This window comes from Streptomyces sp. NPDC003011 (assembly GCF_053591515.1).
On sequence record NZ_JBSFTY010000004.1, the window covers coordinates 1 to 56,599 of the forward strand.

Consider the following 56,599-nt stretch of genomic DNA (forward strand, 5'->3'; position numbering starts at 1 on the left):
CACGAGAGCGGAACAGCCAGGCGGAATAAGCCCGGCCGTTCACAGCGTCCTCGCTGTGTATTCTTCAAAGGAACCACGCCCCGGCCATGACGACCGGAGACGGGGTATCAACATATCTGGCGTTGACTTTTGGCACGCTGTTGAGTTCTCAAGGAACGGACGCTTCCTTTGTACTCACCCTCTCGGGCTTTCCTCCGGGCGCTTCCCTTCGGTCTTGCGTTTCCGACTCTATCAGATCCTTTTCCGATCCGATTTCCTCGGTGCTTTCCAGGTTCCCGCTTCCGCGTTTCCCTTTCCGGCGAGTCCGACTCTATCAGATCCTTTCGGGTCCGATTCCCCGTCGGAGGGGGTTGTCTTCCCGGCTGTTGGGCCGTTCCGACGAGTGAGACTTTAGCGGGTTCCCCGCTCCCGACGCTAATCGGGGGCCGCGTTCTTTCGAACGTGGATTCCTCATTCCGCAAATATCCACGCCAAAGACACGACGGCAGAACGACTGATCGTCGAGTATTGGTTGGCCCTGCGGGATGGCTGTCCGGGGACCGACCGGGGTCGGCGCTCACGTCGGACAACTCGGAGAACACTACGTACCGGCTCGGGGTGTGTCAACTCCGGTGCCGGCAGTGCCCAGGAGGCGTAGCCTGACCTGCATGACGACGCGTACGTGCATCCAGCAGTGGTGGGCCGCCTGACGGCGGCCGTGCTCACGTATGCAGACAACGGCCGCCGCCCTCGGCGGCCGTTTCTGTGTCTCCCTCCCGTACTCCGGGGGGCAGCCGGCCGGTGAGGGCGGCGGGCCCGACCTGGAGGAGAGGGAGAGATGACGCGGGTATTCAGCGGGATCAAGCCGACCGGGCATCTGACGCTGGGGAACTACCTGGGAGCCATGCGGCGGTGGGCCACCGCCGACCAGCACCGGGCCGACGCTCTGTTCTGCGTCGTCGATCTGCACGCGCTGACCGTCGACCACGATCCGGCTCGGGTGCGGCGGCTGAGCCGGCAGGCGGCGACGCTGCTGTTGGCGGCAGGGCTGGATCCGGAGCTGTGCACCGTGTTCGTACAGAGTCATGTGGATGAGCACGCGCGGCTGTCGTACGTGCTGGAGTGCGTGGCCACGGACGGCGAGATGCGGCGGATGATCCAGTACAAGGAGAAGGCCGCGCGGGAGCGGGAGCGGGGCGGGAGCGTGCGGCTGTCGCTGCTGACGTACCCCGTGCTGATGGCGGCGGACATCCTGGCGTACGGGACCGACGAGGTGCCGGTCGGGGACGATCAGACGCAGCATGTGGAGCTGGCGCGGGATCTGGCGGTGCGGTTCAACCAGCGGTACGGGCACACGTTCGTGGTGCCTCGGGCCACGCGTCCGGAAGTGGCGGCTCGGGTGATGAACCTGCAGGAGCCGACGTCGAAGATGGGGAAGAGCGACGACGCCGGGCCGGGGATCGTCTATCTGCTCGACGAGCCGGACGTGGTGCGGAAGAAGGTCATGCGCGCGGTGACCGACAGCGGGCGCGAGGTCGTGTACGACCGGGAGCGGCGGCCGGGGCTGGCGAATCTGCTGGAGATCCTCGCGGCGTGCACGGGTGGGAACCCCTCGGCGCTGAGCGGCGTATATGAGTCGTACGGCTCTTTGAAGAAGGACACCGCGGAGGCGGTGGTCGAGGTTCTGAGGCCTGTGCAGGACAGGCACAGGGAACTGTGCGCGGATCCTGGCTTTGTGGAGGGGGTGCTGCGGGATGGCGCGGAGAGGGCGCGGGCGATGGCCCGGCCGACCGTGGATACCGCTTATCGCGCGATCGGGTTGCTGCCGGCGGTGCCCGACAGCGCGGTGAGTGCGGCTCGGTAGGCGGGTGGCGTGCCGCTGCCCCCTGAGGCAGGGGGCAGCGGGCAGCGGGTCGTCAGCTGTTGTTGCCGGAGGCCAGTTCGCGGCTGCGGTCGCGGGCGGCTTCGAGGGCGGCGATGAGGGCGGCTCGTACGCCGTGGTTCTCCAGTTCGCGGATGGCGCTGATGGTCGTGCCCGCGGGGGAGGTGACGTTCTCGCGGAGCTTGACCGGGTGTTCGCCGCTGTCGCGGAGCATGGTGGCGGCACCGATCGCGGACTGGACGATCAGGTCGTGGGCCTTGTCGCGGGGCAGGCCGAGGAGGATGCCGGCGTCCGTCATGGCTTCGACCAGGTAGTAGAAGTACGCCGGACCGGAGCCGGAGAGGGCGGTGCAGGCGTCCTGCTGGGACTCGGGGACGCGGAGTGTCTTGCCGACGGCACCGAAGATCTCCTCGGCGTGGGCGAGGTGGCCGGCCGTGGCGTGGGTGCCGGCGGAGATGACGGACATGGCCTCGTCGACCAGGGCGGGCGTGTTCGTCATGACGCGGACGACCGGGGTGCCGGCGGCGAGGCGCTCCTCGAAGAAGGAGGTGGGGATACCGGCCGCGCCGCTGATGATCAGGCGGTCGGCGGGGACGTGCGGGGCGAGCTCGTCGAGGAGGGTGCCCATGTCCTGCGGCTTGACCGTGAGGATCAGGGTGTCGGCGGTCTTGGCGGCTTCCTGGTTGGTGACCGGGGTGACTCCGTAGCGGGTGCGGAGTTCTTCGGCCCGCTCGGGGCGGCGGGCGGTGACCAGCAGGTCGGCCGGGGCCCAGCCGGCGCGGATCATTCCGCTGAGCAGGGCTTCGCCGATCTTGCCGGTGCCGAGGACTGCGACTTTCTGGGTCATGGCTGGGGTGCCCTCCGGGGGGTGCGTCGTCCGGGTTCATCCTCGCACCGGGGGCGGGCGGGCGGCTCGGGTGTCCGGTGGGCGGGACGTCGGTTGCCGGGTGTCCGTCGCCGGGTGGGTCATGCGGTGCGGCGGCGGAGAGTGGCCGCGCCGAGGCACAGCACCAGGAGGGCGCACCCGGCGACGATCAGGGCGTCGCGTACGAAGTCGGCTGTCATGTCGGTGTGGGTGAGGACCTCGTTCATGCCGTCGACCGCGTAGGACATGGGGAGGACGTCGGAGATGGCCTCCAGGACCGGGTGCATGGCGTCGCGCGGGGTGAAGAGGCCGCAGAGGAGGAGCTGGGGGAAGATCACCGCCGGCATGAACTGGACCGCCTGGAACTCCGAGGCGGCGAAGGCCGACACGAAGAGGCCCAGGGCCGTGCCGAGGAGGGCGTCGAGGAGGGCCACCAGGAGGAGGAGCCAAGGGCTGCCGGTGACGTCCAGGTCGAGGAACCAGACCGCCAGTCCGGTGGCGAGCGCGGACTGGATGATCGCGAGGGCGCCGAAGGCGAGCGCGTAGCCGGCGATGAGGTCGCCCTTGCCGAGGGGCATGGCGAGCAGGCGCTCGAGGGTGCCGGAGGTGCGTTCGCGCAGGGTGGCGATGGAGGTGACCAGGAACATCGTGATCAGGGGGAAGATCCCGAGCAGGGAGGCGCCGATGCTGTCGAAGGTGCGCTGGCTGCCGTCGAAGACGTAACGCAGCAGGAAGAGCATCACGCAGGGGATCAGGATCATCATCGCGATGGTGCGTGGGTCGTGAGTGAGCTGGCGCAGGACGCGGACCGCGGTGGCGGTGGTGCGGGAGACGCTCAGGGCGCGGGGCGGGGCGGGCGTCACCGTCGTGTCCGACGGGCTCGTGCCCCTGTTCACGCTGAGGTTCGTACGGGTGCTCATCGTGCGCTCTCCTTGGTGCGGCCGGCTGCGACGGCCTCGTCGACCAGGTGCAGGAAGGCCGCCTCCACCGTCTCGGAACGGGTGCGGGTGCGCAGGGCGTCCGGGGTGTCGTCGGCGAGGATCTCGCCCTCGCGCATGAGGAGGAGGCGGTGGCAGCGCTCGGCCTCGTCCATGACGTGGGAGGAGATCAGGAGGGTGGCGCCGCGGGAGGCCGCGATCTCGTGGAAGAGGTGCCACAGGTCGCGGCGGAGGACCGGGTCCAGGCCGACGGTCGGTTCGTCGAGGACGAGGAGCTCGGGGGTGCCGAGGAGGGCGACGGCCAGGGAGACGCGGCTGCGCTGGCCGCCGGAGAGGTTGCCGGCGAGGGCGTCGGCGTGGGTGGTCAGGTCGACGTCGGTGATGGCCCGGGTGACGTGCTCGTGGCGGCGGTCCGTGGCCGTGCGGCCCGGGTCGAGGATCGCGGCGAAGTAGTCGAGATTCTGACGGACGGTCAGGTCGACGTAGACGGAGGGAGCTTGGGTGACGTAGCCGATGCGGGTGCGGAGGGTGGGGTGGCCGGCGGGGCTGCCGAGGACATCCAGGGTGCCGGTGACCTTGGCCTGGGTGCCGACGATCGCGCGCATCAAGGTCGACTTGCCGCATCCCGACGGGCCGAGCAGGCCGGTGATCTGGCCGCGCGGCACGGTGAAGTCGAGGCCGCGCAGGACTGTGCGGGGGCCGCGGACCACGGTGAGGCCCTCGGCGCGGACGGCGGGAGCGGGGGTGGGGGCGGGGGCCACGCGAGCGTCGACGGCGTCGGGGGTGCCTGTCGCCTGGGTTGGTCCGTCGCCGGGTGGGCCGGGCGTGTAATTCATCATGCGATGAATAATGCTCCGGTGAGTGGGGGTCGTCAAGCGGGGTGGGCGTTCGGGGGCGGCTGCGTGGTCGACTCGCCTCGCCTTTTACGGCGACGGGTTGGGGAGGCACAGGCCGAGTGCGGGCGTGAGTCGTGACCCCTGCGGGTGGGGTGGCCCGCGCATCTCCCGGTGGACGGTGGACGGTGGCCGGTGGCCGGTGGCACGGGCATGGGTCATGGGGAGGGCACGGGCACGGGTATGGGCCATGGCCGGTGGGGGGGACCGGAGTCGGGGGTGTGGGGTCTGCCTGGCGGTGGAGCGGGGCGTGGGCAGGTGGCGTCGCCGCGCGGCGGATGGCACGGATCAGGGCCGGCGCGGGCCGGGCGGCGGTGCCGGGCAAGGGGTGAGGTGAGGGGTGAGGTGAGGGGTGAGGTGAGGGTGGCGTAGGGGCCGGTGCCGATGTGGGTCAGCGGGTGGTGGCGAGGAGCAGGATGACGTCGTAGACCTCTTCGACGATTCCGTCCGGGAAGGTCTCGAGCAGGTGCCCTCGCTCCTCGGCGAGGAAGGCGGCGCTCTCTTCCTGGCCGTGGACCAGGAAGAGCGAGTGGCTGCCGAGGTTGGCGAGGTGGGTGTCGACCGGGACGCGTCGGCTCCAGCGGACCTCGCGGCGGGCGAAGTCGAGGCCGCCGGCGGGGTCCACGGCGCGGGCGTTGACGTTGCGCTTCTCGGCGGAGATGTCCACGCCGAAGTGGCGGCCGATACGGTCGGCGGCCTCGGAGATCCATGGCACGTCGAGGGCGTCCGTGTTCCACCACAGGGCGAGTGCGCCGCCCGGGCGCAGGACACGGAGGGCCTCCGGGAGCGCCTGGGCGGGGTCGGTCCAGTGCCAGGCCTGCGCGTAGGTGACGAAGTCGACGGAGGCGGTGGTCAGGGGGAGGGCGTTGCCGTTGCCTCTGATGATCGGGATGCCGGGGTGGGCGCGGCGGAACTGGGCCGCCATGCCGTCGCCGGGTTCGACGGCGATCACGTCCGCGCCGCGGGCTTCCAGGAGGGCGGTCGCTATGCCGGTGCCGGCGCCGATGTCCGCGACACGGGCGCGGGTGAGGGGGCGGTCGGCGAGGTCCTCGATCGCGTCGAAGAGGCCGGGTGGGTAGGAGGGACGGCTGGCGGCGTACTGGGCTGCGGCGGCGTTGAAGGAGTGGGCGCGGGTGGTGCGGGAGGAGGCCGTCATAGGGCCATGGTGGCGGGGTGGGTGCGCAGTGGGGTGAGTTTTGGGTGAGAGAGGCGGGACCTATCCGCGGCGGCGCTTCTTCGACGGGTTGCCGGTGCGGCGCGACGTGCGCTTCTGGTGGTGCTTGAGGGCCGCCTCGTACTCCTCGCGGTGGAGTTTCTCGCCGGGGGCCTCGGCGAGGGAACGGAAGAAGTAGGCGAGGAGCGAGCCGACGAAGCCGACGGCCAGCAGGCCGCGGAGGGAGGCCTGGCGGTCGGGGTCGGGGCGGGTGCCGAAACCGTCCCAGGTGTGGCGGAAGGCGAGGGCGCTGCAGACAGCGAACATCGCGACGACCAGGACGTTCACGAAACTGCCGGTGTCGGCGATCCGGAGGCCCTCGTAGGCGAAGCGGAGGACCAGGCAGGAGACGGCTGCGGCGGCCAGGGAGCCGAGGGAGGCCGCGATGCGGCGGGGGGTGTAGCCGTTGTCGTGGTTCACCCAGGTGGTGCCGAAGAGGCGGAGGGGTTCGGGGCGGGGGGCGGTGGGGCCCTCGGGGGTTTCCTGGGTGTTGCCGGTTTCGTCGCTCACGCGTCGATTATGGCTGCGGTCGGGCTGCGGGCTGCGGTCGGCCTGTGCGCTTCGGTCGGCCTGCGGGCTGCGGTCGGCCGGCAGGCTCCGGTCGGCCTGCGGGCTAGCCTGCGGGCTTCGATGGGATTGCGGACCCCGGTCGGCCGGCAGGCTCCGGGTCGGTCCGCAGGCGCCGGTCAGCCCGCAGACTCCGGTGAGTCCGCGGGCTCCGGTGGGGCGGATCAGAACGAACAGCGGGGGCGGACGTAGCCGTCGCTGCCCGTGTTCAGATAGGAGTCCGAAACGAACTCGCCGTCGTCGATGTTGTCCCAGATGTTCGACGTGCCGTACGGACCCGACACCGTGGTGCCCGGCGTCTGGCAGAAGATCGGGACCTGCGCCCCCTCGGGCAGGACACGGACGATGGTGTAGCCGGTACCCGGGCCGCTGCGGACGTTGAGCCGGACGCCCGGCGCGACCGAGTAGTAGCGCACAGCAGTGGCCGCCGTGGTGACGGCTTCCGCCACACCGCTGCCCTCCATGCCCTCCACCTCGTGCACCTCTTGCGCTTGCGCTGCTTGCGCTTCTTGCGCTGCTTGCACTTCTTGTGCTGCTTGTACCTCTTCGACACGGTCAACTGACATGAGAGACCTCCCCCGTTGCACCCCATGGCTGCCATGGGGTCCCGTTGATTCCCCTGAATCACGCGATGAAACACATGTGCGCAACTCGCACACGGAGGCTAGCAAGCCGCCTCTGTCCCGTACGAGTCATCGACTAGGCTCCGTGCGTCGCGCGCGCGGACGAACAGCACGGGGGTGGTCCCATGGCGCCACAGCGCAACGCCGGGGCGGGAGCGGAAGCGGAACTTCCCGAATACGCCGGTCACTACCGTCTCGAAGCATGTCTGGGCTCCGGGGGAATGGGCGTCGTGCACCTGGCGCGGAGCACCTCGGGGATGAAGCTCGCGGTGAAGGTCGTACACGCCCGGTTCGCCAAGGACCCCGAGTTCAGGGGGCGGTTCCGGCAGGAGGTGGCTGCCGCGCGGAAGGTCAGCGGTGCCTTCACCGCGTCCGTCGTGGACGCCGACTCGGAGGCCGAACGGCCCTGGATGGCCACGCTGTTCATTCCCGGGCCGACCCTGTCCGACCATGTGAAGCGGAACGGGGCCATGAGCCCCGACCAGTTGCGCCGCCTGATGGCCGGGCTGGCCGAGGCGCTGCGCGACATCCACCGGGTGGGGGTCGTGCACCGGGATCTGAAGCCGAGCAACGTGCTGCTCGCCGAGGACGGGCCCAAGGTCATCGACTTCGGCATCTCCCGGCCGAAAGACAGCGAACTGCGGACCGAGACGGGGAAGTTGATCGGGACTCCGCCGTTCATGGCGCCCGAGCAGTTCCGGCGGCCGCGGGAGGTGGGCCCCGCCGCCGACCTCTTCGCGCTGGGGTCCGTGATGGTCCACGCGGCCACGGGGCGTGGGCCGTTCGACTCGGACAGTCCGTACGTCGTCGCCTACCAGGTCGTGCACGACGAGCCGGACCTGACCGGCGTACCGGAGAATCTCGCTCCGCTCGTGCTGCGGTGTCTGGCCAAGGAGCCGGAGGACCGGCCCACGCCGGACGAGTTGATGCGGGAACTGCGGTCGGTGGCGGCCTCGTACGACACGCAGGTGTTCATACCGGGGCAGCGGACGGACGACACGTCCCCGAGGGAGTCCCGTACGGAGTGGGAGTCCCGTACGGAGTGGGAGTCCCGTACGGATGAGCCTGGACAGCCCGAGATGCCTGCAGCGCGTCCCAAGGCACGTTCGCGCAGGAGAACGGTGCTCGGGGTCGGCGCCATCGGTCTGGCTTCGGTCGTCGCGTTGCTCGCGGTGCACCTGTTCACCGGTGAGGCAGCGGCGCCGAAGAGCAGTACGCCGCGGACCACGTCGGCCGGGTTCGGCGCGTGGGCGGTGACACCGACGTCCGCGCCGGGCACACCCCAGTGTTCGTACGGTTCGGGCAGGTTGCTCTGCGCCCGGACCGGGCTGGTCTTCGCCCTCGATCCGTCCGACGGTCAGCTGGTGTGGCGGCGCTCCGTCGCCGAGACGCAGAGAGCCGAACCACCGGTCGTGGCGGGCGGCCTGGTGCAGTCCTCGCTGGGTCAAGGGCGTCGCCTGGAGGCGCTCGATCCCGCCTCGGGCGCCTCGCGTTGGCAGCAGCGCGTGCCCGTGTACACCGGGCTGGAGACCGCCGGGGGCATGCTGCTGCTCACTGGTGCGGACGGCACGGTCACCGGGATGGACGGCGCTTCGGGCGACACGAAGTGGAGCCGCCGGATACCGGGGCACAAGGCGCCGTACTTCACCTCCTTCGCCGCAGACACGCTGGCGTACACGGCGAGCGTCTCGGCGGGCGGGTCGAGCACGCGGGTCACCGCCGTGGACCCGGGCACGGGTGACGTGCGGTGGGACGCACGGCTGCAAGGGGCGCTGAAGCCCGTCGGCGCCGCGGACGGGTCGGTGTTCTTCACTGCCGTCGACGCGGTCTACGGAGCCGCGGAGGCCGTTGTCCGTTACACCCCGGGCAGCGGGGCGTCCCGGCGGGTGCGGCTGCCCGTCTCCCTGGAGCAGCCGCACGCCACCGTGCACGGGGACGTCGTCTACCTCACGGGTACCGGTGGATCGCTGGTGGCCGTCGACATGGCCGCCCAGCAGCAGCGGTGGACCCTGGAGACAGCTGTGTCTCGGAGCTCCGCTCCGGTCACCGACGGGCGGCATGTGTACGTCACGGCCCCTGATGGGCGACTGCTCGCCGTGGACGCCCGCGACGGCAAGCTCCTCGGGCAGACGCCTCCGCGGCTCGGCACGAACTCGGAGGCGATCGCGGCCGCTCTGCCCGAACCCATCCTCACGAACAACCGCGTCTATGCCAGCGCCCCCGACGGCACCGTCTTCGCCGTCGACGGACGCGATCCGTCGGGCTGGTAGAGCGACGGCGGCACCCGGTGGCGGCAGCACCCCGTGGGGCGGCAACACCCGGTGGGGCGGCAGCACCCGGTGGGGCGGCGACGAAAGAAGAGGCCGCCTCCGAGAGACGGCCCCTCTCATGAACCTTCGGCCGGGCCTGCCGGCCTCAGTCCCGCTCGCTCACGTCAGCCCCGAGCCTGCCAGCCAGCCTGCCTGCCTGCCAACCTCAGCCCAGCCTGCTCACGTCGCGGACCGCGCCCTTGTCCGCGCTGGTGGCCATCGCCGCGTAGGCGCGCAGTGCCGCCGACACCTTGCGCTCGCGGTTCTTCGGTGCGTAGACGCCGTTCAGGGCCTGGTCGCGGCGGGCGAGTTCGGCCTCGTCCACCAGCAGGTCGATCGTGCGGTTCGGGATGTCGATGCGGATGCGGTCGCCGTCCTCGACGAGGGCGATGGTGCCGCCGGAGGCCGCCTCGGGGGACGCGTGGCCGATGGACAGGCCCGACGTGCCGCCGGAGAAACGGCCGTCCGTGATCAGGGCGCAGGTCTTGCCGAGCCCGCGGCCCTTGAGGAAGGACGTCGGGTAGAGCATCTCCTGCATGCCGGGGCCGCCCCTGGGGCCCTCGTAGCGGATGACGACGACATCGCCGTCCGTGATCTGCTTGTTGAGGATCTTCTCGACGGCCTGCTCCTGCGACTCGCAGACGACCGCCGGACCCTCGAAGGTCCAGATGGACTCGTCGACACCGGCCGTCTTCACCACGCAGCCGTCGACCGCCAGGTTGCCCTTGAGGACGGCCAGGCCGCCGTCCTTGGAGTACGCGTGCTCGGCGCTGCGGATGCAGCCGCCCTCGGCGTCGTCGTCCAGGGCCTCCCAGCGCTCGGACTGGGAGAAGGCCTCCGCCGAGCGCACGCAGCCGGGGGCCGCGTGCCACAGCTCGACCGCCTCGGGCGACGGGGAGCCGCCGCGGACGTCCCACGTCTTCAGCCAGTCCGCGAGGGACGGGCTGTGGACGGAGTGCACGTCCTCGTTCAGCAGACCGGCGCGGTGCAGCTCGCCGAGGAGGGCGGGGATGCCGCCGGCGCGGTGCACGTCCTCCATGTAGTACGTACGGTCCTTGGCGACGTTCGGGGCGACCTTGGCGAGGCAGGGCACGCGGCGCGAGACGTCGTTGATCTCCTCCAGGCCGAACGGGACGCCCGCCTCCTGGGCCGCGGCCAGCAGGTGCAGGATCGTGTTCGTCGAGCCGCCCATCGCGATGTCCAGGGCCATGGCGTTCTCGAAGGCGGCGAAGGTGGCGACGTTGCGGGGCAGGACCGTCTCGTCGTCCTGCTCGTAGTAGCGCCGGGTGATGTCCATGACCGTGCGGGCGGCGTCGACGTACAGCTGCTTGCGGGCCGTGTGCGTGGCGAGGACCGAGCCGTTGCCGGGCAGGGAGAGGCCGATGGCCTCGGTCAGGCAGTTCATCGAGTTGGCGGTGAACATGCCGGAACAGCTGCCGCAGGTCGGACAGGCGTTCTCCTCGATACGGAGGATGTCCTCGTCCGAGATCTTGTCGTTCACGGCGTCGGAGATCGCGTCGACCAGGTCGAGCGTGCGGACCGTGCCGTCGACGAGCGTGGCGCGGCCGGACTCCATCGGGCCGCCGGAGACGAAGACCGCCGGGATGTTCAGGCGCAGGGCCGCCATCAGCATGCCGGGCGTGATCTTGTCGCAGTTCGAGATGCAGACCAGGGCGTCGGCGCAGTGGGCCTCGACCATGTACTCGACCGAGTCCGCGATCAGGTCGCGGGACGGGAGGCTGTACAGCATGCCGCCGTGGCCCATCGCGATGCCGTCGTCGACGGCGATCGTGTTGAACTCGCGCGGGATGCCTCCGGCGGCGGTGATGGCCTCGCTCACGATGCGGCCGACCGGCTGGAGGTGGGTGTGACCCGGCACGAACTCGGTGAAGCTGTTGGCGACCGCGATGATCGGCTTGCGGCCGATGTCCGCACCGGGTACACCGGAGGCGCGCATAAGGGCGCGTGCGCCCGCCATGTTGCGGCCGTGGGTGACTGTGCGGGACCTCAGCTCGGGCATCGTCGCTCGCTCCTTCAAGACTGTGATCTCTGGCGGATCCCCAGAGATCTCAAGACTGCGATCAGAGACTTCTGACTGGTATCGAGCGTACGCCGGTCATCCAGGTGGCGGACACATCGTCCGCAATGCGGGATACCTGTCTCAATCTGTCGCAGGCCGGACCGCTCGCCGGTCGGCGGGCCGGGGGCGGTCCCGGTGACCGCCCGCTCGCCGGTCGGCGTTCTGGGGGCGGTCCCGGTCACCGAGTGAGGGCCCGGTGACAGTGAGGGCCGGTGGCCGGGTCAGGGCCCGGTCAGGTGCCCCTGCACCACCGGCGCCAGCCGCGCGATGATCTGCTCCACGTCCACCGACGCCAGCGGCTCCACCTTGATCACGTACCGGAGCATCGCCGTCCCCACCAGCTGCGCCGCCGCCAGCTCGGCGCGCAGCTCCGCGTCCGGCAGGTCCAGCTGGACGGCGATCCGGCGCATCAGCTGGGAGGCGACCAGGCGGCGGAAGACGGCGGCCGCCGTCTCGTTGTTCACCGCCGAGCGGACGATCGCGAGGAGCGGCGTACGGGTGGCCGGGTTCTCCCAGATGCCGAGGACGAAGCGGGTCAGACGCTCGCCGACGGTGTCCATGGGACCGTCGGCGACCGCGTCCGGCGCGCTCAGCGCGGGCGCGAAGGCGACCGTGATCGCCGCTTCGAAGACCTGTTCCTTGGTGCCGAAGTAATGGTGGACCAGAGCCGGGTCCACCCCGGCCGCCTTGGCGATGCCGCGCACGGACGCCTTGTCGTAACCCCGCTCGGAGAACTCCTCGCGGGCCGCGGTCAGGATGCGGTCGCGGGTGCCGGCCGATTCCGTACGAGGGGGGCGGCCCCGCTTCCGCGCGGTGACGTCGCTCACGGCCGGGAGCCTCTGCCAGGCATGCTCAACACCGGGACGCGTTCTCCGGGCAGGCCTGCCGCGGGCCCGCCTTCTCCGGACACGCCTCCTCCAGGCACGCCGCCTCCAGGCACGCCGTCTCCGGCCACGCCTTCTCCAGGCCCTCTCATCGCCGGGTCACCTTCGCCGCCGAGGCCAGGTGCAGGCGGGTGAAGGCGAGGGCCTCGGCCAGGTCGGCCTCGCGTTCGGCGCCGGACATGGCGCGGCGGGTGTTGACCTCGATGACGACATGGCCGTCGAACCCGGTCAGGGCCAGCCGCTCCAGCAGTTCCGCGCAGGGCTGGGTGCCGCGGCCGGGAACGAGGTGCTCGTCCTTCGCCGACCCCCTGCCGTCGGCGAGGTGGACGTGGCCGAGCCGGTCTCCCATGCGGTCGACCATCTGGATCGCGTCCGAGCGGGCCGTCGCGGTGTGGCTGAGATCGATCGTGAAGTGCCGGTAGTCGTCCTTCGTGACGTCCCAGTCGGGCGCGTAGGCGAGCATCTCGCGGTCGCGGTAGCGCCAGGGGTACATGTTCTCGACGGCGAACCGTACGTCCGTCTCGTTCGCCATGCGCCAGATCCCGCTGACGAAGTCGCGGGCGTACTGGCGCTGCCAGCGGAACGGCGGGTGCACGACGACCGTCGACGCGCCGAGCTTCTCGGCGGCCGCCCGGGCGCGCTGGAGCTTGGTCCAGGGGTCGGTGGACCACACGCGCTGGGTGATGAGCAGGCAGGGAGCGTGCACGGCGAGGATCGGGATGCCGTGGTAGTCGCTGAGTCTGCGCAGCGCCTCGATGTCCTGGCTGACGGGGTCGGTCCACACCATGACCTCGACGCCGTCGTACCCGAGGCGCGCGGCGATCTCGAAGGCCGTCGCCGTCGACTCCGGGTAGACGGAGGCCGTCGACAGGGCGACCTTCGCATCCGGGATGCGCACGACTGGCTCTGCCATGGGGGACAGATTACGGGGTGCGCCTGGGTGGGTGCGGGGTCCCTCTTCGCCGTTGTGGTGTTCGCCACGGCGGGTGCGGGTGGTACGGGGCGATCACGCGGTTCCGCGCGCCCCTCACGGAACGCTCCGCCCACCCATGCCAACCGGCACACGACCGCACCGACCCGCGCGTAACCCGACGCGGCACTACAGGGGCCCGTCCATGACCCGACGCGGCACTACAGGCACCCGTCCATGAGCCAACCCACCCCTACACGGTCCCGCACATGACCCGACCCACCCCCACACGGTCCCGCACATGACCCGACCCACCCCGACCCACCCCTACACCGACCCCATGTGATCCAGCCGCCGCAGGATCACGCCCTCCCGCAGCGCCCATGGGCAGATCTCCACGCTCTCCACACCGAACAGGTCCATCGCGCCCTCCGCCACCAGGGCGCCCGCCAGGAGCTGGTTGGCGCGGCCCTCGGAGACGCCGGGGAGTTCGGCGCGCTGGGCGGTGGTCATGCCCGCGAGCCGGGGGACCCAGGCCTCCAGGGACTCGCGCTTGAGCTCGCGCTGGACGTGCAGGCCCTCGGTGGAACGGGCGGCGCCGGCGAGGCGGGCGAGCTGCTTGAACGTCTTGGACGTGGCGACCACGTGGTCGGGAGTGCCGAAGCGGGCGAACTCGCCCACCGTGCGGGCGATCTGGGCGCGGACATGACGCCGCAGGGTCCGTATCGCCTCGGGATCCGGGGGGTCCCCGGGGAGCCAGCCCGCGGTGAGGCGCCCCGCGCCGAGCGGCAGCGACACCGCCGCGTCCGGTTCCTCGTCCATGCCGTACGCGATCTCCAGGGAACCGCCGCCGATGTCCAGGACCAGCAGTTTCCCGGCCGACCAGCCGAACCAGCGGCGGGCGGCGAGGAAGGTGAGCCGGGCCTCCTCGGCGCCGGCGAGGACCTGGAGGTCGACGCCGGTCTCGGCCTGCACGCGCGCGAGGACGTCGTCGGCGTTGCTGGCCTCGCGCACGGCGGAGGTCGCGAACGGCAGCAGGTCCTCGACGCCCTTGTCCTCGGCAGCTTGGAGCACCTCCTGGATGACCCCGACGAGCTTGTCGACCCCTTCGGGGCCTATCGCCCCGCCGTCGTCGAGGAGTTGGGCGAGGCGCAGCTCCGCCTTGTGCGAGTGCGCGGGCAGCGGGCACGCCCCCGGGTGTGCGTCCACCACCAGCAGATGCACCGTGTTCGATCCCACGTCGAGGACACCGAGTCTCATGTACGGAACGCTACTGCCCGCGGAGCCGTGAGCTGCCCCGGGAGCCGCCCCCGCCACTGTGCCTGGACCGGCCTCGGGCGACTTACCCTGGACGAGTGCCAAAGACGAAAAAGGCGAAGAGCGACAAGACGGCCAAATTGCCCCAGGGTTCTTCGCAGGCGAAAGCACCGAAGAAGTCGAGGAAGGCCCTGGAAAGCGACGAGAAGGGCCTCGACTTCGCACGCGCGTGGGTGGAGTTCCCCGATCCGGCGGACGACGAGCAGGTCTTCCGCTGCGATCTGACATGGCTGACCTCTCGCTGGAACTGCGTCTTCGGCAGCGGCTGTCAGGGCATCCAGGCCGGCCGGGCGGACGACGGATGCTGCACCTTGGGTGCCCACTTCTCCGACGAGGACGACGAGAAGCGGGTGGCCGGGCATGTGGCCAGGCTCACTCCGGACATCTGGCAGCACCACGACGAGGGGGTGGCGCACGGCTGGGTCTCGGAGGACGAGGACGGCGACCGGCAGACGCGCCCCTTCCAGGGTTCGTGCATCTTCCAGAACCGGCCCGGTTTCGCGGGCGGCGCGGGCTGTTCGCTGCACATCCTCGCCCTGAGGGAGGGCCGCGAGCCGCTGGAGACCAAGCCGGACGTCTGCTGGCAGCTGCCGGTGCGGCGCACGTACGAGTGGATCGACCGGCCCGACGACACGCGGGTGCTCCAGGTGTCGATCGGTGAGTACGACCGGCGCGGCTGGGGTCCGGGCGGCCACGACCTGCACTGGTGGTGCACGTCGGCGACCTCGGCGCACGGCGCGGGCGATCCGGTGTACGTCTCCTACCGGCCGGAGCTGGTCGAGCTGATGGGCAAGGCGGGCTACGACCGGCTGGTCGAGCTGTGCGAGGAGCGGCTGGCCTCGCAGCTGCCGTTGCTGGCACCGCATCCGGCGGACCCCCTCGTCGGCTAGGAGCGCGACGCCGTCCTAACGACGCGAAGTGGCAGGCGACACCGCCCTACGACGTGGACGGGGACTAAAGACAGGCCTGGCCAGGCCTTGCCTGGCCTTGCCTGGCCTTGCCTGGACTGGGACGACGCCGTCTACGACGTGGACGGGCTCGGATCGCCGCCCTCGGAGGGCGGTGGCGTCGAGCCAGCCGGATCGGTCGGGGCCGGGTCCGTGGGCGTGGGCTCCGGGTCGGGGGAGGAGGGCTGGTCGGTGGGCGTGGGATCGGAGGAGGGCGGGGTCGTCGGGTCCGGGCCGGGGTCGGACGGGGGCGGGGCGGTGGGGGTGCCGTGGCCGGGTCCGTGGTGGCCGTGACCGGGGTCCGGCGGTCCGGGGTCGGAGGGGCTGGGGGCGGTGCCGTAGCCCTCGATGGAGACGACGGCGCCGGCCGGTGAGATCGCCACCCGCGCGCTCCAGTGCCCGGACGGCTCGCGCAGATGGTCGACGTACACCTTGATCGTCAACGATTCGCCCGGTTCGAGCGTTCCCGAGGACTGGCTGAGGTAGAGCCAGGCGGCTCCCGTGGTCGCGGACCAGCGCACGGGCGCCGAGCCGGTCGCGGTGAGGGTGATCAGCGTGGTGTCGCCGCTGTTGCCGGCCGCCACCTCCAGGCGCCCGGCGCCCTTCTTGCCGGCGCCGGCGACGCTGATGACCTCCACGGAGACGTCAGGTTGGTTGCCCTTGGCGAAGCGGCCGCCGGGCCTGGTGCTCGCGTTGCCGGTGTTCTCGTAGCCGCCGGTGGCCGCCTCACCGTCCAGCGAGTCGGGGCCGTGTGCCTCGCCGGCGCTGGCGGAGTGGCCGTCGGGACCCTCGCCGGTCGGTGTGCCCCGGTAGGCGGCCCACAGGGCGAGCACGGGGGCCGCGACGACGGTGGCGACGACGGTCGTGGTGACGGCACGCGCGCGGAGGCGGTCCCGGCGGGCGGCGCGGTCCTTGGGGTCCATCGGGAAGCCGCGCCGGTCGAAGCGGGGCGCGGCGCCCCGCGCGCGCGGGAGATGCGCCATCGCCCTGTGCAGGGCCGCGCGGGGCGCCGGGAGGACGGACAGTTCGGCGGGGGCGACGGCGGCGCCGGGCCAGTGGCCGGGCACCGCGCGCTCGGCGGTACGGCGACAGCGCGGACAGTCGTCGACATGCCGGACGAGTTCGCGGCGCAGGGCGGTGCTGAGCACGAGCTGGTGGTCGCCGGTGAGGCGGGCGACGCTCGGGCAGTCGCCGGTCTCGACGACGGCGAGGGCCGCGCGGGTGCGCTCGACCTCGCAGGCGGCGGAGGCGAGCAGTTCGCGGGCCGCGGCGGGCTCCATGCCGAGGACGGCGGCGACCTCGTGGGCGGCGAGGTGGTGGCGTACGGCGAGTTCCAGCGCCTCGCGCTGTTCGGGGGTGGTGCCGGCGGCCTCCGGCCAGGCGAGCAGGGCCAGTTCGCGCCGACGCTCCTCCTGGATCTCCTCGGAGACCGGCGGGTCGGCGGACGGCGCGCTCTGGCGCCGGTCGGTCCCGGTGCGGCCGGCCGCGTGCGTGGCCTGACGTTTCTGCTTGGCCTCGGCCAGCTTGCGCAGACACGCCCAGCGGGCCAGCGCGTACAGCCAGGCCCTGCGGTCGCCGGCGGCCTCCGGGCCACGGCGCTTCTCGGCGAGCGCGAGGACGTCCCCGAGGGCCGCGGTCGCCGTGTCGTGGTCGCACAGCACGGACAGGCAGTAGGTGAACAGGCCGTCCAGGTACGGTTCGTAGCGCGCGGGAGGACGCTGTGCCAGCGTGCGCGCCGCCGCGCGGTCGCGCGCCTCCCGGTGCGCCCGATGTGCGCCGGTGGTGCGGGTCGAGATCTCCGAACTGCTGCTCATCACCTGTGGACCGTAGGGGGCGCGCGTTCGCCCCTTCTTGCACCTTGAGCTCTTTTAATCCGTACGGGTGAAACGATCCCTCAATCGGGGAGAGGAACGATTCGTTCCATGGCTTGTTCGAGACGTGCGTGGCCGATTCGCATGGGGTGACAGGGTGGTGCGGGGCGGGTCGCGGACGGCGCTTCCGGCCGGCGCGGTCGGTGGTGTCAGTGGTGCCGGTTACGGTTCGTGCATGGCTGCCCGTACGAAGTCCGCCAAGGAGCGTCCGTCCTACCGCTGCACCGAGTGCGGCTGGCAGACGGCGAAGTGGCTCGGCCGCTGCCCCGAGTGCCAGGCCTGGGGCACGATCGAGGAGTACGGCGCGCCCGCCGTGCGGACGACGGCACCGGGCCGCGTCACCACCTCCGCCGTGCCCATCGGCGAGGTCGACGGCCGGCAGGCGACCGCCCGCTCCACCGGCGTGCCCGAGCTGGACCGGGTGCTCGGCGGCGGTCTGGTCCCCGGCGCGGTGGCCCTCCTCGCGGGCGAGCCCGGCGTCGGCAAGTCCACCCTGCTCCTCGATGTGGCGGCCAAGTCGGCGAGCGACGAGCACCGCACGCTCTATGTCACCGGCGAGGAGTCGGCGAGCCAGGTCCGGCTGCGCGCCGACCGGATCGGCGCGATCGACGACCACCTGTATCTCGCCGCCGAGACCGATCTGGCCGCCGTGCTGGGCCACTTGGACGCGGTGAAGCCGTCCCTGCTGATCCTCGACTCCGTGCAGACGGTGGCCTCCGCGGAGATCGACGGCGCGCCCGGCGGCATGGCCCAGGTCCGCGAGGTGGCGGGCGCCCTGATCCGCGCCTCCAAGGAGCGCGCGATGTCCACGCTCCTGGTGGGCCATGTCACCAAGGACGGCGCCATCGCGGGCCCGCGCCTGCTGGAGCACCTCGTGGACGTCGTCCTGTCCTTCGAGGGCGACCGGCACGCGCGCCTCAGGCTCGTCCGGGGCATCAAGAACCGCTACGGCGCCACGGACGAGGTGGGCTGCTTCGAACTGCACGACGAGGGCATCGTCGGCCTCGCCGACCCCAGCGGCCTGTTCCTGACCCGGCGCGCCGAACCGGTGCCCGGCACCTGCCTCACCGTCACCCTGGAGGGCCGCCGCCCCCTGGTCGCCGAGGTCCAGGCGCTCACGGTGGACTCGCAGATCCCCTCTCCCCGGCGCACCACCTCGGGCCTGGAGACCTCCCGGGTCTCCATGATGCTCGCCGTCCTGGAACAGCGCGGCCGGATCAGCGCCCTGGGCAAAAGGGACATCTACTCCGCGACGGTCGGCGGTGTGAAGCTCTCCGAACCGGCCGCGGACCTCGCCATCGCCCTCGCGCTGGCGAGCGCGGCGAGCGACACCCCGCTGCCGAAGAACCTGGTCGCGATCGGCGAGGTCGGCCTCGCGGGCGAGGTCAGACGGGTCACGGGCGTGCAGCGCCGGCTCTCCGAAGCACACCGGCTGGGCTTCACGCACGCCCTCGTGCCCGGCGATCCGGGCAAGGTCCCGCCCGGTATGAAGGTCCTGGAAGTCGCCGACATAGGAGACGCTCTCAGGGTCCTTCCGCGCTCCCGTCGCAGAGAGGCCCCACGGGACGGCGAGGACCGCCGGTAGACTTTGCCCTGGTCTCGCCCGTCCGTACGAACCGCTTGTGCGAAACGGGAGTGTTCCAGAACCTGCGACCGGAGGAGTGCAGTGGCAGCCAACGACCGGGCGGCAGCTCCCGGAAAGTCCGGTGGGAGTTCCGGTGCCGATGGCCTGATGCGCGCCTCACTGAGCGCTGTGGCACCCGGCACGGCCCTGCGCGACGGCCTCGAACGGGTCCTGCGCGGCAACACCGGCGGTCTCATCGTCCTCGGCTCCGACAAGACCGTCGAATCGATGTGTACGGGCGGTTTCGTCCTGGACGTCGAGTTCACGGCGACGCGGCTTCGGGAGCTGTGCAAGCTGGACGGCGGCATCGTGCTGTCCGCCGACCTGTCCAAGATCCTGCGGGCGGGCGTCCAGCTCCTGCCGGACCCGACGATCCCCACCGAGGAGACGGGCACGCGGCACCGCACCGCGGACCGGGTGAGCAAGCAGGTCGGCTTCCCGGTGGTCTCGGTCTCCCAGTCGATGCGGCTGATCGCCCTGTACGTCGACGGCCAGCGTCGCGTCCTGGAGGACTCCGCCGCGATCCTGTCCCGCGCCAACCAGGCGCTGGCGACCCTGGAGCGCTACAAACTCCGCCTCGACGAGGTCGCGGGCACCCTGTCCGCGCTGGAGATCGAGGACCTGGTGACCGTCCGGGACGTCTCCGCCGTGGCCCAGCGCCTGGAGATGGTCCGCCGTATCGCCACGGAGATCGCCGAGTACGTGGTCGAGCTGGGCACGGACGGACGGCTCCTGGCACTCCAGCTGGACGAGTTGATCGCCGGCGTGGAGCCCGAGCGCGAGCTGGTCGTGCGGGACTACGTCCCCGAGCCCACCGCCAAGCGCTCCCGCACGGTGGAGGAGGCGCTGTACGAGCTCAACGCGCTCACCCATGCCGAACTCCTGGAGATGCCCACGGTCGCCAGAGCCATGGGTTACACCGGATCACCGGAGGCGCTCGACTCGGCGGTGTCCCCCCGGGGCTTCCGACTGCTGGCGAAGGTGCCGAGGCTGCCGGGCGCGATCATCGACCGGCTGGTGGAGCACTTCGGGGGCCTGCAGAAGCTGCTGGCGGCGAGCGTGGACGACTTGCAGACGGTGGACGGCGTCGGCGAGGCGCGAGCGCGGAGCGTGCGGGAGGGCCTCTCGCGGTTGGCGGAATCGTCGATCCTGGAGCGTTACGTCTAGGCCTGCCGCCCCGGAGCGTCACCTCTGAGCCTGCCGCACTGGAGCGTCACGTCTGAGCCTGCCGCCCCGGAGCAGCCCGGTCGGGGCGTCCCGCCCAGGAGCGATGTGTCCGGCCTCCCACCCCGGAGCGCTGCGCCCCGGTCTGCCGCTCCATCGGAGGGCTCCGTCCCGGTCTGCCGCTCCGCCGTGTAGCCAGTCGGCCGTGGAGCTAGTCGGCCTCCAGGACGAACGACGTCTGCACCGTCCCGAAGCCCGGTGTCTTCGCCTCCACGAGATACGTGCCCGCCCCGGCCGACCCCGCCGGAGGCGTCGCGCACTGAGGAGCGCTCGGCTTGCGGTCCCACTTCACGGTGTACGTGATGCTGCTGTCGGCCGGTACCCGGAACACCAGGGCGCCGGAGCCCTTGGGGCAGTCCGCGGAGGACCAGTAGTCGTCCTCGCCGCCCGCCTGAGTGATCGTCAACACCGCGTTCTTCGGCCCGAGATCGACCTTGCAGTCGCCGCCGGAGGAGTTCGTCGCGGTGAGCAGCAGGGCGGGCGTGTCGCCGGGGCCGTACGCGTTGTGGAGGCTGCGCACGGTCAACTTCACGGCGCCGGCGGTGCACTTGGGGAGCGTGGAACCCGCGGGAACGGTGTCACCGGTGCCAACACCGCCGCCCGAGCCGCCACCGGCCGCCCCGGCGCCCGAGCCGCCCGAACCACCGGAGCCGGCCGAACCGGACCCGGATCCGCCGCCCGCACCGGAGCCGTCGCCCGACCCGGCGCCGGACCCCGGCCCACTGGATTCCCCGCCGCTCGACTCGTCCCGTCCGCCCGGCGCCTGGCTGATCGCGGGGCCGGAGCCGGACGGCCCCGGCGTGATCGTCGTGGCTGAGGGATTCTTGTCGTTGGACCCGTCGGCGCCGTTGTCGCCGCCTCCGCCGCCCGAGGTGACGATCCAGGCGATCAGCAGCGCCAACAGGGCGCTCACAGACAGCAGTACGACCCTCCGTCGCCAGTAGATGGAGGAGGGAAGCGGCCCGACCGGATTGCGCAGAGATCCCACGGCGCAAACTGTACGAGAGATCGACGCCTTCGCTGGCCCCACCCGCCGCCGGGGCTCACAACTTTTCCGGATCATCATTCCGGAGCCGGCCGCTCCCACCCCTGTCTTTCGTCAGGTGCACCACCCGACGATCGCAAGCTGTGACGAGACGGTCAGGTCAATTACTTTCTGTGACTATGAACTTCGAGGACGCCGAGCTCTACCGCGACATCACCGCCACCGCGCAGGACACCCCCACGTGGCTACAGCACACCGCCGAGACCGGGACGGAGGCAGGCATCCTGCTCTTCGTCGCGCTGTTCGCGGCAGCCTGGTGGCAGGCCCGGCACCACACCGCCCGCGCGTTCGCGACAGCAGCCCTTGCACCTGTGGCCACGGCCGTGGCGTACGTCTGCAGTGAGGTGCTCAAGTCCGGCTTCACCGAGGAACGTCCATGCCGGGCGGTCATCGACGCGGCACCGTCCCTCGTCGCCTGCCCGCCGCACGGCGACTGGTCCTTCCCCAGCAACCACGCCACCATCGCGGGCGGCGCGGCCGTCGCCCTGGCCCTGGTCCGGCGCGCGCTCCTGTGGCTGACGGCCCCGCTGGCCCTCCTCTTGGCCTTCTCCCGGGTCTTCGTCGGCGTGCACTACCCGCACGACGTGGCGGCGGGACTCGTCCTCGGAGCGGTCTGCGCGGTCGTCGTCATCCGCCTGGGCACCGGCCCGGCGACACGGCTGGCCGAGGCGATACGCGCCTCCTCGGCGCCCGCCGCACGATGGTTCACCGGCCCGGGACCGGCCCGCGTCCCGTCCTCGCCCCGCACGTCCCGGCACCCCGCCCGGCACCGGTGAACCTCATGACTCCAAGCCTCGCCTCACCACTGCGCAGCACCCCAGGGCTCCACGCCGACGCCTCACGATCCCACCAGCCCCGCCTCGTACGCCACGATCGCCGCCTGCACCCGGTTGCGTACCTCCAGCCGGTCGAGGACCGCGCTCACGTACGCCTTCACCGTGCCCTCGACGAGGTGCAGCCGGGCGGCGATCTCCGGGTTGGACAGGCCCGCGCCGACGAGGCCCAGCACCTCCCGCTCGCGCGGGCTGAGTTCCTGCACGCGGGCGCGTGCGGCGGCCTCGCGCCCCAGTCGGCCGGCGCCGCCACCGAGGCCCTCGATGACATACCGGGCGACCTTCGGCGACAGGAAGGCACCGCCGCCCGCCACCGCGCGTACGCCCGCGATCAGTTCGTACGGGTCACCGGACTTGAGCAGGAAGCCGGTGGCGCCGCCGCCGAGTGCGCGGGCCACATAGGCCTGTTCGGAGAAGGTCGTGAGCATCGCGACGGCCGTGCCGGGCACCGCCCGCACGATCTCCTCCGCCGCGGCGAGCCCGTCCAGGCGGGGCATGCGGATGTCGAGCAGGGCGACGTCCGGGCGGTGAGCGCGGGCCAGTTCCACCGCTTCGCGGCCGTCGCCCGCCTCGGCGACCACCTCCGTCTCGCCGCTGCTCCCCAGGATGGCCCGCACGCCCGCACGGACCATCGCCTCGTCGTCGGCCAGCAGTACACGGATCACCGTACGAACTCCTCCTGCTGCTCGTCCCCGGACCGTCCGGCCCCGGGGATCACGTCCTTGGCGGTGAGCCGGTCCTCGCCGTCGAAGCACAGTCGGAAGTGGTCGACGGAGACGAGGAGTTCACCGCTCGCCCGGTAGTAACGGCATGCGGTGTCCCGGGGTGGCGCCGGCGCCCGTTCCACGGGTGGGTCACGGACCGTGCGGTCCGGCAGCAGGGGCGTGATCTCGTCGGCCGAGTCGCCCAGGCGGAGCTTCGCGTACGCGGTGGGTTCGAGGACCGAGTGCGTCTCCGTGTACGCGTACCAGCCGAAGGACCCGCCGGCCAGGGCGACACCCGCACAGGCCGCGGCCCCGGCGGCGACGGCGACACGGCGGCGGGCACGGGTGAAGGGCGCCGAGTGGGCAGCCGGGACAACCAGGTGGGCCGGGTGAGCGTGAGCCGAGTCAGCCGCGTGAGCCGAAGGAGGCGAGGCCGCTGAAGGAACCAAGGGAGCGGAACGGGCTGTGATCAGGGGTGCCGGCTGGTCGGGGACGTACGCACGGACCCGGAACCCGCCTCCGTGCGGGCCGGCCTCGAAGGCGCCGCCTCCCGCGGTGACGGTGGCGCGCAGACCGGCCAGGCCGGAGCCGCCGGAGGACGGGCACGTCGCCTGCGCGGAGGGCCCGTTGGTGACGGTGACCGTCGCGCCGCCCGCCTCCTCCGTCGCCGTGACGGTCACGGGAGCACCGGGAGCGTGCCGGGCAGCGTTGGTCAGGGCCTCCCGGACCACCCGGTGCAGGACGTGTTCGGCGACCCCGCCGCGCTGTACGGCGGTGGCGGAGCCCGCCGGTTCCCAGCGCACCGGCAGGCCCGACGCGGCGGCACGGGCGACGAGTTGTGCGACGCTCTCGCCCGCCGGGGTCAGCGGCGCCGGGTCGTCGTCCTCGCGCAGGACGCCGATGATGCGGTGCAGCCGGTCCGTGGCGTCGGCGGCGGCCGCGCGCAGGTCGGCCACGGCGGCCCGGTGCCGGTCCGGAAGGTCGGGGGCGACCTGGAGGGCGCCCGCGCGCAGGGCGATCAGGCTCAGCTCGTGGCCCAGGGAGTCGTGCATGTCCTGGGCGATCCTGGACCGTTCACGCAGCCGCGCCCGCTCCTCCGCGGTGCGCTGCTCGTCCTCCAGCCTGGCGGCCCGCGTCCAGCCGGCCGCGGCCAGCTCGCGGCTCTGGCGCCAGTGGCGCCCGCCGAGCCAGGGGAAGACGCAGCCGAACAGCAGCGTGCTCGTCAGGACCACCCCTTCCGGTGCCGGGTCGACCCCGACGAGTGCGATCTTGGCGGTGCCGGCGCAGCCGAGGGCGACGAAGAGCAGCGCGGTGGGCAGTACCCGGTCCGCCCGCAGCCCGAGGAGCAGGGCGAGGACGCCGAGCGCGAGCCCGTAGGAGACGGAGAACAGGGCGGGCGCGGTGAGCAGCCCCAGGACGGCCGTCAGCCCGAAGCCCATGAGCGGGTACCGCCGGTTCGCCGCGACCGCCACGGCGAGCACGCCCACCCCGGCCGCCCACTGCCAGGCGGGGCGCGGCTCGTTCAGCCCCATGGCGTCCGCCGTGAGCGCGGGCAGCGCGAGGACGACCCACAGCAGCCAGACGCTCCACATCCGAGGACGTTCCATCCGGCCGACGCTACAAGCGGCCACGGGGGTGGCACTGCTGTCGATCGTCAGGTGTGCCGCACTCGGCGAACACCCTCCGGGTACGGCCGCGGCGGCGGCCGCCCGGCCACTGGACGATGTCGCGGAACGGGGCAGGGCGTCCAGGCCGCAACGGCCGGACCACCACGGGAGTCCGCCGCGGGACGGATGCGGTACCGGGAGAACGGCCCGGCAAGGACTCCGGGAGGACGAGCCGCCGGGCCGCGCGCCCGCCGGAACACACGGGCGAGCCCTTCCGCATGGCAGGATCGGAAGGCCATGACTGTGTCCACGAAGTCCCCGCACCCTGTGAACGGCGTTGCCGGCGACGCCCTCGGCGAGCCGCTCCACGCCCCTGTCATCGACTGGTTCGACGAACACGCCCGCGACCTGCCGTGGCGGCGGCGCGAAGCCGGCCCGTGGGGGGTGATGGTCAGTGAGTTCATGTTGCAGCAGACACCCGTGAACCGCGTCCTGCCCGTCTACGAGCAGTGGCTGGCCCGCTGGCCGCGCCCGGCCGACCTGGCCGGGGACGCGCCCGGCGAGGCCGTCCGCGCCTGGGGCCGGCTGGGCTACCCGCGCCGCGCCCTGCGCCTGCACGGAGCGGCGGTCGCCATAACGGAACGCCACGGCGGTGACGTACCGACCGACCACGCCCAGCTGCTGGCGCTGCCCGGCATCGGCGAGTACACGGCCGCGGCCGTCGCCTCCTTCGCGTACGGACAGCGGCACGCGGTGCTGGACACCAACGTCCGCCGGGTCTTCGCCCGGGCCGTGACCGGGGTGCGGTACCCGCCGAACGCCACCACCGCCGCCGAACGCAAGCTGGCCCGCGCACTGCTGCCCGCGGACGAGGGGACCGCGGCCCGCTGGGCCGCCGCGTCCATGGAGCTCGGCGCGCTGGTGTGCACGGCCAAGAACGAGACGTGCCACCGCTGTCCGATCGCCGCGCAGTGCGCCTGGCGGCTCGCGGGCAAGCCGGAGCACGACGGCCCGCCGCGCCGGGGGCAGACGTACGCCGGTACGGACCGCCAGGTCCGGGGCAAGCTGCTCGCCGTGCTGCGCGAGGCCCACGGGCCCGTCCCGCAGGCGGCTCTGGACCGGGTGTGGCACGAGCCGGTGCAGCGCGCCCGCGCGCTGGACGGTCTGGTCGCCGACGGTCTGGTGGAGCCCCTCCCGAGTGGTCTGTATCGACTGCCGTTGACAAGAACCTGACGCCACATCCCCCCATACCGCCATGTACCGGTACGGCGCTTCAGCCTGCCCCTCCTTCCGTTACACAACCGACGGACAGCCGAGTGCTAGCCGCGCGCTGCTTCGGACAGCCCCGTGACAACACCTCCGTAGCTTCATTGGCGTACCCGGCGGACCGGGGACCACGGAGGCGGACCGACGGCCGAACAAGCCGGCGGAAACGGGGAGCAGGAGGCGGTCGACATGGCGCAGGGCGAGGTGCTCGAGTTCGAGGAGTACGTCCGCACCCGGCAGGACGCGCTGCTGCGCAGCGCGCGTCGGCTGGTCCCGGACCCGATCGACGCCCAGGACCTGCTCCAGACGGCCCTCGTGCGGACGTACGGCCGCTGGGACGGCATCGCGGACAAGCGGCTCGCGGACGCCTATCTGCGCCGGGTGATGATCAACACCCGGACCGAGTGGTGGCGGGCCCGGAAGCTGGAGGAGGTGCCGACCGAGCAGCTGCCGGACGCCTCGGTCGACGACTCCACCGAGCAGCACGCGGACCGCGCCCTGCTGATGGACGTCATGAAGGTTCTCGCTCCCAAGCAGCGCAGCGTCGTCGTGCTGCGACACTGGGAGCAGATGTCCACGGAGGAGACGGCCGCCGCCCTCGGCATGTCGGCCGGAACGGTCAAGAGCACGCTGCACCGGGCGCTCGCCCGGCTCCGCGAGGAGCTGAAGAGCAGGGACGACGACGAGCTCGGCGCACGCGCGCTGGAGCGTGAGGAGCGGGAGCGTTGCGCGGCCTAGGCACAGCGGCCGGCGGCATCGGGCACGCGGACGAGGGTCCGGTCAGCGGGGACCCGGCCGGCGAGGACCCGGCCGGCGGGGACCCGCGCCCGTCAGGGCGCACGCCCGCCCGGGGAGTCTTCCAGGCGGCGATCACGGCGGTGGCCGTGCTCGCCGCCCTCGCCCTTTTCGTGTCCGCGTGCGGGACCGGCGGCACCGGCGCCCGCGACGAGGGACCGGCGCACGCCGACTCGGTGGCGGGTGCCTCGCCCTCCTCCCTGCCCGCCCGGGTGGCCGCGCGCGTGGACGCGGTCCGGCTCGTGAAAACCGATCCGCGGGTCTCCGCCGAGGTCAAGCGCGAGCTGAAGCCGTGCGTGGCCGACGCGTACCCGGTCGACGTGTCCTACGGGGATCTGACCGGAGCCTCGGCGGACGATGTCGTCGTCAACGTGCTGACCTGCGGGGACGCGGTCGGGATCGGCTCTTATGTGTATCGCGAGCAGGGCGGTTCGTACCGGAATGTCTTCCGGGCCGAGGAGCCGCCGGTCTACGCGGAGATCGACCGGGGCGACCTGGTGGTGACCAAACAGGTGTATGAGAAGGGGGACCCGGTCTCGGCGCCGTCCGGCGAGACCGTGGTCACGTACCGCTGGAGCGGGGCCCGCTTCACCCAGGTGTACAGCGTGCAGAACGACTACGGCAGGACGGCCGGGGACGGACCGACACCGGTGCCCGACAGCTGACCCGGTGAGCAGGTCCATGACCGGTGAACCGATCGGGCCTGCGATCCGATCACCCGGTAACGGCACGACACGAGGACTGAGAGCAGAGAGCAGCGGGATGGCAGACCAGACCCACGTTCTGTTCGTCGAGGACGACGACGTCATCCGCGAGGCCACCCAGCTCGCCCTGGAGCGGGACGGTTTCGCGGTCACCGCCATGCCCGACGGGCTGTCGGGGCTGGAGGCGTTCCGCGCCGACCGCCCCGACATCGCCCTGCTGGACGTCATGGTCCCCGGCCTGGACGGGGTGAGCCTGTGCCGTCGGATCCGGGACGAGTCGACCGTGCCGGTGATCATGCTGTCGGCACGCGCCGACAGCATCGACGTCGTGCTGGGCCTGGAGGCGGGCGCCGACGACTACGTGACCAAGCCGTTCGACGGCGCGGTCCTGGTCGCACGGATCCGCGCGGTGCTGCGCCGCTTCGGACACGCGAGCGGCGGTGACCGTACGGACGACTCCGGGGCCCCGGCGGCCGGCGGCGGCCTGCTGGCCTTCGGCGACCTGGAGGTCGACACCGACGGTATGGAGGTACGCCGGGCCGGACAGCCGGTGGCGTTGACGCCGACCGAGATGCGGCTGCTGCTGGAGTTCTCCTCCGCGCCGGGCACCGTGCTCTCCCGCGACAAGCTCCTGGAGCGGGTGTGGGACTACGGATGGGGCGGGGACACGCGCGTGGTCGACGTCCATGTGCAGCGGCTGCGGACGAAGATCGGCCAGGACCGGATCGAGACGGTCCGCGGCTTCGGCTACAAGCTGAAGCCCTGAGCGGGGACAGCAGGGGTATGCGGGGGAATCTTCGGCGCCCGGGAGCGGCCGTCATCGACAGACTGGCCCTGCGTACGGGCCTGCGGTGGAAGCTGAGCGCGGCCATCGCGCTGGTCGGCGCGCTGGTGGCGATCGCGCTCAGCCTCGTCGTGCACAACGCGGCCCAGGTCTCGATGCTGGACAACGCGCGCGATCTCGCCGACGAGCGCGTCCAGATCGCCCAGCGCAACTACGAGCTGTCCGACCGGCCGAACTTCCCCCACATCAAGATCGACGACCCGGAGCTGCCCGGGGAACTGCGGGCGAAGGTCCGGGAGGGGCGCCGGGCGACCTTCGTGTCCGAGCGGCCGGGCGGCACGCCGGACATCTGGGCGGCCGTACCGGTCAAGGGCGGGCACGTGCTGTCCCTGCACACCGGGTTCACCGACCGCAGCACGGACATCCTCAACGACCTCGACCAGGCCCTGGTGATCGGCTCCATCGCGGTCGTCCTGGGCGGCAGCGCGCTCGGTGTGCTCATCGGCGGGCAGCTCTCGCGCCGGCTGCGCAAGGCGGCGGCCGCGGCGAACCAGGTCGCGGGCGGCGCGTCGGACGTGCGGGTGCGGGACGCCATCGGTGGTGTCGTACGGGACGAGACCGACGACCTCGCGCGGGCGGTGGACGCCATGGCGGACGCGTTGCAGCAGCGGCTGGAGGCGGAGCGCCGGGTCACCGCCGACATCGCGCACGAGCTGCGCACCCCGGTGACCGGCCTGCTGACCGCCGCCGAACTGCTGCCCCCGGGCCGCCCGACGGAGCTGGTCCTGGACCGGGCGAAGGCCATGCGCACGCTCGTCGAGGACGTCCTGGAGGTCGCCCGCCTCGACGGTGCCTCCGAACGGGCCGAGCTGCAGGACATCCTGCTGGGCGAGTTCGTCCGTCGGCGGGTGACGGCGAAGGACCCCGGGATCGAGGTGCGGGTGGTGCACGAGTCGGAGGTCACCACCGATCCGCGCCGCCTGGAGCGGGTGCTGTTCAACCTGCTCGCCAACGCGGCCCGGCACGGCAAGCCACCGATCCAGGTCAGCGTCGAGGGCCGGGTGATCCGGGTCCGCGACCACGGCCCCGGCTTCCCCGGGCACCTGCTCGCCGAGGGACCGAGCCGCTTCCGCACGGGCAGCACCGACCGCTCCGGCCACGGCCACGGACTGGGCCTGACCATCGCGGCGGGGCAGGCCCGGGTCCTGGGCGCCCGGCTGACGTTCCGCAACGTACGGCCGGCCGGCACGCCGGAGGGCGTACCGGCGGAGGGCGCGGTGGCCGTCCTGTGGCTGCCGGAGCACGCACCGACGAACACGGGGAGCTATCCGATGCTGCCGTGACACCCGTGCGGCACAGCGCGTGCGGCCGGCTCGCGGGCGACTCGCGGCCCGCCTCGGCCGTCTCGCGGCCGCACCCGCCGTGGGCGGCCGCCGCGTCCGGGTCGAGCCGCGGATCGGCCCAGTCCCGGTCCCTGGCGTCCCTGGCGTCCCTGGCGTCCCTGGCGTCCCTGGCATCCGTGGCCAGCCGCACCCGCCGCACTTCCGGCATCTCCGGCACCTTTGTCCATACGGCGATGGTGGCACGCTCCACTGACACCGGCGGGGCAGCGCGAAGGCCCCCGGGCGGACACGGCCGCCCGGGGACCTTCGACTCACGTCCGGGTCAGACGGCCCCGGCCACCGGCGGCTACGCCGCGGCCCCTTCGCCCGAATCCTCGTCGGCCTTCTGCGGCCCCGCGCCCTTGAGCGGAACCTCCTTCACGAACACCGCCGCCACCAGCGCGACCACCGACACCGCGGCCCCCAGCAGGAACGCCGAGTGGGTGCCGGACGACACCGCGTGCTGGTACGCCTCCCGCGCCGCCTCCGGCAGCTTCGCCAGGCTCGCCGCGTCCAGCTGGGCGGACCGCTCGGTGACCTCGGAGCCCAGGGCGCCGGCCCGCTCGGTCATGACGTCCTGCACCCGGTGGTTGAACAGCGCGCCCATGATCGCGACGCCGAAGGAGGAGCCGAGGGTACGGAAGAGGGTCGTGGAGGAGGACGCCACGCCCATGTCCTTCATCTCCACGCTGTTCTGTGCGACCAGCATGGTGATCTGCATCAGGCAGCCCATCCCGAGACCGACGACGGCCATGTACACGCCCGACGTGAACCGGCTGGTGTCGGTGTCCATCAGCGACAGCAGGTACAGCCCGACGACCATCAGCGCACCGCCGGCGACCGGGAAGACCTTGTACTTGCCGGAGTTCGTGGTCACCCGTCCCGCGACCATCGACGTGACGAGCATCGCGCCGAGCATCGGCAGGAGCAGCAGACCGGAGTTGGTCGCGGAGGCTCCCTGCACCGACTGCTGGTACAGCGGCAGGAAGAGGGTCGCGCCGAACATCACGAAGCCGGTGATGAAGCCGATGACCGACATCAGCGTGAAGTTGCGGCTGCGGAAGATGTGCAGCGGTACGACCGGCTCGGGGGCCTTGGTCTGCACGAACACGAACCCGATGAGGGCGGCGACGCCGATCCCGATGAGCTCCATGATCCGCGCGGACGTCCAGGCGTACTCGGTCCCGCCCCAGGTCGTGACGAGCACGATGGCGGTGATGCCCACGGTCAGCAGCCCGGCGCCGAGATAGTCGATCCGCGCCTGCGCCCGTTTCTTCGGCAGTTGCAGGACGACGCTGATCGCGGCGAGCGCCACCACGCCGAGCGGCAGGTTGATGTAGAAGGACCAGCGCCAGCCCCAGTGGTCCGTGATGGTGCCGCCGACCAGCGGACCGCCGATCATCGCGAGTGCCATGACGCCGGCCATCATGCCCTGGTACTTGCCGCGCTCGCGGGGCGGTATGAGATCGCCGATGATCGCCATGACACCGACCATCAGACCGCCGGCGCCCAGCCCCTGCACCGCGCGGAAGCCGATCAGCTGCCCCATGTCCTGGGCCATGCCGCTGAGCGCGGAGCCGATCAGGAAGAGCACGATCGAGCTCATGAAGACGCCCTTGCGCCCGTACATGTCGCCGAGCTTGCCCCACAGCGGGGTGGAGGCGGCGGTCGCGAGGGTGTACGAGGTCACGACCCACGACAGGTGTTCGAGCCCGCCCAGTTCGCCCACGATCGTCGGCATCGCCGTGCCTATGATCATGTTGTCGAGCATCGCGAGCATCATCGTGATCATCAGCGCGAGCAGTACGACGCGTACGCTCCTGGGCTGTTTCTCTGTCTCCGGCTCGGCCGTCCGCACGTCCGCCATCGTTCCCACTCCCCTGGTCCCGCCCCCGGCCGGCTACTTACTTGCCGACCGGCTAGTTGGCTACACTCAGGGAAGGTAGAGGCGTAACTAGCCGGTCGTCAAGTAAGTTTTTCCCGAAGCGCGAGAAGCACGAGGATGGGCGGCACCATGGACGGCACCAAGCATCAGCGCCGCGGCAACACCCGCCAGCGCATCCAGGACGTCGCCCTCGGACTCTTCGCCGAGCAGGGGTACGAGAAGACCTCCCTGCGCGAGATCGCCGAGCGTCTCGACGTCACCAAGGCGGCTCTGTACTACCACTTCAAGACCAAGGAAGAGATCCTCGTCAGCATCTTCGACGACCTGACGCAGCCGATCCTCGACCTGATCGACTGGGGCAGGCAGCAGCCGCACACCCTGGAGACGAAGCAGGAGATCGTACGGCGCTACAGCGACATCCTGGCCGGCGCGACGCCGCTGTTCCGCTTCATGCAGGAGAACCAGGCGGCGGTACGCGAGCTGCGGGTCGGCGAGACCTTCAAGGAGCGCATGCAGGGTCTGCGCGAGATCATCGTCGACCCGGAGGCGGACCTGGCCGACCAGGTCCGCTGCGTCAGCGCGATCTTCACCCTGCACGCCGGGATGTTCTTCCTCCAGGACCTGGACGCCACCCCCGAGGACAAGCGGAAGGCGGTCCTGGAGGTCGCGACCGACCTGGTGACCCGGGCCCACAACGGCGCCTGAGCGACCGCTAGACGCTCACGCCCTTGGAGCGCAGGAAGGCGACCGGGTCGATGGCCGTCCCGTAGTTGGCGGTCGTACGGATCTCGAAGTGCAGGTGCGGGCCGCTGGAGTTGCCCGTGTTGCCCGACCGCGCGATGTGCTGACCGGTCTTGACGACCTGGCCGACCTTCACGTCGATCCGGGACAGGTGGGCGTACTGGGAGTACGTCCCGCTGCCGTGCTTGATGACCACGGCGTTGCCGTACGCGGGACCGTCACCGGCGCCGTTGCCACCGGCCTTGACGACGGTGCCGCCGTGCGCGGCGACGACGTCGGTACCGCTCGACACGGCGAAGTCCTGCCCGCTGTGGGTGGACTGCCACATGCCGCCGGCCTGGGCGAAGCTCGCGGAGAGCTTGTACTTCTTCACCGGGTCGACCCAGGAAGCGGCCTTCTTGGCGGCGGCGGTCTGCGCCTGCACGGTGGTGGCGGTGGTCGCCGCCGCGGGAGTGGCGGCGGCCGCGACTCCGGCCCCCAGTACGGCCGACGCTCCCAGGCCCACGGCCAGCACGGCGGCACGGGCGCGAAGGGGGGACGTACGGGCAGAGCGGAGCGAGACACGCGGGAACATTCGGAACCTCATGGGGACGGGGACAGAAGAACCATCCGGCGCACAGACACCCGCCGGACGGACCATCCCTTGGTAACCGGCGATCCGGCATACCCCCAAACCGCCCATCTACGACCTGAGCTAGTACCTCACCCCAAAGGTCAACGCTTCTTGACAGAGCGGTCATCGAGGCCAAATCCCCCAGTACGGGCGAGTTCTTCGCCCATTTCGGGAGTTAAACCCTTTTTGCGCGCCGAATCCTTTCCACTATTCCCGCTAGTAACGGACAAATCGCCTGTGCGGCTTGTCACCGCAGGGCGAGACCGAGGCACTCCGCAATGTGACCGGCGCTACTCCGCCGAGACGCCTGAGGCCCTCCGGAATCGCGCGCACAGCCGCCCGGAACGGGTCCGGCCCATTGCCCGTCTCCCCTACCCGACAGCCCAATGTGACGCACGTCTCTGGCCACTTACCGTCCAGTAACCCTACGGTTCCCCTCGCGCCACCCTCGCCAACGAGCATGCACCCGACAACTGCAGAACGTCCGGACGTGAGAGGAACCCCCCACCATGACCACGAGACGCCCCTGGGCGCACCGCGCAGCCGTCACCGCCGTCTCCGCCGCCGCCCTCGTGGCACTGGCCGTCCCCGCCGAGGCCGCGACGACGACCACGAGCACCTCCACGACCGCCACGGCAGCGGCAGCCGCCGCGGACGTCGACTACACGACCTGGCAGCGGGACTGCCAGGCCGTGATGGACCAGGCGCTGCCCTACCTGAAGCAGCGCATAGCCGCCGGCAAGCCGGGCGAGAAGCAGGCGATCGTCCTCGACATCGACAACACCACGCTGGAGACCGACTTCGGCTTCAGCTACCCGCAGCCGGCCAACAAGCCCGTCCTGGACGTCGCCGAGTACGCCCAGGAACACGGCGTCTCCCTGTTCTTCGTGACGGCCCGCCCCGGCATCATCGCCTCGGTCACCGACTACAACCTCGAACACGTCGGCTACGAGGTCTCCGGGCTCTACGTCCGCAGCTTCAGCGACCTCTTCAAGGACGTCGCCGCGTACAAGACCGCCCAGCGCGTCGACGTGGAGTCCAAGGGCTACACGATCATCGCCAACATCGGCAACAGCGCCACCGACCTGTCGGGCGGCCACGCCGAGAAGACCTACAAGCTGCCGGACTACGACGGGCAGTTGTCGTAACGCGACGGCGCGCGCGGTGCCGTAGCCGCGTTCGGGCATGACGAAGGGGCCGGTGCTCGAAAGCACCGGCCCCTTCTGGCGTCGCCCTGAGGCTTACGCCTCCTTGCTCAGGTTCGGTCCGGCTCCGCCGGCCGCCTGCTCGATCGGCGGGACGTCCGGCAGCGCCGACTTCTCCTCGCCGCGGAACGTGAAGGTCTTGGTCTCGCCTTCGCCCTCCGTGTCGACGACCACGATGTGACCGGGGCGCAGCTCGCCGAAGAGGATCTTCTCCGACAGGGTGTCCTCGATCTCGCGCTGGATGGTGCGGCGCAGCGGCCGCGCGCCCAGCACGGGGTCGTAGCCCTTCGTGGACAGCAGCTCCTTGGCGGACTGGGAGAGCTCGATGCCCATGTCCCGGTCCTTCAGACGCTCGTCCACCTTGCCGACCATCAGGTCGACGATCCGCAGGATGTCGGCCTGCGTCAGCTGCGGGAAGACGACCACGTCGTCGACGCGGTTGAGGAACTCGGGACGGAAGTGCTGCTTGAGCTCGTCCGAGACCTTGTTCTTCATGCGCTCGTAGTTGGTCTTCTTGTCACCCGAGGCCGCGAAGCCCAGGTTGAAGCCCTTGGAGATGTCCCGGGTGCCGAGGTTGGTCGTCATGATGATGACCGTGTTCTTGAAGTCCACGACCCGGCCCTGGGAGTCGGTCAGGCGACCGTCCTCCAGGATCTGCAGCAGCGAGTTGAAGATGTCCGGGTGGGCCTTCTCGACCTCGTCGAAGAGGACGACGGAGAACGGCTTGCGGCGGACCTTCTCGGTCAGCTGGCCGCCCTCTTCGTAGCCCACGTATCCGGGGGGCGAACCGAACAGACGCGACACCGTGTGCTTCTCGCTGAACTCCGACATGTCGAGGGAGATCAGCGCGTCCTCGTCACCGAAGAGGAACTCGGCGAGCGCCTTGGACAGCTCGGTCTTACCGACACCGGACGGGCCGGCGAAGATGAACGAACCACCGGGACGCTTCGGGTCCTTCAGACCGGCACGCGTACGACGGATCGCCTTCGACAGCGCCTTGACGGCGTCGACCTGGCCGATGACCCGCTTGTGGAGTTCGTCCTCCATGCGCAGCAGACGCGAGGACTCCTCCTCGGTCAGCTTGAAGACCGGGATGCCGGTGGCGGTCGCGAGGACCTCGGCGATCAGCTCGCCGTCGACCTCGGCGACGACGTCCATGTCGCCGGCCTTCCACTCCTTCTCCCGCTTGGCCTTGGCGGCGAGGAGCTGCTTCTCCTTGTCGCGCAGGGAGGCGGCCTTCTCGAAGTCCTGCGAGTCGATCGCGGACTCCTTGTCGCGGCGGACACCGGCGATCTTCTCGTCGAACTCGCGCAGGTCCGGCGGCGCGGTCATCCGGCGGATGCGCATCCGGGAGCCGGCCTCGTCGATCAGGTCGATCGCCTTGTCCGGCAGGAAGCGGTCCGAGATGTACCGGTCGGCCAGGGTGGCGGCCTGGACCAGTGCCTCGTCGGTGATGGAGACGCGGTGGTGGGCCTCGTACCGGTCGCGCAGACCCTTGAGGATCTCGATCGTGTGCGGCAGGGACGGCTCCGCGACCTGGATGGGCTGGAAGCGGCGCTCGAGGGCCGCGTCCTTCTCCAGGTGCTTGCGGTACTCGTCCAGCGTGGTCGCACCGATGGTCTGCAGCTCACCGCGGGCCAGCATCGGCTTCAGGATCGAAGCGGCGTCGATGGCGCCCTCGGCGGCGCCCGCACCGACCAGCGTGTGCAGCTCGTCGATGAACAGGATGATGTCACCGCGGGTGCGGATCTCCTTGAGGACCTTCTTCAGGCGCTCCTCGAAGTCACCGCGGTAGCGGGAGCCGGCGACCAGCGCGCCGAGGTCCAGGGTGTAGAGGTGCTTGTCCTTGAGGGTCTCGGGCACCTCGCCCTTGACGATGGCCTGGGCGAGGCCCTCGACGACGGCGGTCTTGCCGACACCGGGCTCACCGATCAGGACCGGGTTGTTCTTCGTACGGCGGGACAGCACCTGCATGACCCGCTCGATCTCCTTCTCGCGCCCGATGACCGGGTCGAGCTTGGACTCACGAGCGGCCTGGGTGAGGTTCCGGCCGAACTGGTCGAGGACCAGGGACGTCGACGGCGTGCCCTCGGCGGGACCGCCACTGGCGCCGGCCGTCTCCTTGCCCTGGTAACCGGAGAGCAGCTGGATCACCTGCTGCCGCACGCGGTTGAGATCTGCGCCCAGCTTGACCAGGACCTGGGCGGCGACGCCCTCGCCCTCACGGATCAGGCCGAGCAGGATGTGCTCCGTGCCGATGTAGTTGTGGCCCAGCTGAAGGGCCTCGCGGAGCGACAGCTCCAGGACCTTCTTGGCACGGGGGGTGAAGGGGATGTGCCCGGACGGGGCCTGCTGGCCCTGGCCGATGATCTCCTCCACCTGCTGGCGGACCGCCTCGAGCGAAATCCCGAGGCTCTCAAGGGCCTTGGCGGCGACACCCTCACCCTCGTGGATCAGGCCCAGGAGGATGTGCTCGGTGCCGATGTAGTTGTGGTTGAGCATCCGGGCTTCTTCCTGAGCCAGGACGACAACCCGCCGCGCGCGGTCGGTGAACCTCTCGAACATCGTTAATCGCTCCTCAGAGCGGTCAGGCAGTGGGGGGAACTTCCCCTCCCTGTCCTTCCGCAGCTTAGTCCCGCAAGCGGGGACCGCTCATTCCAACTGCCGACACCGTCCTTGGCCTCCTGACCCCGAACGCCGACATCTGCTCCAACCTGATGGTGCGAGACGATGTTCCCGCAGGCCAAGCACTTACCCCCTTCCCCAGTACGCCGATGGCGAACGTGAGACGGCCTGTCCTGCGTGTCGCCCCCTCCCACTAGGGATGTCTTACCCGCTGCGACGGACAGTCCATGCCGCGCGAGCCGGTTCGCTCCGCTATGGGCGAACAACCTTGTGCCTCCCCGCACCCCCGCACGCTCCCTCTTTCGAAACCGTGCGCACCCGCGATGCCACCCAGCGTAACTTGCGGGTCTCTTCGCCGGTTGCACTTGTCATGGTTGGCACCCTCCCCCCGGTCACCACGGATCTCCCCACGGTCCCGCTCCCCCGTCGGCCACTCGATCCGAGCGACGAGATCCGCCGGTGGTACGAGAACGAACTGGGGTGGCCGACCGTGCCCGCGTCCGCCCGGCGATCCGGCACCCCGCCGACCCGTGGAGCCGGGGGAACCGGGAGAACCGGGGGAACCGGGGGAGCTCCGGTGCCGGCGGACAATCGCCGCGCTCCGGTACGGCTCTTCGTCGGTCTGCGCTTCGACGTCCTGGATGTGCCGGCCGAGGCGGGACGGGCGGCCCTGCGTCACCTGGTCGCGGGCTCCCCGGTGGCCCTGCAGGACGGCCGGATGCGTTTCCTGGTGGCCGCGGGCAGCGCGGAGGAGCTTCCCGGGCTACTGGACTGGCTGGAGTGGGGTGCTGTGCCGCTCGACCTCACGATGACCGGCGAGGGGGGCGTCATGGACGCGCCGGCACCCCCTGCCCGGGGGCCTCGTCGCGAACCGGAGCCGACAGCGGCGGCGGCACGTCCGCCCCATGAGGCGGGTCCGCCCGCAGCCGGTCCGGACCTCTCCGGGCCGGAACCCGCCGCGGCGACACTGCTCGCCTCTGCCCCGGCACCGGCCGGTCCGGCCGGTGCACGGCCGATCCCCGTGGGCCGCTGCGGGGACATGCAGGGGGCCGCCGTGTGGGTGCGGCCCCCCGAGCCTGGGTGCGAGGTCGAGGCCTCGCTGCCGACGATGTCGGCCATGGGGGGCGGTGGGGGCGCCCCCGATCTCGTACGTCTGCTGAGCACCGTGGCGACACAGTGCCACCGCCTGCGGCTGCGCCGGGCGTTCGCCCGGCCGTCGACCGTCCCCCGGACCCGGCACTGAGCCAGGTCCCGCGTCGGCCGGAGCCACGCCGAACCGGATCCCTCGATCAGCCGTTGGCCTTCTCGTAAGCCTCGCGAATGGACGCCGGAACACGGCCGCGGTCATTGACCTCGTAGCCGTTCTCCTTCGCCCAGGCGCGGATCTGCGCGGTGTCCTGGCTGCCACCGGAAGCGGCACGCGCCTTTCCACGCCCACCCGAAGCACGGCCACCAGTACGCCGGCCGCCCTTCACGTAAGGCTCGAGAAGCCCGCGCAGCTTGTCCGCATTGGCGGTCGTGAGATCGATCTCGTACGTCTTGCCGTCCAACGCGAACGTGACGGTCTCGTCCGCCTCGCCGCCGTCGAGGTCGTCGACAAGAAGGACCTGAACCTTCTGTGCCACCGGATTTCCTTTCATCCATAACGTGAGGGCCGGGAGTCTGCGGCGTCCGCCGTTTCGCCGTCCCCTGTTATATGCAGTACTGCAGTACGTCGGAAAGCAAACCGCTTTTGCCGGAAAAACACAAACCCCTGGGAGAGACTGACCGACCCCGCACAGTCCGGAAACGTGCGCGTTTCGGACATAGGGAACCCGGGCAGGGGCCGGACGGACGGAATAGGTCTTCCGGGTCGTGCCTTGTCGCCCCTTGCCGCGGCTTGTCGATCACAGATGCAGAAGCATCCGGCTGTTGCCCAAGGTGTTCGGTTTCACTCGTTCGAGACCGAGGAACTCCGCCACGCCTTCGTCATAGGAACGCAACAGCTCCGCGTAGACATCGGTGTCGACGGGCGTCTCGCCGATCTCGACGAACCCGTGCTTGCCGAAGAAGTCCACTTCGAAGGTCAGGCAGAAAACCCGCCGAACACCGAGCCAGCGCGCGGTGTGCAGCAACTTCTCCAGCAACTGATGACCGACACCGGCACCCTTCAGGCCGGGCTTCACCGCGAGAGTACGGACTTCCGCGAGGTCTTCCCACATCACGTGCAGGGCGCCGCAGCCGACCACCTCGGCGTTGTCGTCCCGTTCGGCGACCCAGAACTCCTGGATGTCCTCGTAAAGAGTCACCATCGCTTTGTCGAGCAGGATGCGGTCACGGACGTACACGTCAAGGAGACGCCGCACGGCCGGGACATCGCCGGTGCGGGCCCGCCGGACGGTGATGGCTTTTGCGGTGACTTCGGGACTCTCCGCGGTGGGACTCTCCGCTGAGCTCTCTGCTGACATGAGCGGACGCTATCGCCCGTCGCCCTCCGGCGCCGAGCCGGGGTTCGTGCCGGCGGTATCGGGGGCGGGGGGCGCTTCGGACGATTCCGGCCCCTGGACGATGCGAACGGCATCCCGCAGGGCATGCCGCTGTTCGTCGCTCATCATCCCGAAGAACGCGACGAGAGCGGCGGCGGGGTTGTCACTCTGGGACCAGGCGTCGTTCATCAGGGCGGCGGCGTACGCGGCCCGGGTCGAGACCGCCTCATATCGATAGGCCCGGCCTTCCGCCTCCCGGCGCACCCAGCCCTTCTGATGAAGATTGTCCAGAACGGTCATCACCGTGGTGTACGCGATGGACCGTTCCTGTTGCAGATCTTCCAGGACTTCCCGAACGGTCACCGGGCGGTTCCACTTCCACACCCGCGTCATGACCGCGTCTTCGAGTTCTCCCAATGGGCGAGGCACAACTCAGCACAATAGTGGGAGATCCCGTCATCCGCGTGACGGACGTGCGCTTTCGCCGACAAGCAAGCACAAAAAGGGCGCACGACTCGCGAAACGAGTCGTGCGCCTCCTGGTGTCCGCAGCGACGGGACAGGGGCGAGCGCCGAGGCCACCCCAGGACCCGTCCGCTCAGGCGTCGGTGTTCGCGGAGTTCTGCCGGAGGCCCTCCGTGCGCGCGAGGGCAGCGTCGACGGCCGCGTCCTCCTTGGCCTTGTTGGCCCCGCCCTGGGTCTTCACGATGACCCTGATCAGACCGATGAAGAACACGGCCATCACGACCGGGGGCACGAGCGCGGAGACGTAGTCCATGCGTCCAGAGTAGCCACGGATCCGGGAACACCCGGGGCGGGGTGGGACGAAGCGGGGCGCGGCGGCCCCCGGTCATGCGGGAGACCGCTGCCAGGGAGGTCTCAGCCCGCGGCGAGCTGCTGGGGCGGACTCGCGGGCGGCGGGGTGGCCGGCTTGCGGCGGGGGAAGACCTCGCCCGGAGTGGGGATGGGGCGGTTCGGCCTGGGATCGGCCGGACCGGACGGCTCGGGGGCCGGCCGTTCCGGCCGCTCGGCCGGTTTGGGTCCGGGTTTGCGGGCGGGCTCCCTGGCCGGATCGTTCGCGGCGTCCAGGACCGGGCGCCGCTGCCCGGGGTCCGGGGCGCGGTCGCGCGCGAGGTCCGAGGCGGATGCCTTCGGCGGACCCTCCGCGTGCCGCTCGGCGCCGCACCGCCCCGCGGGGTCGTCGGTGGTCGCGGAACGGCCGCCGGAAAGGGCCGTGAGGCGCGTACGGGAGGCGGGGACGGTCGAGAGGGCCTGGGCGGCCCGGCGGGCGGTGCCGCGGGCCAGGCGGGCGCGTACGTCGCTTTCGGCCAGCGTCTGGCAGCGGTCGAGGAGGGCGGCGGCGACGGGACTGCCCCGCAGGGCCCGGAGGCCGGCCAGGTCGTCGGCGTGGGGGCGGTATCCGGCACCCAGCGCCTCCTCCAGGAGCGTGAGGTAGCCGGCCGCGGTGCCGGGGAGGGCGGCGCGGTACCGGGCGAGGTCGGCCACCAGGAAGGCACGCAGCCGAGCACCCTCGCGCGTCGCCTCGTCGAGGGACGCGGCGAGGCGGAGGCAGTCCTGGACGTCCTCGGCCGAGGCGGGCGTGGGGTGGAGGGCGAGGGCGAGAGCGCGACGGAGCACACGCAGCTCCTCCGCACCGAACGCCATGCCGCCGCGGGATCCGTATGGCGTGGGCATGCGCCGACGATACGCGCTAATCAGACAAACTCGACATAAGACGCCCGGGTGTGGCGCCCGGAGCCACCCGCCCGGACGCGCGGCCCTGTCCGGCACCGGTCCGCACGGTCCGCGCCGGCCGGCCCGTCCGACGGTCCGGGATCGCGTGAGCGCGGTAGGGGGCGCGAGAACAGCCCGTGCCCCCTACCGCGCTCACGCTCACATCCGGGACACGTTCCGCTCGTACACCAACCGCAGTCCGATCAGCGTCAGCCACGGCTCGTGCTCGTCGATCACCGACGACTCGCCCAGCACCATCGGCGCGAGCCCACCCGTCGCGATGACCGTCACGTCCTGCGGGTCCTCCGCCAGCTCCCGCGCCATCCGGTTCACGACCCCGTCCACCTGGCCGGCGAACCCGTAGATGATCCCGGACTGCATCGCCTCGACCGTGTTCTTGCCGATCACGCTCCGCGGGCGCGCCACCTCGATCTTCCGCAGCTGCGCCCCCTTGACGCCGAGCGCCTCGACGGAGATCTCGATACCGGGCGCGATGACACCGCCGACGTACTCCCCGCGCGCGGAGACCGCGTCGAACGTCGTCGCCGTGCCGAAGTCCACGACGATGGCCGGGCCGCTGTACAGCTCGACCGCCGCCACCGCGTTGATGATCCGGTCCGCGCCGACCTCCTTGGGGTTGTCGGTCAGGATCGGCACGCCCGTCTTCACGCCCGGCTCGACGAGCACGGCGGGCACGTCACCGTAGTAGCGGCGCGTCACCTCGCGCAGTTCGTGCAGCACGGAGGGCACGGTCGCGCAGATCGCGATCCCGTCGATGCCGTCGCCCAGCTCGTCGCCGAGGAGCGGGTGCATGCCCATCAGGCCCTGGAGCAGCACCGCCAGCTCGTCGGCCGTGCGGCGGGCGTCCGTGGAGATCCGCCAGTGCTCGACGATGTCCTCGCCGTCGAACAGACCCAGGACCGTGTGCGTGTTGCCCACGTCGATCGTGAGGAGCATCGCGGCTACTCCGCCTCGCGCAGGTCCAGGCCGATGTCCAGGATCGGCGAGGAGTGGGTGAGGGCCCCTACGGCGAGGTAGTCGACGCCGGTGCCGGCGTAGGCCTTGGCGTTGTCCAGGGTGAGCCGGCCGGAGGCCTCCAGCGCGGCTCGGCCGTGGACGAGGGCCACGGCCTCCTCGCACTCGCCCGGCGTGAAGTTGTCCAGCAGGATCAGGTCGGCGCCGGCGTCCACCACCTCGCGCAGCTGGTGCAGGGTGTCGACCTCGACCTCGATCGGCACGTCCGGGAAGGCCTCCCGTACGGCCTTGAAGGCCTGGGCGACGCCGCCCGCGGCGACCACGTGGTTGTCCTTGACCAGGGCCGCGTCGGACAGCGACATGCGGTGATTGACGCCGCCGCCGCAGCGCACCGCGTACTTCTCCAGGGAGCGCAGGCCGGGCGTCGTCTTGCGGGTGTCCCGCACGCGCGCCTTGGTGCCCTCCAGGGCGTCCGCCCACGCGCGCGTGGCCGTCGCGATGCCCGACAGGCGGCACAGGAGGTTCAGCGCGCTGCGTTCGGCGGTCAGGAGGTCGCGGGTGCGGGTGGTGACCGAGAGGAGCTTCTGGCCCTCCTCGACCCGGTCGCCGTCCTCCACGTGCCGCTCGACCTCCAGCTCGTCCGTGCAGACGACCGAGAGGACCGCTTCGGCGACCCGGAGGCCGGCCACGACGCCCGCCTCGCGTGCGGTGAAGTCGGCGGTGGCGACCGCGTCCTCGGGGATGGTCGCGACCGTCGTCACGTCCACGCCGTGGTCGAGGTCCTCCTGGATGGCGACGTTGGCGAGGTCCTCGACCTCCACGGGGTCGAGGCCGGCGTCGGCCAGGAGTTGCGCGAGCGCGGGGTCGAGCCCGCACTCCAGGTATTCCTCGTCGCCGTCGGCGCCACAGGCACAGCCGTCGCCGCAGCCGCCGGTCGGCGCGAGGGGAAGGTCGGGGGTGCTCACTTTGGTCACTGCTCCTGGGGACGCTGCGCCGGCTGGTGCTGCCGGGTCGGGGGGAAGTCTGCGGTATCGGTGGTGTGTACGGCGAGTGTGCGGTCCGGATTGAGCCGTACGACGATGTGACGGCGCCACCGGGTGTCGTCACGCTCGGCGTGGTCCTCGCGCCAGTGGCAGCCCCTGGTCTCCTCGCGCAGGCGCGCGGCGGTGACCAGGACCCGGGCCACGCACAGCAGGTTGGTGGCCTCCCAGGTGTCGACGCCGGGCTCGGCGGTCTTGCCGTTCTCGTCGAGGGCGTCCCGGGCTTCGGTGTGCAGCCGCTGGAGGGCGTCCGCCGCGGTGGCCATGGACGCGGCGGAGCGCAGGACGCCCGCGCCCTCCGTCATGATCCGCTGGATGGCGAACCGGTCCTCGGCGGCGAGCAGGGGGTGGGCGGGCCTTTCGGGGTGCTCGACCGGGGCGGGCACGCGCGCGTGCAGGCCGTCGCCGGCGCGGCTCGCCGCGATGTCGGCGACGATGCGCTCGGCGTAGACCAGCCCTTCCAGGAGGGAGTTCGACGCGAGCCGGTTCGCGCCGTGCACGCCGGTGCAGGCGACCTCGCCGCACGCGTACAGGCCGGGGACGGTGGTGCGGCCGTGCGGGTCGGTGCGGACGCCGCCGGAGGCGTAGTGGGCGGCCGGGGCGATCGGGATGGGCTCGTGGACCGGGTCGATGCCGTGCGCGCGGCAGGCGGCGAGGATCGTCGGGAAGCGGTGCTCCCACATGTCGGCGCCGAAGTGCCGGGCGTCGAGGAACATGTGCTCGGCGCCCTGCTCCTGCATGCGGCGCATGATGCCCTTGGCGACGATGTCCCGGGGCGCGAGCTCGGCGAGTTCGTGCTGCCCGGCCATGAAGCGCACGCCGTGGGCGTCCACCAGGTGGGCGCCCTCGCCGCGGACCGCCTCGGAGACGAGGGGCTGCTGGCCCTCCGCGTCCGGGCCCAGGAACAGCACCGTCGGGTGGAACTGCACGAACTCCAGGTCGGAGACCTCCGCGCCCGCGCGCAGGGCCAGCGCCACGCCGTCGCCCGTCGACACGGACGGGTTGGTGGTCGCCGAGAAGACCTGGCCCATGCCGCCCGTCGCGAGGACGACCGCGGGGGCGTGCACGGCGCCCACGCCGTCGTGCTGGCCCTCTCCCATGACGTGCAGGGTGACACCGGCGGTGCGGCCGTCGGCGTCCGTGAGGAGGTCCAGGACGAGCGCGTTCTCGATCGTGCGCAGGCCGCGCGCGCGGACCGCCTCGACCAGCGCGCGGGAGATCTCCGCGCCGGTCGCGTCGCCGCCGGCGTGCGCGATCCGGCGGCGGTGGTGGCCGCCCTCGCGGGTCAGTTCCAGCCGCCCTTCGGACGACTCGTCGAAGTGGGCGCCGGTCTCGATGAGCCGGCGTACGGCGTCGGGGCCCTCGGTGACGAGGATCCGTACGGCTTCCTCGTCGCACAGGCCCGCGCCCGCGACCAGCGTGTCGTCCAGGTGCTGTTCGGGCGTGTCGCCGTCGCCGAGGGCCGCGGCGATGCCGCCCTGCGCCCAGCGGGTGGAGCCGTCGTCGAGGCGGGCCTTGGTGACGACGACCGTCTTCAGGCCGGCCGCCTCGCAGCGCAGGGCGGCGGTCAGGCCCGCGACGCCGGAGCCGACGACCACGACGTCCGCGGCGATGTTCCACCCGGGCGCGGGCGCGTGCAGTCGTATGCCTGTGCTGGTCACGAGGCGGCTCCGAAGGTCAGGGGGATGTTGTCGATCAGCCGGGTCGTCCCGACCCGGGCGGCGACGGCGAGGACGGCCTCGCCGGTGAAGTCGTCCTCGATCTCGGTGAAGTCGGACGGGTCGACGAGTGCCAGGTAGTCCAGCGCGAGCGGGGGGCTGAGGCGGGCGGCGTCGTCGAGGACCAGGCGGGCCGCCGCGCGGACCGCCGCGGGGCCGGCCGGAGCGGCTTTCGCGACGGCGTGCGTGTCGGCCGCCGCGCGGGACTCCCCTATGGCGCTCAGCGCCTCGGCACGCGCGCGGGTGGCGGGCACTTCGCGGGCCCGCGCGCGCAGCGCCTCCTGCGCCGCGTGCCGGTCGCGGCCGGCGAACAGCGCGCGGGACAGGGCGAGCGCCGTGCGCCGCTCGGCCGGCGAGAGGTAGCGGTTGCGGCTGGACAGGGCCAGGCCGTCGTCCTCGCGCACGGTGGGCACGCCGACGATCTCGACGCCGAAGTTCAGGTCCCGCACCATGCGGCGGATCAGGGCGAGCTGCTGGGCGTCCTTCTGGCCGTACAGCGCGATGTCGGGGTGGGTCAGGTGCAGCAGCTTGGCGACGACGGTGAGCATGCCGTCGAAGTGGCCGGGGCGCGAGCTGCCCTCCAGGCGCTCTCCCATGGGGCCGGCGCTGACCCGGACCTGCGGCTCGCCGCCCGGGTACACCTCGTCCACGGAGGGCGCGAACACGGCGTCGGCGCCGGACTGTTCGGCGAGCTTGAGGTCGGCGTCCAGGGTGCGCGGATAGCGGTCGAGGTCCTCGCCCCGGCCGAACTGCAGCGGGTTCACGAAGACGGTGACGACGACCTCGCCGTCGGGCCCGGCGATCTCGCGCGCGGTGCGGACGAGCGTGGCGTGGCCCTCGTGCAGGGCGCCCATGGTCATCACGACGGCGCGGCGGCCCCCGCGCGCGCGGGCGTGCAGCGCGTCGGCGGTGCGCAGCAGGGCGGTGGTCATGAGGCGTCCCCTTCGGTGCCGTCGGTCCCGTGGGCGAGTACCCCGAGGAGGTCCTCCGCGAGTTCCGGCTTCAGCAGGCCGTGCGCGAGCGCCCGGTCCGCCGTCGCGCGCGCCATGGCCAGGTAGCCGGCGACGGTCTGCGGGGCGTGCTTGCGCAGCTGCTCGACGTGGGCGGCGACCGTGCCCGCGTCCCCGCGCGCGACAGGGCCGGTCAGGGCCGCGTCGCCGGAGCGCAGGGCGTTGTCGAGGGCGGCGCCGAGCAGCGGGCCGAGCATCCGGTCGGGGGCCTCGACGCCGGACGCGCGCAGCAGTTCCAGGGACTGGGCGACCAGGGTCACCAGGTGGTTGGCGCCCAGCGCGAGCGCCGCGTGGTAGAGCGGCCGCATCTCCTCGGCGATCCACTCGGGTTCGCCGCCCATCTCGATGACGAGTGCCTCGGCGGCCAGCCGCAGCTCCTCGGGGGCGGTGACGCCGAACGAGCAGCCGGCCAGGCGCTGCACGTCCACGGGCGTGCCGGTGAAGGTCATCGCCGGGTGCAGGGCCAGCGGCAGCGCGCCCGCGCGAAGGGCGGGGTCCAGGACCTTCGCGCCGTACCGGCCGGAGGTGTGCACCAGCAGCTGCCCCGGCCGTACGGCGCCGGTCTCGGCGAGGCCCTCGACGAGACCGGGCAGGGTGTCGTCGGGGACGGTCAGCAGGACCAGGTCGGCGCGGGCCATGACCTCGGCGGGCGGCACGAGCGGCACGTCGGGCAGCAGCTGGGCGGCCCGGCGCCGGGAGGCGTCCGAGACCCCGGAGACGGCCACCGGACGGTGCCCGGCGAGCTGGAGGGACGCGGCCAGCGCGGGGCCCACCCGGCCGGCGCCGACGACGCCGACGGTGAGCCGCGCGGGGCGGTCCTTGGGGTCTGGCAGTTGGACTGTACTCACGCGACGGCGGCCTTCCCGTTCCAGTCCGCTCTGGGTACCGGACGATTTCTCGTCATGTTAACGCGATTGGTTCGAGGGGCGTCCGGTTGTCCACAGGCTGTGGGTTTCCGTGCGCCGCGCGCGCCATGCCGGGCGTGGCGCGCAGGTACGGCGGGGACACGGAAATCCGGATGACCCCGCCGGGAGCCGCGGGCATGATCCGATCATGAGCGATACGGCGGAGCGGACGCGGGACGGGCAGGGACCGGAGCGGGTCTCCGACGAGGAGCGGCGCAAGCAGCGCAGAGAGCGGCGCACAGCGGCCTGCCGGGGCGCCGAGCGCGCCCTGGCACGCCTCGGTTTCCACGGCACGCTCCGGGAGCGCCTGGCCGTGCTGGAGGCGGCGTCGGACCTGTACGACCTGGACGAGACGTCGGACATCTACGGCGACGGCATCGTCGAGGCCCTGGAGCAGAGGGTCGCGGGCCTGCTCGGCACGGAGGCCGCGGCCTTCTTCCCGACGGGCACGATGGCCCAGCAGGTGGCCCTGCGCTGCTGGGCGGGCCGCACCGGCGACCCGAAGGTCGCCCTGCACGGGCTGGCCCATCCCGAACTGCACGAACGGAACGCGCTGAGCCAGGTCGGCGGGTTGCGCCCGGTCCGGGTGACGAGCGAGCCCCGGCTGCCGACCCCGGACGAGGTGCGCGACTTCGACGAGCCCTTCGGGACGCTGATGCTCGAACTTCCCCTCAGGGACGCCGGTTTCGTGCTCCCCTCCTGGGAGGAGCTCGTCGAGGTCGTGGAGGCGGCCCGGGAACGGGACGCCGTGGTCCACTTCGACGGGGCCCGCCTGTGGGAGTCCACCGTGCACTTCGGCCGTCCCCTGGAGGAGATCGCGGGTCTGGCGGACAGCGTCTACGTGTCGTTCTACAAGGCCCTCGACGGATACGGCGGCGCCGCCCTGGCCGGCCCGAGGACGCTGGTCGAGGAGGCGAAGGCCTGGCGGCACCGGTACGGCGGGACCGTCTTCCAGCAGTTCCCGACCGCGCTGTCGGCCCTGGCCGGCCTGGAGCGGGAGCTGCCCCGGCTGCCCGCGTACGTGGCGCACGCGCGCGTGGTGGCCGACGCGCTGCGCGAGGGGTTCGCGGCGGCGGGGGTTCCGTGGGCGCGCGTGCACCCCGAGGTGCCGCACACCCACGACTTCCAGGTCTGGCTGCCGTACGACGCCGACGTCCTCTCGGAGGCCGCGATCCGGCAGGCCGAGGAGACGAAGACCGTCCTGTTCGCCCACGCCTGGGACCGGAAGGGCCCGGGTCTGGCCTGCACGGAGGTGTACGTACGGGCGTCCGGCCTGGAGTGGACGCCCGAGGACGTGCGGGCGGCGGTCGCGGAGTTCGTCGCCCGGCTGACCGAGGAGGCCGGCGGGTAGTCGGCCGGTGGCGCGGGCCCGCGGACGCGGCAGGCGGCTCACGGCCGGCCGTGTCCGCCCGCGCGCCGGACGCCCGGCGAGCACCGCCCGGAACGCGCGGTACGCACGCGCCTGGACGTCACCGTGGTGGCCCGGCTGGGCGGCGACTTCCTGGAGGGACCTCCGCCAGGGCCTGAGCCGCCGTTCAAGCGCCCGGGCGGCCGTTAGTCGAACCGGATGTGCCGGATCCCCACCCGCACCTGCCGCAGCCGGGTCCGCAGCGCGCCCTCGTTGTTCGGCAGAAGGGTCAGCCCGGCCGAGACGGCGACGCGGTCCGCCGTCCTCGGCACGGTCGTGCGGTCGGTCCACAGGTGCTCGGCGAACTCGGGTTCCCGCAAACGCTCCAGGCAGTGGTCGAGCTGTCGTACGGCCCAGCTCTCGCCGCGCAGGGCGGCGTTCCTCCCGGCGACGTACTGAAGGAGGTGACCCGGGCCACGCTCACGCAGTCGCCTCAGGACGGTCTCGCGCTCGGCGAGGAGTGTGAAGTGGCGTACGTCGTGCCCGAGTCCGCGCAGCCGGCCGACAGTCTCCGCGAAGTGACCGGAGTCCGTCACGGTCATCGGGACGATCACCACCCCGTCGTGCCGGGTGAGCGCGAGGTCGAGCACTTCGACGACGCCCTGCCGCCAGGACACCAGGTCCTGGAAGTCCCCCCGCAGTCCGGGCGGCAGCATGCGGCGCAGCCCGAAGCCGACGTGTTCGGGGTCGCAGACGACGCTGCCGGGCAGCCGCCGCCGGAGCTCGTACGCGGTCTGTGTCTTGCCGCCCCCGAAGGGGCCGTTGATCCACAGAAGCATGCTCAGACCCTAGGCCCGGCCGGCCGCCCGCGACACCGCGGGCACGCCCGCGCGCCTCAGCCGTGTCCGCCCGCGCGCACCAGGCCCGTCTCGTACGCCAGGACGACCACCTGCACCCGGTCCCGCAGCCCCAGCTTGGTCAGGATGCGGCCCACATGGGTCTTCACAGTCGCCTCGGACAGCACCAGGCGGGCCGCGATCTCGCCGTTGGACAGGCCCTGGGCGACCAGCAGCATGACCTCGCGCTCACGGTCGGTGAGCCGTTCCACTTCCTTGTGCTGGGGCTCCTTGCCGGCGCTCGGCAGCATCGGCGCGAAGCGGTCGAGCAGACGGCGCGTGGTCGACGGCGCCACCACCGCGTCGCCGCTGTGCACCGAGCGGATCGCGGCGAGCAGCTCACCGGGCGGCACGTCCTTGAGCATGAAGCCCGAGGCGCCCGCCTTCAGCCCGGAGAAGGCGTACTCGTCCAGGTCGAAGGTGGTCAGGATCAGCACCTTCGGCGGGTCGGCCTCCATGCAGATGCGGCGGGTGGTCTCCACCCCGTCCAGCTTCGGCATCCGGACGTCCATCAGCACGACGTCGACGGCGGTCGCGCGCAGCACCTGAAGGGCCTCGACGCCGTCACCCGCCTCCGCGACGACCTCCATGTCCGGCTGGGCGGCGAGCACCATCCGGAACCCGGTGCGCAGCAGCACCTGGTCGTCGACGAGCATCACGCGGATCGTCATCGGTCCTTCTTCCATGGATCGTTGCCGGCTGGGGGCGTTACAGGTGTCAACACAGGGCGTGCGTCGGCGTCAGTGCGCTGGTTTGAGCGGGAGCAGCGCACTGATGCGGAATCCTCCGCCGGGGCGCGGGCCCGCGTCCAGGGTGCCGCCGACCATGCCGACCCGCTCGCGCATACCGATCAGGCCATGGCCCCGGCCGTCGGCGCCGCCCTCCTCGTACAGTTCGTGCGGGGCGCCCTTGCCGTCGTCCTCGACGAGCAGGCCGAGACCGTCGTCGAAGTACACCAGGCGGACGCTGGCCCCCACGTTCGGCCCGCCGTGCTTGCGGGTGTTGGTCAGCGCCTCCTGCACGATGCGGTACGCGGTCAGCTCGACGCCGCTGGGCAGGGGCCGGGGGGTGCCCTCGACCTTGAAGTCGACGGGCAGCCCGGAGCCACGGCACTGCTCGACGAGGTCCTCGATCTGCTCCACGTCGGGCTGCGGCACGTACTCGCCGCCCTCCTGGTGCTCGCCGGTGCGCAGGACTCCCAGCAGGCGGCGCATCTCGGCGAGTGCCTGGCGGCCGGTGGAGGAGATCGTCTCCAGGGCCTTCTTCGCCTGGTCGGGGGCGGCGTCGAGGACGTAGGCGGCGCCGTCGGCCTGCACCACCATCACCGACACGTTGTGCGCGACGACGTCGTGCAGCTCGCGGGCGATCCGGGCGCGCTCGGCGGCGACCGCGACCTTCGACTGCGCCTCGCGCTCCTTCTCCAGACGCGCGGCCCGCTCCTCCAGCTGCGCGAAGTAGGCGCGGCGGGTGCGGATCGAGTCGCCGAGCACCCAGGCCAGCGCGAACGGCACCGTCTGGAAGACCATGATGGCGACGTTGCCCAGGACGCTCGTGTCGTCGCTCGGCCAGCGCAGTTGTGCCAGGGGGGCCGCGCACAGGCCCACCCCCAGGGCGAGGCGGGAGGCCCAGCGGGCGCCCGTCGCGGCCACGGTGTAGACGATCACCAGCAGGGCGAAGTCGGCGGCTCTCGTCTCGACGTCCAGCACGAGCTGGGCGAGTCCCAGGGCGAAGGCCAGCAGCAGCATCTTCTCCGGCATGCGCCGGCGCAACGCGATCACCAGGCACAACAGGAGGACGACCGGGGCGACGAGCGCCGGGGCGTCGGTGCCCTGGACGGCGTGGCGGGCCTCCTCGCTGGCCGCCGAGATCCCGAGCAGGACAACGGCCCAGAAGCTGTCGACCCAGGTCGGGTGGCGGCGAAGGAAGTCATAGAGGCGCTGCACGTAACCCAGCGTAGGGAAGGCGGATGCGTGCAGGGGTCAACCGGAGGGCCGATCCGTACGCCGTGCGCATACTCCGCAAGGTGGAGGCTCCGTTCCCCAGTGCGCCTAACCTGGCGGCGTGACGGAGGAGAAAGCGGGCATGTGGCGCGGCTGGCGGGCGGCGGCGGAAGCCGCGCTGTACGGGCCGGACGGCTTCTATCGCAGGCCGGAGGGGCCGGCCGGGCACTTCCGTACGTCCGTGCACGCGTCGCCGCTGTTCGCCGGGGCCGTGGCCGGACTGCTGTGCCGGGTCGACGAGGCGCTGGGGCACCCCGCGGAGCTCGGCTTCGTCGACATGGCCGCGGGCCGGGGCGAACTGGCCGCCGGGGTGCTCGCCGCCCTGCCCGCCGAGGTGGCCGCCCGCGCGCGCGGGTACGCCGTCGAGATCGCCGGCCGTCCCGCGCACCTCGATCACCGGATCGAGTGGCTGGCCGAGCCGCCGGAGGGGATCACCGGACTGCTGTTCGCCAACGAGTGGCTCGACAACGTGCCCGTCGAGGTCGCCGAGGTGGACCCCGCGGGCGTGCCGCGGCTGGTGCTCGTGCGGGAGGACGGCCGCGAGCGGCTCGGGGAGCCGGTCTGCGGGCCGCAGGCGCGCTGGCTCGCCCGGTGGTGGCCGCTGGCGACGGAGGAGGGGCTGCGGGCGGAGATCGGGCTGCCCAGGGACGAGGCGTGGGCGGCGGCCGTCGCCACCGTCGGGCGGGGGCTCGCGGTGGCCGTGGACTACGCGCACACCGCGGACACGCGTCCCCCGTTCGGCACCCTCACCGGCTTCCGGGACGGGCGTGGAACCGCGCCCGTGCCGGACGGGTCCTGCGACATCACGGCGCATGTCGCCCTGGACGCGTGCGCGCTCCCCGGAGGCCGCGTGGTCTCGCAGCGCGACGCCTTGCGCGCCCTGGGCATCACCGGCGTACGCCCCCCGCTCCCGCTGGCGTCCACCGATCCCGCCGCCTACCTGCGCGCCCTCGCGGGCGCTGGAGAAGCCGCCGAGCTCACCGCGCGGGGCGGACTCGGCGACTTCGGCTGGCTGCTCCAGCCGGTGGGCATCCCGGTGGACACCCCGGACGCACCGCTGGGCGGCCTACTTGTCGATGTCCCCGACCACGAAGAACAGTGACCCCAGGATCGCCACCATGTCCGCCACCAGCGTGCCCGGCAGCAGCACGGCGAGCGCCTGGATGTTGTTGTAGGACGCCGAGCGCAGCTTCAGCCGGTAGGGGGTCTTCTCGCCCTTGCTGACCAGGTAGTAGCCGTTGATGCCGAGGGGGTTCTCGGTCCACGCGTACGTGTGGCCCTCGGGCGCCTTCAGGACCTTGGGCAGCCGCTGGTTGACCGGGCCGGGCGGCAGGCCGGCGAGCCGGTCGAGACAGGCGTCGGCCAGGTCGAGCGCGTTGTGCGTCTGCTCCAGCAGGACCTCGAAGCGGGCGAGACAGTCGCCCTCCTGCCGGGTCACCACCTTCAGCGTGTCCTGGAGCTCCCCGTACGCGAGGTACGGCTCGTCGCGGCGCAGGTCGAGGTCGACGCCCGAGGCGCGCGCGATCGGCCCGCTCACGCCGTAGGCGTGCACGGCCTCAGGACTCAGGACGCCCACGCCCCGCGTGCGCCCCCGGAAGATCTCATTGCCGAGCACCAGGTCGTCGAAGCGGTCCATGCGGGAGCGCACGGCGGCGACGGCCGCACGCGCGCGTACCGCCCATCCGGCCGGCAGGTCCTCCTTGAGGCCGCCGACGCGGTTGAACATGTAGTGCATCCGCCCGCCGGAGACCTCCTCCATGACGTTCTGGAGCACCTCGCGCTCGCGGAACGCGTAGAAGACCGGCGTGATGCCGCCCAGCTCCAGGGGATAGGACCCCAGGAACATCAGGTGGTTCAGCACCCGGTTCAGCTCGGCGAGCAGGGTGCGGGTCCACACCGCGCGCGGGGGGACCTCCATGCCGAGCATGCGCTCGACGCCCAGGACCACACCCAGCTCGTTGGAGAACGCCGACAGCCAGTCGTGGCGGTTGGCGAGCATGATGATCTGACGGTAGTCGCGCGCCTCGAACAGCTTCTCCGCGCCGCGGTGCATGTAGCCGATCACCGGCTCCGCGTGCTGGATCCGCTCGCCGTCCAGGACGAGCCTGAGGCGCAGCACACCGTGCGTGGACGGGTGCTGCGGGCCGATGTTGAGCACCATGTCGGTGCTCTCCGCGGCGCCGCCGATTCCGACCATGGTCTCCGTCGTGGGAGTCATGGGCACAGTCTCTCCTACGTACGCTGGCCGTATGGAGACGGGGAGCACGGGGAGCACGGCGGACACGGGGACGACGGGGGACGAGCCGGTGTGGACCGGGCTGCCGCCGAGGCTGCTGACCATGCGACGGCTGTTGCTGGTGGTGTGGATGGGGTTGCTCACCGTGGGGCTGGCGGTGCTGCTGTACCTGCTCGCCGGGCCGGCCTGGGCCGCCTTCGCCCTGCTGCCGCCGGCGCTGACGACCTGGGGCTGGGTGCTGCTCGGCCGCAACTGGGCCTCCTGGCGGTACGCCGAACGCGCCGACGACCTGCTGATCAGCCGGGGTGTGCTGTGGCAGGAGGAGACCGTCGTGCCGTACGGGCGGATGCAGCTGGTCGAGGTGACCTCCGGGCCGGTCGAACGCCACTTCCGGCTGGCCAGCGTGCAGCTGCACACCGCTGCCGCGGCGACCGACGCGACCATCCCGGGCCTCGACCCGGCCGAGGCGGAACGGCTGCGCGACCGGCTCACCGAGCTCGGTGAAGCCCGATCGGCGGGGCTGTGACGACGCCCGGCGCCGACGGCGTACCCGTGAAGCGGCCCCTGGTCGAGCGGCGGCTGCATCCGATAACCCCGCTCAGGCGGGCGTGGGCGCCGGTCGCCGTGCTCATCGGGTGGGCCGTGCACGACCCCGACCAGGCGCAGCGCCAGCTGACCCGGCTGACGACCACGACCCTGCTCGTCGCCCTCGCCGTACTCATCCCGGCCGCCGGCCTCTACGGCTTCCTGACCTGGTGGTTCACCCACTTCGCGGTGACCGAGACCGAACTGCGCATCCGCACCGGCCTGGTGTTCCGGCGCACGGCGCACATCCGGCTGGAGCGGATCCAGGCCGTCGACATCACCCAGCCGCTGCTCGCGCGGGTCGCGGGCGTCGCGAAACTCAAACTCGACGTCATCGGTACGGACAAGAAGGACGAGCTCGCCTTCCTGGGCGAGGGCGAGGCGCGTGCGCTGCGCGCCGAACTCCTCGCGCGCGCCGCCGGTTTCGCGCCCGAGACGGCGCACGAGGTCGGTGAGGCGCCCTCCCGCGAGCTGCTGCGCGTACCGCCGGGTGTCCTGGCCGTCTCGCTGCTCCTGACCGGCGCGACCTGGGGCACCCTGCTCGCCGCGCTCGTCGTGCCGTCGGTGCTGTGGCTGACCACCCACAGCCTGTGGACGGTCCTCGCGACCGGGGTGCCGCTGCTGGGCGCGGCCGGCGCGAGCAGCGTGGGACGGTTCGTCACCGAGTACGACTGGACGGTGGGCGAGTCGCCGGACGGGCTGCGCATCGACCACGGACTGCTCGACCGTACGCACGAGACGGTGCCGCCGGGACGCGTGCAGACCGTACGGATCGTGGAGCCGCTGCTGTGGCGGCGCTGGAAGTCCCCCGCCTCGGCCGGCGCCGGGAGCGCGGGCGGCTGGGTGCGGGTGGAGCTGGACGTGGCCGGGTCGTCCAACTCGATGCTGGTGCCGGTCGCTCCCCGCGCGGTCGCCGAGGCCATCGTCGCGCGCGTGCTGCCCGGAGTGACCGTGCCGCCGCCGTCGGCGCTGTCCCGGCCGCCCCGGCGGGCCCGGCGGTGCGTGCCGCTGTGGTGGCGCGGCTACGGACTCGCGGTCGGCGACGGCGTGTTCGCGGCCCGGGAGGGGCTGCTGCGACGGAGCCTGTCGCTCGTGCCCCACGCGAAGGTGCAGAGCGTCCGGCTCGCTCAAGGGCCCTGGCAGCGCCTGTGGCGGCTCGCCGACGTGCACGTGGACACGGGGGCCGGCAAGACGGTCACAGCCCGCCTGCGGGACGCCCAGGAGGCGGCCGAGCTGCTGCGGGGACAGGCGGAGCGGTCGCGGACGGGCCGCAAGGACGCGCGGCCGGACCGCTGGATGGTGTCCTGACCGCGGGCGGCCGTTACGACACCGCGCTCCGCAGCCCCTGGACGTCGATCTGCTCCGTCTCGTCGTGGGCCGTCAGGTCGATCACCTGGCCGACACTCCGCGACACCTCGTCGGCCGGCTTGAACTCCCCCTCGGACTCGGCCTTGTGGAGGGCGAGCGCCTCCTGGCCGACCACGTCGGCGAGGTCCTCGTTCTGCACGGCCTCCAGGGCGGCCGGCGTGGCCCCCTTCTTCGTCCCGAAGAAGTCGAAGCCGCCCTCGACGGCGAGACGCCGTGCGGGCGCCGGCGGGACGACCGCCACCGCGGTCGGCGCTATGAAGTGCCCGGAGGGCTGCTGGGCGGGCTGGGTCGTCCTGGCCGAAGTGGCGGCGGTCGCGCGCTCGTGCTCGTCGACCGCCTCGGGCTTCCCCTGCGCCTCGTCCTCCTGCGCGGCCTCCGTCTGACTGCCCTCGGCATCACCGGCCGCAGCCCTCTGGGCGGAGCCGGCCGTCACCGGATCGTCGGTGGCGGCGGGGGCGGGGGCGGGTATGGGCGCGTCGGTGGCCGGAGGCTGGGGCCCGCCCTCGGTGCGGTCCCGGGACTCGGAGGTCTTCGCGGGCTCAAGGGCTTCGGAAAACGCGGGGGCTTCGGGGGCTTCGGGGGCTTCGGGGGCTTCGGTAGAAGACTCGCGGGCCTCGGAGGCGGGCTCCGGGTCCTCGGGGGCCTCAGGGGCGTCGGCCGTCGGGGCGTCCAGCGGCTCGGCCTTCGCCGTACCGCCGCCCCCGTGCTCGTCGCCCTCGTCGCCCTCGTCGCCGCGGGCGTCGCCGCCGCCGTTCTCGTCCAAGCGCGCGAGTGCGCCCTTCGCGCGCAGGAACAGCTGGGAGCCTTCCGGCGAGAAGACCGTGCGAGCCACGGGGGTCTCCTCCGCGGGCGTCTCCTCCGCGGGCGTCTGCCGCGCGCTCTCCTCGGCCGGGGCAGCCGCAGCCCCCGCCGCCGCCACCGGCGCGGCCGGTGAGGGCAGCAGCGCGCGGGCGGGACCCGAGGCCTCTATCTCCAGCTGACGGCGGCCCTCCAGGGCGCTCGCCCGCTCGGTCTCCGCCGTGGCGTACCGCCGCAGCAGCGCCGCGTGCTCGTTGCGCAGGCCCGCCAGTTCCGACCGCTTCGCCCGCAGCCGCTGCTCCAGCTTGATCCGCAGCTCGCGCGACTCCTCAAGGTCGGTCTCCAGTTCGGCGACCCGCTCCTCGAAGCGCCACTCGTCGCCCGCACGCGCGCGCGTGAGGTCGGCGACCTGTTTGCCCGCCTGGATGTCCCAGCGGCGCAGGACGACCGCGCCGACGATCGCCGTCGCCGCGGCGGCCGCGGCCAGACCACGGAGCACCGCCGGCTCCGTGAACACCCAGGGGCCGAAGGCGCAGACGAGAGAGACGCCTGCGATCGCCGACGGGGGGAGCAGCCTGTGCAAGGGCGGGGAATGACGGTGACGTCCACGTGGCATGGCCAGAAACTTACCGCGCGTAGGCGAATCATGGTGCCCCGGCCCGTAAAAACACAGCCATCCCGCGGCCTTCACATGTCGTCAGGAATCACAAGCGCCACGGAATTCGCCGGTATCCGCATAAGAGCCCGCGAGAACAGCAAGATCATTTCTGTCGTCGGGCCGGCCGCCCGCTGAACCACCGGAGCGCCGCCGGAATCTCACTGCGCCCTCGCCATGAACATGAGGGTGTCCGGGTACGACCGCCTCGGCGGGCTGCAAAGCCGCGCGCGGGTAGTGGAGTTCGTGCATCAGCGCCTGCGCCGCACCCGATAACCGGTGGGGACGGTGACCGCGGGAATGCTCGGTGCGCGGTATGCGGACCCGCTCGATCGCCCGCTCGATCGCCCGCTCGATCGCCCGTCCGATGATGGCCGGAAGCCACCCGCCCGGACGCCTTTCACGTGTCGATCGCCGGAAGAGATCCACCGGACCGGGCGTGGTCACAGCGCCTGCCCCACCGCGCCGGCGAACAGCACCACGGCGGCCAGGACCGCCGGCGTCAGCGTGTTGTCACTCCAGAGGCCCACGGGTCGCCTCCGCTTTCCCCGG

50 protein-coding genes are annotated in these 56,599 nt (G+C 71.9%); 18 read left to right on the plus strand and 32 right to left on the minus strand.

Annotated features, from left to right (window positions below):
• The first annotated feature begins 817 nt into the window (after window positions 1–817).
• Window positions 818–1,843 carry a tryptophan--tRNA ligase gene (gene trpS / locus ACWD0J_RS03055; RefSeq protein ID WP_451493971.1) on the plus strand — a complete coding sequence of 342 codons (1,026 nt, stop codon included), beginning with the start codon at window positions 818–820 and terminating at the stop codon, window positions 1,841–1,843.
• Window positions 1,844–1,895: 52 nt separating this feature from the next.
• Here the strand turns inward: trpS and proC are convergent, their stop codons facing one another.
• From proC to ACWD0J_RS03085, 6 genes are all read right to left on the minus strand, one after another.
• Window positions 1,896–2,708 carry a pyrroline-5-carboxylate reductase gene (gene proC / locus ACWD0J_RS03060; RefSeq protein WP_451493972.1) on the minus strand — a complete coding sequence of 271 codons (813 nt, stop codon included), beginning with the start codon at window positions 2,706–2,708 and terminating at the stop codon, window positions 1,896–1,898.
• 119 nt (window positions 2,709–2,827) lie between these two features.
• Window positions 2,828–3,646 (minus strand): ABC transporter permease, encoded by an 819-nt coding sequence (locus tag ACWD0J_RS03065; RefSeq protein WP_451493973.1) that lies wholly within the window; start codon window positions 3,644–3,646, stop codon window positions 2,828–2,830.
• Window positions 3,643–4,503, minus strand: a complete 861-nt coding sequence (locus ACWD0J_RS03070; RefSeq protein WP_451493974.1) for an ABC transporter ATP-binding protein — start codon at window positions 4,501–4,503, stop codon at window positions 3,643–3,645. The genes ACWD0J_RS03065 and ACWD0J_RS03070 overlap by 4 nt, the downstream gene beginning before the upstream one ends.
• Before the next feature lie 445 nt (window positions 4,504–4,948).
• On the minus strand, window positions 4,949–5,713 hold the full coding sequence (locus ACWD0J_RS03075) for a class I SAM-dependent methyltransferase (protein WP_451493975.1): 765 nt from the start codon (window positions 5,711–5,713) through the stop codon (window positions 4,949–4,951).
• Window positions 5,714–5,773: 60 nt separating this feature from the next.
• On the minus strand, window positions 5,774–6,280 hold the full coding sequence (locus tag ACWD0J_RS03080) for an EamA/RhaT family transporter (RefSeq protein ID WP_451493976.1): 507 nt from the start codon (window positions 6,278–6,280) through the stop codon (window positions 5,774–5,776).
• A 221-nt stretch (window positions 6,281–6,501) separates the two neighbouring features.
• Entirely contained in the window at window positions 6,502–6,801 is a 300-nt protein-coding gene (locus ACWD0J_RS03085; protein ID WP_451493977.1) for an SH3 domain-containing protein, read from the minus strand.
• Between the two features lie 284 nt (window positions 6,802–7,085).
• Between ACWD0J_RS03085 and ACWD0J_RS03090 the strand changes: the two genes are divergently transcribed.
• Entirely contained in the window at window positions 7,086–9,230 is a 2,145-nt protein-coding gene (locus ACWD0J_RS03090; RefSeq protein WP_451493978.1) for a protein kinase domain-containing protein, read from the plus strand.
• 205 nt (window positions 9,231–9,435) lie between these two features.
• Here the strand turns inward: ACWD0J_RS03090 and ilvD are convergent, their stop codons facing one another.
• The 4 genes from ilvD to ACWD0J_RS03110 form a co-directional block, all read right to left on the minus strand.
• Complete coding sequence (ilvD, locus tag ACWD0J_RS03095) at window positions 9,436–11,289, minus strand: dihydroxy-acid dehydratase (RefSeq protein WP_451493979.1); 1,854 nt, start codon at window positions 11,287–11,289, stop codon at window positions 9,436–9,438.
• Between the two features lie 281 nt (window positions 11,290–11,570).
• Entirely contained in the window at window positions 11,571–12,176 is a 606-nt protein-coding gene (locus ACWD0J_RS03100; protein ID WP_451493980.1) for a TetR/AcrR family transcriptional regulator, read from the minus strand.
• Window positions 12,177–12,321: 145 nt separating this feature from the next.
• The gene (locus ACWD0J_RS03105) at window positions 12,322–13,146 is read right to left on the minus strand and encodes a sugar phosphate isomerase/epimerase family protein (protein WP_451493981.1); all 825 of its coding nucleotides are present in this window, start codon (window positions 13,144–13,146) and stop codon (window positions 12,322–12,324) included.
• Between the two features lie 324 nt (window positions 13,147–13,470).
• Complete coding sequence (locus tag ACWD0J_RS03110; RefSeq protein WP_451493982.1) at window positions 13,471–14,403, minus strand: Ppx/GppA phosphatase family protein; 933 nt, start codon at window positions 14,401–14,403, stop codon at window positions 13,471–13,473.
• A gap of 95 nt (window positions 14,404–14,498) precedes the next feature.
• Here ACWD0J_RS03110 and ACWD0J_RS03115 point away from each other — a divergent pair, with 95 nt between their 5' ends.
• The gene (locus ACWD0J_RS03115) at window positions 14,499–15,350 is read left to right on the plus strand and encodes a hypothetical protein (RefSeq protein ID WP_451493983.1); all 852 of its coding nucleotides are present in this window, start codon (window positions 14,499–14,501) and stop codon (window positions 15,348–15,350) included.
• A gap of 131 nt (window positions 15,351–15,481) precedes the next feature.
• Here the strand turns inward: ACWD0J_RS03115 and ACWD0J_RS03120 are convergent, their stop codons facing one another.
• Entirely contained in the window at window positions 15,482–17,224 is a 1,743-nt protein-coding gene (locus ACWD0J_RS03120) for a BACON domain-containing protein (RefSeq protein ID WP_451493984.1), read from the minus strand.
• 229 nt (window positions 17,225–17,453) lie between these two features.
• Between ACWD0J_RS03120 and radA the strand changes: the two genes are divergently transcribed.
• Both radA and disA read left to right on the plus strand, forming a co-directional pair.
• Window positions 17,454–18,863, plus strand: a complete 1,410-nt coding sequence (radA, locus tag ACWD0J_RS03125) for a DNA repair protein RadA (RefSeq protein ID WP_451493985.1) — start codon at window positions 17,454–17,456, stop codon at window positions 18,861–18,863.
• A gap of 81 nt (window positions 18,864–18,944) precedes the next feature.
• Window positions 18,945–20,069, plus strand: a complete 1,125-nt coding sequence (gene disA / locus ACWD0J_RS03130; RefSeq protein ID WP_451493986.1) for a DNA integrity scanning diadenylate cyclase DisA — start codon at window positions 18,945–18,947, stop codon at window positions 20,067–20,069.
• A 208-nt stretch (window positions 20,070–20,277) separates the two neighbouring features.
• Here disA and ACWD0J_RS03135 read toward each other — a convergent pair whose 3' ends face one another.
• Window positions 20,278–21,114, minus strand: coding sequence for a hypothetical protein (locus ACWD0J_RS03135; protein WP_451493987.1), 837 nt, complete (start codon window positions 21,112–21,114; stop codon window positions 20,278–20,280).
• Between the two features lie 176 nt (window positions 21,115–21,290).
• Here ACWD0J_RS03135 and ACWD0J_RS03140 point away from each other — a divergent pair, with 176 nt between their 5' ends.
• The gene (locus ACWD0J_RS03140; protein ID WP_451493988.1) at window positions 21,291–21,947 is read left to right on the plus strand and encodes a phosphatase PAP2 family protein; all 657 of its coding nucleotides are present in this window, start codon (window positions 21,291–21,293) and stop codon (window positions 21,945–21,947) included.
• Between the two features lie 62 nt (window positions 21,948–22,009).
• Here the strand turns inward: ACWD0J_RS03140 and ACWD0J_RS03145 are convergent, their stop codons facing one another.
• Window positions 22,010–22,669, minus strand: a complete 660-nt coding sequence (locus ACWD0J_RS03145) for a response regulator transcription factor (RefSeq protein WP_451493989.1) — start codon at window positions 22,667–22,669, stop codon at window positions 22,010–22,012.
• Window positions 22,666–24,315, minus strand: coding sequence for a sensor histidine kinase (locus ACWD0J_RS03150; protein ID WP_451493990.1), 1,650 nt, complete (start codon window positions 24,313–24,315; stop codon window positions 22,666–22,668). The genes ACWD0J_RS03145 and ACWD0J_RS03150 overlap by 4 nt, the downstream gene beginning before the upstream one ends.
• Window positions 24,316–24,612: 297 nt before the next feature.
• Between ACWD0J_RS03150 and ACWD0J_RS03155 the strand changes: the two genes are divergently transcribed.
• The 5 genes from ACWD0J_RS03155 (at window position 24,613) to cseC (ending at window position 29,207) form a co-directional block, all read left to right on the plus strand.
• Window positions 24,613–25,548 (plus strand): A/G-specific adenine glycosylase, encoded by a 936-nt coding sequence (locus ACWD0J_RS03155; protein ID WP_451493991.1) that lies wholly within the window; start codon window positions 24,613–24,615, stop codon window positions 25,546–25,548.
• A 222-nt stretch (window positions 25,549–25,770) separates the two neighbouring features.
• On the plus strand, window positions 25,771–26,319 hold the full coding sequence (locus ACWD0J_RS03160; protein ID WP_451493992.1) for a SigE family RNA polymerase sigma factor: 549 nt from the start codon (window positions 25,771–25,773) through the stop codon (window positions 26,317–26,319).
• 131 nt (window positions 26,320–26,450) lie between these two features.
• Window positions 26,451–27,041 carry a hypothetical protein gene (locus ACWD0J_RS03165; RefSeq protein WP_451494091.1) on the plus strand — a complete coding sequence of 197 codons (591 nt, stop codon included), beginning with the start codon at window positions 26,451–26,453 and terminating at the stop codon, window positions 27,039–27,041.
• A gap of 97 nt (window positions 27,042–27,138) precedes the next feature.
• Window positions 27,139–27,846, plus strand: coding sequence for a two-component system response regulator CseB (gene cseB, locus ACWD0J_RS03170; protein WP_451493993.1), 708 nt, complete (start codon window positions 27,139–27,141; stop codon window positions 27,844–27,846).
• Window positions 27,847–27,863: 17 nt separating this feature from the next.
• Window positions 27,864–29,207, plus strand: a complete 1,344-nt coding sequence (cseC, locus tag ACWD0J_RS03175; RefSeq protein ID WP_451493994.1) for a two-component system sensor histidine kinase CseC — start codon at window positions 27,864–27,866, stop codon at window positions 29,205–29,207.
• A gap of 346 nt (window positions 29,208–29,553) precedes the next feature.
• Here cseC and ACWD0J_RS03180 read toward each other — a convergent pair whose 3' ends face one another.
• Window positions 29,554–31,113 (minus strand): MDR family MFS transporter, encoded by a 1,560-nt coding sequence (locus ACWD0J_RS03180; protein WP_451493995.1) that lies wholly within the window; start codon window positions 31,111–31,113, stop codon window positions 29,554–29,556.
• 135 nt (window positions 31,114–31,248) lie between these two features.
• Between ACWD0J_RS03180 and ACWD0J_RS03185 the strand changes: the two genes are divergently transcribed.
• Complete coding sequence (locus ACWD0J_RS03185) at window positions 31,249–31,836, plus strand: TetR/AcrR family transcriptional regulator (RefSeq protein ID WP_451493996.1); 588 nt, start codon at window positions 31,249–31,251, stop codon at window positions 31,834–31,836.
• A 7-nt stretch (window positions 31,837–31,843) separates the two neighbouring features.
• Here the strand turns inward: ACWD0J_RS03185 and ACWD0J_RS03190 are convergent, their stop codons facing one another.
• On the minus strand, window positions 31,844–32,446 hold the full coding sequence (locus ACWD0J_RS03190) for a M23 family metallopeptidase (protein ID WP_451493997.1): 603 nt from the start codon (window positions 32,444–32,446) through the stop codon (window positions 31,844–31,846).
• 548 nt (window positions 32,447–32,994) lie between these two features.
• On the opposite strand from ACWD0J_RS03190, the gene ACWD0J_RS03195 reads away from it, so the two are divergent.
• Window positions 32,995–33,633 carry an HAD family acid phosphatase gene (locus ACWD0J_RS03195; RefSeq protein WP_451493998.1) on the plus strand — a complete coding sequence of 213 codons (639 nt, stop codon included), beginning with the start codon at window positions 32,995–32,997 and terminating at the stop codon, window positions 33,631–33,633.
• A gap of 93 nt (window positions 33,634–33,726) precedes the next feature.
• Here ACWD0J_RS03195 and ACWD0J_RS03200 read toward each other — a convergent pair whose 3' ends face one another.
• Entirely contained in the window at window positions 33,727–36,255 is a 2,529-nt protein-coding gene (locus ACWD0J_RS03200; protein ID WP_451493999.1) for an ATP-dependent Clp protease ATP-binding subunit, read from the minus strand.
• 430 nt (window positions 36,256–36,685) lie between these two features.
• Here ACWD0J_RS03200 and ACWD0J_RS03205 point away from each other — a divergent pair, with 430 nt between their 5' ends.
• Window positions 36,686–37,558 (plus strand): SCO3374 family protein, encoded by an 873-nt coding sequence (locus ACWD0J_RS03205; RefSeq protein WP_451494000.1) that lies wholly within the window; start codon window positions 36,686–36,688, stop codon window positions 37,556–37,558.
• 46 nt (window positions 37,559–37,604) lie between these two features.
• On the opposite strand, the gene ACWD0J_RS03210 is transcribed toward ACWD0J_RS03205, so the two are convergent.
• The 10 genes from ACWD0J_RS03210 to ACWD0J_RS03255 all read right to left on the minus strand — a co-directional run bounded on the left by ACWD0J_RS03210 (window position 37,605) and on the right by ACWD0J_RS03255 (window position 46,104).
• Window positions 37,605–37,940: a histone-like nucleoid-structuring protein Lsr2 gene (locus tag ACWD0J_RS03210; protein WP_030573823.1), complete on the minus strand. Its 336-nt coding sequence runs from the start codon at window positions 37,938–37,940 to the stop codon at window positions 37,605–37,607.
• Between the two features lie 261 nt (window positions 37,941–38,201).
• Complete coding sequence (locus tag ACWD0J_RS03215) at window positions 38,202–38,762, minus strand: amino-acid N-acetyltransferase (protein ID WP_451494001.1); 561 nt, start codon at window positions 38,760–38,762, stop codon at window positions 38,202–38,204.
• A 9-nt stretch (window positions 38,763–38,771) separates the two neighbouring features.
• Window positions 38,772–39,209, minus strand: a complete 438-nt coding sequence (locus tag ACWD0J_RS03220) for a BlaI/MecI/CopY family transcriptional regulator (RefSeq protein WP_451494002.1) — start codon at window positions 39,207–39,209, stop codon at window positions 38,772–38,774.
• Window positions 39,210–39,377: 168 nt separating this feature from the next.
• Entirely contained in the window at window positions 39,378–39,557 is a 180-nt protein-coding gene (locus tag ACWD0J_RS03225; RefSeq protein WP_451494003.1) for a hypothetical protein, read from the minus strand.
• A gap of 101 nt (window positions 39,558–39,658) precedes the next feature.
• On the minus strand, window positions 39,659–40,444 hold the full coding sequence (locus ACWD0J_RS03230) for a hypothetical protein (RefSeq protein ID WP_451494092.1): 786 nt from the start codon (window positions 40,442–40,444) through the stop codon (window positions 39,659–39,661).
• 228 nt (window positions 40,445–40,672) lie between these two features.
• A complete protein-coding gene (locus ACWD0J_RS03235) occupies window positions 40,673–41,470 on the minus strand; it encodes a type III pantothenate kinase (protein ID WP_451494004.1) in 798 nt (265 codons plus the stop codon).
• A 5-nt stretch (window positions 41,471–41,475) separates the two neighbouring features.
• Window positions 41,476–42,453 (minus strand): carboxylating nicotinate-nucleotide diphosphorylase, encoded by a 978-nt coding sequence (nadC, locus tag ACWD0J_RS03240; RefSeq protein ID WP_451494005.1) that lies wholly within the window; start codon window positions 42,451–42,453, stop codon window positions 41,476–41,478.
• A 5-nt stretch (window positions 42,454–42,458) separates the two neighbouring features.
• Window positions 42,459–44,189, minus strand: coding sequence for an L-aspartate oxidase (locus ACWD0J_RS03245; RefSeq protein WP_451494006.1), 1,731 nt, complete (start codon window positions 44,187–44,189; stop codon window positions 42,459–42,461).
• Complete coding sequence (gene panC / locus ACWD0J_RS03250) at window positions 44,186–45,178, minus strand: pantoate--beta-alanine ligase (RefSeq protein ID WP_451494007.1); 993 nt, start codon at window positions 45,176–45,178, stop codon at window positions 44,186–44,188. The genes ACWD0J_RS03245 and panC overlap by 4 nt, the downstream gene beginning before the upstream one ends.
• Window positions 45,175–46,104: a Rossmann-like and DUF2520 domain-containing protein gene (locus ACWD0J_RS03255; protein WP_451494008.1), complete on the minus strand. Its 930-nt coding sequence runs from the start codon at window positions 46,102–46,104 to the stop codon at window positions 45,175–45,177. Before ACWD0J_RS03255 ends, panC begins: the two co-directional genes overlap by 4 nt.
• Window positions 46,105–46,309: 205 nt before the next feature.
• Here ACWD0J_RS03255 and ACWD0J_RS03260 point away from each other — a divergent pair, with 205 nt between their 5' ends.
• The gene (locus tag ACWD0J_RS03260) at window positions 46,310–47,512 is read left to right on the plus strand and encodes a threonine aldolase family protein (RefSeq protein ID WP_451494009.1); all 1,203 of its coding nucleotides are present in this window, start codon (window positions 46,310–46,312) and stop codon (window positions 47,510–47,512) included.
• Between the two features lie 203 nt (window positions 47,513–47,715).
• On the opposite strand, the gene ACWD0J_RS03265 is transcribed toward ACWD0J_RS03260, so the two are convergent.
• The 3 genes from ACWD0J_RS03265 to ACWD0J_RS03275 all read right to left on the minus strand — a co-directional run bounded on the left by ACWD0J_RS03265 (window position 47,716) and on the right by ACWD0J_RS03275 (window position 50,348).
• Complete coding sequence (locus ACWD0J_RS03265; RefSeq protein WP_451494010.1) at window positions 47,716–48,348, minus strand: AAA family ATPase; 633 nt, start codon at window positions 48,346–48,348, stop codon at window positions 47,716–47,718.
• Window positions 48,349–48,404: 56 nt separating this feature from the next.
• Window positions 48,405–49,076 (minus strand): response regulator, encoded by a 672-nt coding sequence (locus tag ACWD0J_RS03270; RefSeq protein ID WP_451494011.1) that lies wholly within the window; start codon window positions 49,074–49,076, stop codon window positions 48,405–48,407.
• Between the two features lie 69 nt (window positions 49,077–49,145).
• A complete protein-coding gene (locus ACWD0J_RS03275) occupies window positions 49,146–50,348 on the minus strand; it encodes a sensor histidine kinase (RefSeq protein WP_451494012.1) in 1,203 nt (400 codons plus the stop codon).
• Window positions 50,349–50,487: 139 nt separating this feature from the next.
• On the opposite strand from ACWD0J_RS03275, the gene ACWD0J_RS03280 reads away from it, so the two are divergent.
• Entirely contained in the window at window positions 50,488–51,507 is a 1,020-nt protein-coding gene (locus tag ACWD0J_RS03280; RefSeq protein WP_451494093.1) for an SAM-dependent methyltransferase, read from the plus strand.
• Here the strand turns inward: ACWD0J_RS03280 and ACWD0J_RS03285 are convergent.
• A complete protein-coding gene (locus ACWD0J_RS03285; RefSeq protein WP_451494013.1) occupies window positions 51,472–52,623 on the minus strand; it encodes an NADH-quinone oxidoreductase subunit D in 1,152 nt (383 codons plus the stop codon). The two genes, ACWD0J_RS03280 and ACWD0J_RS03285, sit on opposite strands and share 36 nt — an antisense overlap.
• A 31-nt stretch (window positions 52,624–52,654) precedes the next feature.
• Between ACWD0J_RS03285 and ACWD0J_RS03290 the strand changes: the two genes are divergently transcribed.
• Window positions 52,655–53,167 carry a PH domain-containing protein gene (locus ACWD0J_RS03290; protein ID WP_451494014.1) on the plus strand — a complete coding sequence of 171 codons (513 nt, stop codon included), beginning with the start codon at window positions 52,655–52,657 and terminating at the stop codon, window positions 53,165–53,167.
• Window positions 53,164–54,534, plus strand: a complete 1,371-nt coding sequence (locus ACWD0J_RS03295) for a PH domain-containing protein (protein WP_451494015.1) — start codon at window positions 53,164–53,166, stop codon at window positions 54,532–54,534. Before ACWD0J_RS03290 ends, ACWD0J_RS03295 begins: the two co-directional genes overlap by 4 nt.
• A gap of 13 nt (window positions 54,535–54,547) precedes the next feature.
• Here the strand turns inward: ACWD0J_RS03295 and ACWD0J_RS03300 are convergent, their stop codons facing one another.
• On the minus strand, window positions 54,548–56,008 hold the full coding sequence (locus ACWD0J_RS03300; RefSeq protein ID WP_451494016.1) for a hypothetical protein: 1,461 nt from the start codon (window positions 56,006–56,008) through the stop codon (window positions 54,548–54,550).
• Window positions 56,009–56,599: the final 591 nt, after the last annotated feature.

Excerpts from the sequence above, each read along its gene's own strand:
- ACWD0J_RS03230 (WP_451494092.1), bottom strand. The coding sequence starts at position 40,444 with ATGGCGTTCGGTGCGGAGGAGCTGCGTGTGCTCCGTCGCGCTCTCGCC.
- ACWD0J_RS03195 (WP_451493998.1), top strand. The coding sequence starts at position 32,995 with ATGACCACGAGACGCCCCTGGGCGCACCGCGCAGCCGTCACCGCCGTC.
- proC (WP_451493972.1), bottom strand. The coding sequence starts at position 2,708 with ATGACCCAGAAAGTCGCAGTCCTCGGCACCGGCAAGATCGGCGAAGCC.
- ACWD0J_RS03285 (WP_451494013.1), bottom strand. The coding sequence starts at position 52,623 with ATGACTCCCACGACGGAGACCATGGTCGGAATCGGCGGCGCCGCGGAG.
- ACWD0J_RS03300 (WP_451494016.1), bottom strand. The coding sequence starts at position 56,008 with ATGCCACGTGGACGTCACCGTCATTCCCCGCCCTTGCACAGGCTGCTC.
- ACWD0J_RS03070 (WP_451493974.1), bottom strand. The coding sequence starts at position 4,503 with ATGATGAATTACACGCCCGGCCCACCCGGCGACGGACCAACCCAGGCG.
- ACWD0J_RS03105 (WP_451493981.1), bottom strand. The coding sequence starts at position 13,146 with ATGGCAGAGCCAGTCGTGCGCATCCCGGATGCGAAGGTCGCCCTGTCG.
- ACWD0J_RS03260 (WP_451494009.1), top strand. The coding sequence starts at position 46,310 with ATGAGCGATACGGCGGAGCGGACGCGGGACGGGCAGGGACCGGAGCGG.
- ACWD0J_RS03075 (WP_451493975.1), bottom strand. The coding sequence starts at position 5,713 with ATGACGGCCTCCTCCCGCACCACCCGCGCCCACTCCTTCAACGCCGCC.
- trpS (WP_451493971.1), top strand. The coding sequence starts at position 818 with ATGACGCGGGTATTCAGCGGGATCAAGCCGACCGGGCATCTGACGCTG.
- ACWD0J_RS03090 (WP_451493978.1), top strand. The coding sequence starts at position 7,086 with ATGGCGCCACAGCGCAACGCCGGGGCGGGAGCGGAAGCGGAACTTCCC.
- cseB (WP_451493993.1), top strand. The coding sequence starts at position 27,139 with ATGGCAGACCAGACCCACGTTCTGTTCGTCGAGGACGACGACGTCATC.
- radA (WP_451493985.1), top strand. The coding sequence starts at position 17,454 with ATGGCTGCCCGTACGAAGTCCGCCAAGGAGCGTCCGTCCTACCGCTGC.
- cseC (WP_451493994.1), top strand. The coding sequence starts at position 27,864 with ATGCGGGGGAATCTTCGGCGCCCGGGAGCGGCCGTCATCGACAGACTG.
- ACWD0J_RS03225 (WP_451494003.1), bottom strand. The coding sequence starts at position 39,557 with ATGGACTACGTCTCCGCGCTCGTGCCCCCGGTCGTGATGGCCGTGTTC.
- ACWD0J_RS03110 (WP_451493982.1), bottom strand. The coding sequence starts at position 14,403 with ATGAGACTCGGTGTCCTCGACGTGGGATCGAACACGGTGCATCTGCTG.
- ACWD0J_RS03280 (WP_451494093.1), top strand. The coding sequence starts at position 50,488 with ATGTGGCGCGGCTGGCGGGCGGCGGCGGAAGCCGCGCTGTACGGGCCG.
- ACWD0J_RS03205 (WP_451494000.1), top strand. The coding sequence starts at position 36,686 with ATGGTTGGCACCCTCCCCCCGGTCACCACGGATCTCCCCACGGTCCCG.
- panC (WP_451494007.1), bottom strand. The coding sequence starts at position 45,178 with ATGACCACCGCCCTGCTGCGCACCGCCGACGCGCTGCACGCCCGCGCG.
- ACWD0J_RS03290 (WP_451494014.1), top strand. The coding sequence starts at position 52,655 with ATGGAGACGGGGAGCACGGGGAGCACGGCGGACACGGGGACGACGGGG.
- ACWD0J_RS03265 (WP_451494010.1), bottom strand. The coding sequence starts at position 48,348 with ATGCTTCTGTGGATCAACGGCCCCTTCGGGGGCGGCAAGACACAGACC.
- ACWD0J_RS03235 (WP_451494004.1), bottom strand. The coding sequence starts at position 41,470 with ATGCTCCTCACGATCGACGTGGGCAACACGCACACGGTCCTGGGTCTG.
- ACWD0J_RS03185 (WP_451493996.1), top strand. The coding sequence starts at position 31,249 with ATGGGCGGCACCATGGACGGCACCAAGCATCAGCGCCGCGGCAACACC.
- ACWD0J_RS03155 (WP_451493991.1), top strand. The coding sequence starts at position 24,613 with ATGACTGTGTCCACGAAGTCCCCGCACCCTGTGAACGGCGTTGCCGGC.
- ACWD0J_RS03140 (WP_451493988.1), top strand. The coding sequence starts at position 21,291 with ATGAACTTCGAGGACGCCGAGCTCTACCGCGACATCACCGCCACCGCG.
- ACWD0J_RS03150 (WP_451493990.1), bottom strand. The coding sequence starts at position 24,315 with ATGGAACGTCCTCGGATGTGGAGCGTCTGGCTGCTGTGGGTCGTCCTC.
- ACWD0J_RS03190 (WP_451493997.1), bottom strand. The coding sequence starts at position 32,446 with ATGTTCCCGCGTGTCTCGCTCCGCTCTGCCCGTACGTCCCCCCTTCGC.
- ACWD0J_RS03200 (WP_451493999.1), bottom strand. The coding sequence starts at position 36,255 with ATGTTCGAGAGGTTCACCGACCGCGCGCGGCGGGTTGTCGTCCTGGCT.
- ACWD0J_RS03160 (WP_451493992.1), top strand. The coding sequence starts at position 25,771 with ATGGCGCAGGGCGAGGTGCTCGAGTTCGAGGAGTACGTCCGCACCCGG.
- ACWD0J_RS03180 (WP_451493995.1), bottom strand. The coding sequence starts at position 31,113 with ATGGCGGACGTGCGGACGGCCGAGCCGGAGACAGAGAAACAGCCCAGG.
- ilvD (WP_451493979.1), bottom strand. The coding sequence starts at position 11,289 with ATGCCCGAGCTGAGGTCCCGCACAGTCACCCACGGCCGCAACATGGCG.
- ACWD0J_RS03065 (WP_451493973.1), bottom strand. The coding sequence starts at position 3,646 with ATGAGCACCCGTACGAACCTCAGCGTGAACAGGGGCACGAGCCCGTCG.
- ACWD0J_RS03215 (WP_451494001.1), bottom strand. The coding sequence starts at position 38,762 with ATGTCAGCAGAGAGCTCAGCGGAGAGTCCCACCGCGGAGAGTCCCGAA.
- ACWD0J_RS03270 (WP_451494011.1), bottom strand. The coding sequence starts at position 49,076 with ATGACGATCCGCGTGATGCTCGTCGACGACCAGGTGCTGCTGCGCACC.
- ACWD0J_RS03085 (WP_451493977.1), bottom strand. The coding sequence starts at position 6,801 with ATGGAGGGCAGCGGTGTGGCGGAAGCCGTCACCACGGCGGCCACTGCT.